51 protein-coding genes (1 of these 51 running past the window's edge) are annotated in these 57671 nt (G+C 43.6%); 30 read left to right on the top strand and 21 right to left on the bottom strand.

Annotated features, from left to right (window positions below; genetic code table 11):
- From M3180_RS08190 to M3180_RS22720, 3 genes are all read left to right on the top strand, one after another.
- On the top strand, positions 1-141 hold the 3' end of the coding sequence (locus M3180_RS08190; protein ID WP_251666875.1) for a hypothetical protein. It extends 606 nt beyond the left edge of the window; the window shows 141 of its 747 coding nt (coding positions 607-747); the start codon falls outside the window, past its left edge; it ends in the stop codon at positions 139-141.
- Positions 142-449: 308 nt separating this feature from the next.
- The gene (locus M3180_RS08185; RefSeq protein ID WP_251666874.1) at positions 450-1946 is read left to right on the top strand and encodes a sensor domain-containing diguanylate cyclase; all 1497 of its coding nucleotides are present in this window, start codon (positions 450-452) and stop codon (positions 1944-1946) included.
- A gap of 63 nt (positions 1947-2009) precedes the next feature.
- Complete coding sequence (locus M3180_RS22720; RefSeq protein ID WP_285855668.1) at positions 2010-2138, top strand: hypothetical protein; 129 nt, start codon at positions 2010-2012, stop codon at positions 2136-2138.
- A 90-nt stretch (positions 2139-2228) separates the two neighbouring features.
- Here M3180_RS22720 and M3180_RS08180 read toward each other — a convergent pair whose 3' ends face one another.
- Positions 2229-3029: a TIGR00266 family protein gene (locus M3180_RS08180; RefSeq protein ID WP_251666873.1), complete on the bottom strand. Its 801-nt coding sequence runs from the start codon at positions 3027-3029 to the stop codon at positions 2229-2231.
- A 149-nt stretch (positions 3030-3178) separates the two neighbouring features.
- On the opposite strand from M3180_RS08180, the gene M3180_RS08175 reads away from it, so the two are divergent.
- Complete coding sequence (locus M3180_RS08175; protein ID WP_251666871.1) at positions 3179-3799, top strand: DUF3298 and DUF4163 domain-containing protein; 621 nt, start codon at positions 3179-3181, stop codon at positions 3797-3799.
- Between the two features lie 55 nt (positions 3800-3854).
- Here the strand turns inward: M3180_RS08175 and M3180_RS08170 are convergent, their stop codons facing one another.
- Positions 3855-4772: an aldo/keto reductase gene (locus tag M3180_RS08170; RefSeq protein WP_251666870.1), complete on the bottom strand. Its 918-nt coding sequence runs from the start codon at positions 4770-4772 to the stop codon at positions 3855-3857.
- Between the two features lie 281 nt (positions 4773-5053).
- Between M3180_RS08170 and M3180_RS08165 the strand changes: the two genes are divergently transcribed.
- The gene (locus tag M3180_RS08165) at positions 5054-6673 is read left to right on the top strand and encodes a glycoside hydrolase family 9 protein (protein ID WP_251666869.1); all 1620 of its coding nucleotides are present in this window, start codon (positions 5054-5056) and stop codon (positions 6671-6673) included.
- Positions 6674-6838: 165 nt separating this feature from the next.
- On the opposite strand, the gene M3180_RS08160 is transcribed toward M3180_RS08165, so the two are convergent.
- Positions 6839-7240 (bottom strand): secondary thiamine-phosphate synthase enzyme YjbQ, encoded by a 402-nt coding sequence (locus M3180_RS08160; protein WP_251666867.1) that lies wholly within the window; start codon positions 7238-7240, stop codon positions 6839-6841.
- A gap of 20 nt (positions 7241-7260) precedes the next feature.
- Positions 7261-7572 (bottom strand): YbjQ family protein, encoded by a 312-nt coding sequence (locus M3180_RS08155; RefSeq protein ID WP_251666865.1) that lies wholly within the window; start codon positions 7570-7572, stop codon positions 7261-7263.
- A 263-nt stretch (positions 7573-7835) separates the two neighbouring features.
- On the opposite strand from M3180_RS08155, the gene M3180_RS08150 reads away from it, so the two are divergent.
- The 5 genes from M3180_RS08150 (at position 7836) to M3180_RS08130 (ending at position 12243) form a co-directional block, all read left to right on the top strand.
- A complete protein-coding gene (locus M3180_RS08150; protein ID WP_251666863.1) occupies positions 7836-8525 on the top strand; it encodes a sensor histidine kinase in 690 nt (229 codons plus the stop codon).
- Between the two features lie 226 nt (positions 8526-8751).
- Positions 8752-9702 (top strand): metal ABC transporter solute-binding protein, Zn/Mn family, encoded by a 951-nt coding sequence (locus M3180_RS08145; RefSeq protein WP_251666861.1) that lies wholly within the window; start codon positions 8752-8754, stop codon positions 9700-9702.
- A 1-nt stretch (position 9703) separates the two neighbouring features.
- The gene (locus tag M3180_RS08140) at positions 9704-10438 is read left to right on the top strand and encodes a metal ABC transporter ATP-binding protein (protein ID WP_251666860.1); all 735 of its coding nucleotides are present in this window, start codon (positions 9704-9706) and stop codon (positions 10436-10438) included.
- A 3-nt stretch (positions 10439-10441) separates the two neighbouring features.
- Positions 10442-11359, top strand: a complete 918-nt coding sequence (locus M3180_RS08135) for a metal ABC transporter permease (protein WP_251666859.1) — start codon at positions 10442-10444, stop codon at positions 11357-11359.
- Positions 11356-12243 carry a metal ABC transporter permease gene (locus tag M3180_RS08130; protein ID WP_251666858.1) on the top strand — a complete coding sequence of 296 codons (888 nt, stop codon included), beginning with the start codon at positions 11356-11358 and terminating at the stop codon, positions 12241-12243. Before M3180_RS08135 ends, M3180_RS08130 begins: the two co-directional genes overlap by 4 nt.
- 184 nt (positions 12244-12427) lie before the next feature.
- Here the strand turns inward: M3180_RS08130 and M3180_RS08125 are convergent, their stop codons facing one another.
- The 4 genes from M3180_RS08125 to M3180_RS08110 form a co-directional block, all read right to left on the bottom strand.
- Complete coding sequence (locus M3180_RS08125) at positions 12428-13795, bottom strand: sugar porter family MFS transporter (RefSeq protein ID WP_251666857.1); 1368 nt, start codon at positions 13793-13795, stop codon at positions 12428-12430.
- A 127-nt stretch (positions 13796-13922) separates the two neighbouring features.
- Positions 13923-15257 carry a response regulator gene (locus tag M3180_RS08120; RefSeq protein WP_251666856.1) on the bottom strand — a complete coding sequence of 445 codons (1335 nt, stop codon included), beginning with the start codon at positions 15255-15257 and terminating at the stop codon, positions 13923-13925.
- On the bottom strand, positions 15257-16696 hold the full coding sequence (locus M3180_RS08115; RefSeq protein WP_251666854.1) for a sensor histidine kinase: 1440 nt from the start codon (positions 16694-16696) through the stop codon (positions 15257-15259). Before M3180_RS08115 ends, M3180_RS08120 begins: the two co-directional genes overlap by 1 nt.
- The gene (locus tag M3180_RS08110) at positions 16693-17661 is read right to left on the bottom strand and encodes a substrate-binding domain-containing protein (RefSeq protein ID WP_251666853.1); all 969 of its coding nucleotides are present in this window, start codon (positions 17659-17661) and stop codon (positions 16693-16695) included. The genes M3180_RS08115 and M3180_RS08110 overlap by 4 nt, the downstream gene beginning before the upstream one ends.
- A 245-nt stretch (positions 17662-17906) precedes the next feature.
- On the opposite strand from M3180_RS08110, the gene chrB reads away from it, so the two are divergent.
- From chrB to M3180_RS08095, 3 genes are all read left to right on the top strand, one after another.
- Positions 17907-18479, top strand: a complete 573-nt coding sequence (gene chrB, locus M3180_RS08105; RefSeq protein WP_251666851.1) for a chromate efflux transporter ChrB — start codon at positions 17907-17909, stop codon at positions 18477-18479.
- A complete protein-coding gene (gene chrA, locus M3180_RS08100; RefSeq protein ID WP_285855667.1) occupies positions 18479-19024 on the top strand; it encodes a chromate efflux transporter ChrA in 546 nt (181 codons plus the stop codon). The genes chrB and chrA overlap by 1 nt, the downstream gene beginning before the upstream one ends.
- Positions 19025-19085: 61 nt before the next feature.
- The gene (locus tag M3180_RS08095; RefSeq protein ID WP_251666849.1) at positions 19086-19886 is read left to right on the top strand and encodes an HAD-IIA family hydrolase; all 801 of its coding nucleotides are present in this window, start codon (positions 19086-19088) and stop codon (positions 19884-19886) included.
- A gap of 220 nt (positions 19887-20106) precedes the next feature.
- Here M3180_RS08095 and M3180_RS08090 read toward each other — a convergent pair whose 3' ends face one another.
- Together M3180_RS08090 and M3180_RS08085 are read right to left on the bottom strand one after the other, a co-directional pair.
- A complete protein-coding gene (locus M3180_RS08090) occupies positions 20107-21135 on the bottom strand; it encodes an NADH:flavin oxidoreductase/NADH oxidase (RefSeq protein ID WP_251666848.1) in 1029 nt (342 codons plus the stop codon).
- Between the two features lie 264 nt (positions 21136-21399).
- Positions 21400-22248, bottom strand: coding sequence for a TetR/AcrR family transcriptional regulator (locus M3180_RS08085; protein ID WP_251666846.1), 849 nt, complete (start codon positions 22246-22248; stop codon positions 21400-21402).
- 97 nt (positions 22249-22345) lie between these two features.
- Here M3180_RS08085 and M3180_RS08080 point away from each other — a divergent pair, with 97 nt between their 5' ends.
- Positions 22346-25435 (top strand): efflux RND transporter permease subunit, encoded by a 3090-nt coding sequence (locus tag M3180_RS08080; RefSeq protein WP_251666845.1) that lies wholly within the window; start codon positions 22346-22348, stop codon positions 25433-25435.
- Positions 25436-25559: 124 nt separating this feature from the next.
- Here the strand turns inward: M3180_RS08080 and M3180_RS08075 are convergent, their stop codons facing one another.
- The 4 genes from M3180_RS08075 to M3180_RS08060 all read right to left on the bottom strand — a co-directional run bounded on the left by M3180_RS08075 (position 25560) and on the right by M3180_RS08060 (position 28855).
- A complete protein-coding gene (locus M3180_RS08075; protein ID WP_251666843.1) occupies positions 25560-26948 on the bottom strand; it encodes an aldehyde dehydrogenase in 1389 nt (462 codons plus the stop codon).
- Positions 26949-27205: 257 nt separating this feature from the next.
- The gene (locus M3180_RS08070) at positions 27206-27622 is read right to left on the bottom strand and encodes a DUF2752 domain-containing protein (protein WP_251666842.1); all 417 of its coding nucleotides are present in this window, start codon (positions 27620-27622) and stop codon (positions 27206-27208) included.
- On the bottom strand, positions 27585-27923 hold the full coding sequence (locus M3180_RS08065) for a DUF4234 domain-containing protein (protein WP_251666840.1): 339 nt from the start codon (positions 27921-27923) through the stop codon (positions 27585-27587). The genes M3180_RS08070 and M3180_RS08065 overlap by 38 nt, the downstream gene beginning before the upstream one ends.
- Positions 27924-28018: 95 nt before the next feature.
- Positions 28019-28855: a sugar phosphate isomerase/epimerase family protein gene (locus M3180_RS08060; RefSeq protein ID WP_251666839.1), complete on the bottom strand. Its 837-nt coding sequence runs from the start codon at positions 28853-28855 to the stop codon at positions 28019-28021.
- A gap of 172 nt (positions 28856-29027) precedes the next feature.
- Here M3180_RS08060 and M3180_RS08055 point away from each other — a divergent pair, with 172 nt between their 5' ends.
- The 5 genes from M3180_RS08055 (at position 29028) to greA (ending at position 33219) form a co-directional block, all read left to right on the top strand.
- Entirely contained in the window at positions 29028-30071 is a 1044-nt protein-coding gene (locus tag M3180_RS08055) for a LacI family DNA-binding transcriptional regulator (protein ID WP_251666837.1), read from the top strand.
- Positions 30072-30128: 57 nt separating this feature from the next.
- Positions 30129-30581 carry a VOC family protein gene (locus tag M3180_RS08050; RefSeq protein ID WP_251666836.1) on the top strand — a complete coding sequence of 151 codons (453 nt, stop codon included), beginning with the start codon at positions 30129-30131 and terminating at the stop codon, positions 30579-30581.
- Between the two features lie 27 nt (positions 30582-30608).
- Positions 30609-31313, top strand: coding sequence for an SDR family NAD(P)-dependent oxidoreductase (locus M3180_RS08045; RefSeq protein ID WP_251666834.1), 705 nt, complete (start codon positions 30609-30611; stop codon positions 31311-31313).
- 315 nt (positions 31314-31628) lie between these two features.
- Positions 31629-32489 carry a class II fructose-bisphosphate aldolase gene (locus M3180_RS08040; protein WP_251666832.1) on the top strand — a complete coding sequence of 287 codons (861 nt, stop codon included), beginning with the start codon at positions 31629-31631 and terminating at the stop codon, positions 32487-32489.
- Between the two features lie 262 nt (positions 32490-32751).
- Positions 32752-33219 (top strand): transcription elongation factor GreA, encoded by a 468-nt coding sequence (gene greA / locus M3180_RS08035; protein ID WP_251666831.1) that lies wholly within the window; start codon positions 32752-32754, stop codon positions 33217-33219.
- Between the two features lie 169 nt (positions 33220-33388).
- On the opposite strand, the gene M3180_RS08030 is transcribed toward greA, so the two are convergent.
- A complete protein-coding gene (locus M3180_RS08030) occupies positions 33389-34369 on the bottom strand; it encodes a DMT family transporter (RefSeq protein ID WP_251666830.1) in 981 nt (326 codons plus the stop codon).
- A gap of 166 nt (positions 34370-34535) precedes the next feature.
- Between M3180_RS08030 and M3180_RS08025 the strand changes: the two genes are divergently transcribed.
- Together M3180_RS08025 and M3180_RS08020 are read left to right on the top strand one after the other, a co-directional pair.
- A complete protein-coding gene (locus tag M3180_RS08025) occupies positions 34536-35423 on the top strand; it encodes a LysR family transcriptional regulator (RefSeq protein WP_251666828.1) in 888 nt (295 codons plus the stop codon).
- Between the two features lie 124 nt (positions 35424-35547).
- The gene (locus M3180_RS08020; RefSeq protein WP_251666827.1) at positions 35548-37110 is read left to right on the top strand and encodes a PTS sugar transporter; all 1563 of its coding nucleotides are present in this window, start codon (positions 35548-35550) and stop codon (positions 37108-37110) included.
- A 140-nt stretch (positions 37111-37250) separates the two neighbouring features.
- On the opposite strand, the gene M3180_RS08015 is transcribed toward M3180_RS08020, so the two are convergent.
- Complete coding sequence (locus tag M3180_RS08015) at positions 37251-37811, bottom strand: hypothetical protein (protein WP_251666826.1); 561 nt, start codon at positions 37809-37811, stop codon at positions 37251-37253.
- Between the two features lie 256 nt (positions 37812-38067).
- On the opposite strand from M3180_RS08015, the gene M3180_RS08010 reads away from it, so the two are divergent.
- Positions 38068-39132 carry an LLM class flavin-dependent oxidoreductase gene (locus M3180_RS08010; RefSeq protein WP_251666825.1) on the top strand — a complete coding sequence of 355 codons (1065 nt, stop codon included), beginning with the start codon at positions 38068-38070 and terminating at the stop codon, positions 39130-39132.
- Between the two features lie 127 nt (positions 39133-39259).
- Here the strand turns inward: M3180_RS08010 and M3180_RS08005 are convergent, their stop codons facing one another.
- A complete protein-coding gene (locus tag M3180_RS08005) occupies positions 39260-39826 on the bottom strand; it encodes a GNAT family N-acetyltransferase (RefSeq protein WP_251666823.1) in 567 nt (188 codons plus the stop codon).
- Between the two features lie 256 nt (positions 39827-40082).
- Here M3180_RS08005 and M3180_RS08000 point away from each other — a divergent pair, with 256 nt between their 5' ends.
- The 5 genes from M3180_RS08000 (at position 40083) to M3180_RS07980 (ending at position 46994) form a co-directional block, all read left to right on the top strand.
- Complete coding sequence (locus tag M3180_RS08000; protein WP_251666822.1) at positions 40083-41825, top strand: sensor histidine kinase; 1743 nt, start codon at positions 40083-40085, stop codon at positions 41823-41825.
- A 5-nt stretch (positions 41826-41830) separates the two neighbouring features.
- A complete protein-coding gene (locus M3180_RS07995; RefSeq protein ID WP_251666820.1) occupies positions 41831-43237 on the top strand; it encodes a response regulator in 1407 nt (468 codons plus the stop codon).
- Positions 43238-43395: 158 nt separating this feature from the next.
- Complete coding sequence (locus tag M3180_RS07990; RefSeq protein WP_251666819.1) at positions 43396-45126, top strand: extracellular solute-binding protein; 1731 nt, start codon at positions 43396-43398, stop codon at positions 45124-45126.
- 77 nt (positions 45127-45203) lie between these two features.
- A complete protein-coding gene (locus tag M3180_RS07985; protein WP_251666818.1) occupies positions 45204-46094 on the top strand; it encodes an ABC transporter permease in 891 nt (296 codons plus the stop codon).
- A gap of 15 nt (positions 46095-46109) precedes the next feature.
- Positions 46110-46994: a carbohydrate ABC transporter permease gene (locus tag M3180_RS07980; RefSeq protein WP_251666817.1), complete on the top strand. Its 885-nt coding sequence runs from the start codon at positions 46110-46112 to the stop codon at positions 46992-46994.
- Between the two features lie 125 nt (positions 46995-47119).
- Here M3180_RS07980 and M3180_RS07975 read toward each other — a convergent pair whose 3' ends face one another.
- The 4 genes from M3180_RS07975 to M3180_RS07960 all read right to left on the bottom strand — a co-directional run bounded on the left by M3180_RS07975 (position 47120) and on the right by M3180_RS07960 (position 52274).
- Positions 47120-49168, bottom strand: coding sequence for a beta-galactosidase (locus M3180_RS07975; protein ID WP_251666815.1), 2049 nt, complete (start codon positions 49166-49168; stop codon positions 47120-47122).
- A gap of 84 nt (positions 49169-49252) precedes the next feature.
- The gene (locus M3180_RS07970; RefSeq protein ID WP_251666813.1) at positions 49253-50059 is read right to left on the bottom strand and encodes a carbohydrate ABC transporter permease; all 807 of its coding nucleotides are present in this window, start codon (positions 50057-50059) and stop codon (positions 49253-49255) included.
- The gene (locus M3180_RS07965) at positions 50059-50934 is read right to left on the bottom strand and encodes a carbohydrate ABC transporter permease (RefSeq protein WP_251666812.1); all 876 of its coding nucleotides are present in this window, start codon (positions 50932-50934) and stop codon (positions 50059-50061) included. Before M3180_RS07965 ends, M3180_RS07970 begins: the two co-directional genes overlap by 1 nt.
- A 23-nt stretch (positions 50935-50957) precedes the next feature.
- Positions 50958-52274: an ABC transporter substrate-binding protein gene (locus tag M3180_RS07960; protein ID WP_251666810.1), complete on the bottom strand. Its 1317-nt coding sequence runs from the start codon at positions 52272-52274 to the stop codon at positions 50958-50960.
- Between the two features lie 257 nt (positions 52275-52531).
- Here M3180_RS07960 and M3180_RS07955 point away from each other — a divergent pair, with 257 nt between their 5' ends.
- The 3 genes from M3180_RS07955 (at position 52532) to M3180_RS07945 (ending at position 56947) form a co-directional block, all read left to right on the top strand.
- Positions 52532-54073: a response regulator transcription factor gene (locus M3180_RS07955; RefSeq protein WP_251666809.1), complete on the top strand. Its 1542-nt coding sequence runs from the start codon at positions 52532-52534 to the stop codon at positions 54071-54073.
- Positions 54074-54077: 4 nt separating this feature from the next.
- Positions 54078-55826, top strand: coding sequence for a sensor histidine kinase (locus M3180_RS07950; RefSeq protein WP_251666808.1), 1749 nt, complete (start codon positions 54078-54080; stop codon positions 55824-55826).
- Between the two features lie 80 nt (positions 55827-55906).
- The gene (locus M3180_RS07945; RefSeq protein WP_251666806.1) at positions 55907-56947 is read left to right on the top strand and encodes an agmatine deiminase family protein; all 1041 of its coding nucleotides are present in this window, start codon (positions 55907-55909) and stop codon (positions 56945-56947) included.
- Positions 56948-57671: the final 724 nt, after the last annotated feature.

Raw genomic sequence — 57671 nt, 5'->3', positions numbered from 1 at the left:
GCGCAGCATACACTAGATGAGCGGAATGTGCTGTGGGGATTTCCTCATCCATCAGGGGCTAACGGGCATCGACATCGGCAATTCTCTGAGCAGAAGCAGCAGATGATCCAGCGAGTTGCAAGCTGGACTATGTCTAGATAGCAGATATATGCTTGCACCACAAGCTGGGTTATCGGGTTGAACCTATCAAGCTGCACATTAAAGTATAAAATCGTATAGGCAGAATAGATGAACAGGGTTAAGGCATCTAACGCATCTAGGGAGATTATTTATAAAAAAGTAATCATTACGAAAGCTGTAATTGTGATATAGTATTGTCAATCATAATTAAAGAAGGAGCTTTCTGTTCATCGATGAAGCTATCTCTAAAATTAAAATATTTAATATTAGCTGTCGCCATGATTTCGATTGTTTTAACTTTTTTTAGCAGCACCCTATCGGGTTATGAGATGAATAAAAGAAATCTGATCGATAGCACGCTAGAAACTAACCGTGTGTATGCCCAGAAGCTTTCTAACACGACTGATGTGTTTTTTAATATGACCTTGAACACCTTTGAATACAGTGCACAGCTATTAGCACCTATCATGCTTCGTGATGATGACGATCGAGAAGTACAGCTGCTTGAGGAAGCGAATAGACTCAAGTACCAGACGAATACATTGAATTCCATCATCATTGCAGCAGCAGACGGTGAAATACTAGCCACCTCTCCTCATACCTTAGATCTAATTGGAGACACGCTGAACTCGGAGGGTGGAAAACAGGCTTTTGCAGAGCAGAAGCCACTTATTTCGAAGCCTTATAAGGGGATAACTGGTCGGTATATTATATTTATCTCTTATCCTATTTTCGACGAGCAGAAGCAATATTTGGGGCTTGTTGGCGGTACCATTTATTTAATGGAAGACAATGTGTTATACGAATTGTTAGGCGATCATTTCTATGAGGATGGCTCCTATGTGTATGTGGTTGATCCGGATGGAAGAATTATTTACCATGAGGATCACGATCGGATTGGTGATCTCGCTGATCAAAATCCAGTCATTCAAGAGCTAATCAATACTAACAGCGGTGCACAGAGAGTTATTAATACAAGGGGTGTCGACATGCTTGCAGGCTACTCCTATGTGCCGACCTCTGGCTGGGGTATCGTATCTCAGCGTCCGACAGATGCAGCGCTTGTTGCTAATCAGAAAATGATTACGCGAATGATATTGAATGCACTGCCATCGCTGTTGTTGTCCATACTGTTAATCTTTCTAATCTCACGACTAATCGCAATGCCGCTTCAAAAACTGGCTATCCTAACGGAGGATAGCACGCGCAACAATCAAAAGGATCGATTGTTTAGAGTAAAAGCCTGGTATTATGAAGCTATACAATTAAAGCAAGCTCTTACTTACAGCTTAGGCTTCCTGCATGATAAGGTCGATCATATGACCCATGAATCTCAGACAGATGCATTAACGCAGCTTACTAATCGGCGTACGATGGACAAGCTGCTGGGTACTTGGATTGAGGAAAAGCGGTTGTTTTCCTTGATTGTCGTTGATATTGATCTGTTCAAGCGTATTAATGATACGTATGGTCATGCGGTTGGAGATGAGGTGCTTAAGTACTTGGCCAATATGATGGAAGCGACTGCTTCGCAATCTACAGTTTGTTGTCGTTACGGCGGTGAGGAATTTGTAATCCTGCTTCCGGAAGCAGGTATTAAAGAGGCCTTGGAATTAGCAGAACGCTTTCGTAAGCGAATAAGTGCACAAGAAAGCCCGTGTGGCGATGTTATTACTATCTCGGCAGGCATCGCATCATATCCAAGCGATGCAGACAATAAGGTTGATTTGTTCAACTTGGCGGATCAGCGTTTATATGAAGCGAAGCGCAACGGAAGAAATCAATGTAATGCTGGACCGGAGCTGATCGGTCCTCATGAACAATGATAATGATCTATCTGTATGTATAAGTTGTCGATAATCACACATAATAAGCTTGAGGTGATAACGATGGCCAAAAAAGGGATGAGAAGACCAGACCCTAAAGAACCGCATGGCACAGAAAGCAATCATAAAATGCGAATGCCTAAAAACGATATGCCGCCAGTACCTGAAATTCAAGGTAAAGCTAAAAACTAGAAATTATTATTTCGTTGTAAGCACAAGTAAGCCCTGCTCTGAAGAGCGGGGCTTACTCTCTTCATACCTCTTGAAAGGCGATGTATTATTCTAGTTGCTAAACAGATCAAATACGTTGCCAATACCGCCTTCACCCTTAGATTTTCCACCGCCACCCTTGGAGGCTGGTGCAGCAGCGAATACACGACTAGCGAGACGGCTGAATGGCAGAGATTGAACCCACACCTTACCAGGACCAGTTAGGCGTGCAAAAAACAATCCTTCTCCTCCGAATAACGCTGTTTTAATTCCCCCAACTGCTTGGATATCGTATTGCACATCTCTTGTCATCGCAACAAGACAGCCTGTATCAATGCGCAAGGACTCTCCAGGCTGCAGCACTCGTTCATAAATTGTTCCGCCCGCATGAACAAATGCCAAACCATCGCCCTCAAGCTTTTGCATAATAAAGCCTTCACCGCCAAAGAAGCCAACGCCTAGCTTTCTCTGAAATTCCACGCCAACGCTTACTCCTTTAGCTGCAGCTAAAAATGCATCCTTCTGGCAAATAACTTTACCTTGTAACTGGCTTAAGTCCATCGGAATAATCTTCCCAGGATAAGGGGAAGCAAAAGATACTCGCTGCTTATGTATGCCCTCGTTCGTGAACATCGTCATAAACAGACTTTCTCCAGTAATGATTCGTTTACCAGCACCAAGCACTTTACCAAGGAATCCGCTCGATTGACTGTTATCAGAGCCATCACCCATAATCGTTTCCATCTTGATATGATCATCCATCATCATTAAGCTTCCTGCTTCAGCTATAACGGTTTCACTCGGATCAAGCTCAACCTCAACAAATTGCATGTCATCTCCGTATAGCTTGTAGTCGATTTCATGATTGTTCATTTGTCAGCCTCCCAGTCTTTCGATATTTTATCATTCTCATCATACTAGATATTGGAAGTTATTTCTGTAAATTTTTTCTGATCTATAGAAAGTGACACAAGTGAAATGCCTATCGAATACGATGCTACTAAGAAAGTGAGGAGGATCGTATGACTGAGGTGTTTCCGGTTACGACTCATACACGTGTTGTTCGTGCCGGTGAAGAAATCGTAATCTATTACCCTGAAGTGGTTGGCCTAGCCGATCCTGCATGGCAACGAACGGTTAATACGATGATTGTCAAGCAGGCGCAAGATATGATTGACGAGCAAGTAGCGGGGGATATATCGACCGTTAACACATTAATTGGCCAATATGAGCTGAAAAATAATCAGCGCAATATATTTAGCTTGACGCAATCGAACTACTTATACCGCATGCAGGCAGCTCATGGGATGACCATATTGCGTTCGTTAACTTTTGATATGAGTAAGCACCGAGTATACACACTGAAGGATTTGTTTAAACCATCAAGTCCTTATGTCGAGCGGCTATCAGCGATTGTTGCCCAGCAAATTAAGGAGAGAGATATAGGTTTACTGTCTCCTTTTACAGGTATAGCTGCAGACCAATCGTTCTATATTGCGGATAAAACACTCGTGCTGTATTTTCAATTATATGAATTGACTCCCTATGTTTTTGGTTTTCCATTCTTCCCAATATCGGTATATGAGCTTAGTGATATCATCGATGAGGATGGCCCGCTGGGCATTATGGCCGCAAATATTTAGCTTATACAAGCAAACACTCCCCCTTCCAAGAAGGGGGAGTGTTTATGTTCTGGTGCTATGGCAAAATATTGCCTGCTGCTAAATATATAGCATACCAGTCCTCGCGAGAAAGGGTAACATCACCTGCTTTAACGCAATCTGCCAAGCGGCTAATGTTCATCGTTCCCGTAACAGGCTGCATTTTAGCAGGATGGCGAAGCAGCCATGCAATGGCAATCGTTGTATTGCTTACATTGTGCTTAGCTGCAACCTCATTGATTTTAGCATTCAGCTCAGGGAACTTTTCATTATCTAAGAATACGCCTTCGAAGAAGCCATATTGGAAAGGTGACCAAGGCTGAATAGTAATATCATTCAAGCGACAGAAATCTAGGATGCTGCCATCACGATTAACTGCAGCTTCATTTTCCATATTAACATTGAAGCCTTGTTTAATCATTGTTGTATTCGTAATGCTTAGCTGAAGCTGGTTAGCTACAAGCGGCTGCTTTACATATTTTTGTAATAGCTGAATTTGCATTGGATTTTGGTTGGATACTCCGAAATGTCTAACCTTGCCAGAGCTTTCTAGCTGATCAAAGGCTTCTGCAACTTCCTCTGGCTCCACAAGCGTATCTGGGCGATGAAGCAGCAATACGTCCAAATAATCCGTACGCAAACGTTGCAGTATTCCATCCACAGATTGAAGGATATGCTCCTTCGAAAAGTCAAACATCCCTTTACGAATACCGCATTTGGATTGTAGGATCAGCTTTTCACGAACATCATCGTTCATATGTACCGCATCAGCGAAGATGGACTCGCATTGTCCACCACCATAAATATCTGCATGATCGAAGAAATTAGCACCTAGCTCTAGCGACGATTGTACGAAGCGCTCTGCTTCATTTTTATCCAAAGAATTAATACGCATGCAGCCTACTGCAATAACTGGGACTTCAAGATTTGTTGTTCCAAGCTTCATGGTTCTCATTCATTCAACCTCCAAATGATAGATGTGCTGTACCAGCCGCGAGAAAGTGGCTGACAGGATGAACATGCTGGTCAGTCTACATGTATTTTGCCATATGGCAGAGATTAAACGCAATGGCATGATCGATGAATCATATGTTATAAGACTAGCATTAATCCATATGGTTCCATATAGTACATACAATAGAAGGCTGCTGTGCTACAATAATGAGCATGAATTACATCTTAATAGACAGCTTTATGTGAGCGCATACATACGTAACTTAAAACAAGGAGGCACGAATGATGAATGAGAAGTATATTGCAATTAACCAGCTTGGCTATCGCCCTAATGACGCGAAGCTTGCTGTGATTCAAGGTAAGCAAAGCAAGTACCGTTTAGTAGCGATCGACTCAGAGGAGGTCATCTGGGAGGGAGAAAGCTCTGCTGAGCAGTATGATGAAGCGAGTGGAGTGACGGTATGCAAGCTTGACTTCTCTCATGTTACTCGTGAGGGTAGGTATCGTATTGTAGGAGAGGAAGGTAGCTCCTGGCCGTTCTCTATCTCTTCGCATGTGTATGAAGATGTTCAGGTTGCAGTGCTTAAGGCGTTCTATTACTTACGCTGTGGTGAAGAGTTGACCTCCGAGTACGCTGGGCCTTGGGCTCACGCTGCTTGTCATCACTCGCTCGTTCATGTGCATGGACAGCCCGAGCTGACCTTTGACGGTACAGGAGGCTGGCATGATGCTGGAGATTACGGCAAGTATATCGTTGCGGCAGGTAAAGCTATTGCCGATCTGTTACTTGCCTATGAGCTATATCCTCAGACCTTCAAACGAAAAGTACCCCTTCCGGAAAGTAATGACGTCATGGATGATCTGCTTCATGAGGTTAAGGTTGAGCTCGATTGGATGCTTAAGATGCAGGATGCGGCAACAGGCGGTGTATATCATAAGCTGACAACATTGCAGTTTCCACCATTAGATATGATGCCTGAGGATGACACGTCTGATTTATATGCGATGCCGATATCAGCTACCGCAACTGCTAGCTTTGCCGCTTCCATGGCGATGGCTGCCAGAGCTTATGCAGCCTACGATGAGCATTATGCCGAGCGCTGCTTGTTGGCAGCTGAGCGTGCTTGGCAATGGCTAGAGGAGCATCCGGATGTTGAAGGCTTCCGCAATCCATCTGACGTTGGTACGGGAGAGTATGGGGATTCGCAGGATGAGGATGAGCGTTACTGGGCCGCTGCTGAGCTATATCGAGCAACTGGCAACGATAAATACCACGCTGCTTTCCTTCGTTATGCAAAGCGAAGCAGCTTCAATAAAACATCACTCGGCTGGGCAGATATGGGCGGGTACGGAACGATGAGTTACTTGCTGTGCGAGCATAAGAGGGAGGAAGCAATCGTCAGTGAGCTGAAGCAAGCATTATCCTCACGCGCGGATCAGCTTGCTGATGTAAGCAGTAAGGATGGCTACAGTATCTCCATGCTGCCAGAGCAATATCGCTGGGGTAGCAATATGGATGTTATGAATCACGCGATGCTTATGCTGTTCGCGCAGCATGTCGAAGGACATCAACGCTATGAAGGCGTTATTGCAGCACATGTGCATTATTTGCTTGGGATGAACGTTAATGGCATAAGCTACATTAGCGGATACGGACATTCTGCGATGACCCATCCGCATCATCGTCCTTCTGTAGGAGATGGAGTAGATGCTCCTGTGCCAGGCATGGTATCAGGCGGGCCTAACAAAAATCTGCAGGATGAATATGCAGCGAAGCATCTTCAGAATCGAGCGCCAGCTGCTTGCTATGCGGATCATGAGGATAGCTACGCAACGAATGAGGTTACGATTTATTGGAACTCTCCGGCCTTGTTTGTGCTATCTCATTTCACATCGCTATAAACGCCAAAAAAACAGGTGGATTCCTTTCCACCTGTTTTCTTATATGTGCCCATATGCGGATTAACATGCATTGTAAGATGATAAATCGACATCATATGACGACAGCCACTGCTAATGGCTCCGCTATGATATGTTATTAATAGGCTAAGACATAAGCGGTTGTGCTTAACCAGCCATTACTTTTATGGTTACCTGCCGAGTGCGTGGACCATCAAACTCGCAGAGATATATGCCCTGCCATATGCCTAGAATTAGCTCGCCTTTATGTATAATTACGGATGCGCTTGAGCCGGTCGTTATTGCTTTTAGATGGGATGCAGTGTTTCCTTCTGCATGACGATCAAGCTCGTGGTGCCAAGGATACAGTTCATCCAATCGACGAAGTACATCAATAACGACATCTGGGTCGGCGTTTTCATTGATTGTAATTCCTGCTGTTGTATGAGGACAATAGACAATTACCTGTCCTTCCTTCACTCCGGTTGAACGTACAAACTGCTTCACTTGACTTGTAATGTCAATCATAGCATCGCGCTTTTGCGTAGAAATGGTTAAGGTATGAATCATGGCAATTGATCAACCCCTTCTTAAATGCGAACAGCCGTACCGCTGACAGCCACCATGAGCATTCCTTCTCGAATGACCTCATAATCAATGTCTACACCAATAATCGCATTCGCACCAACTCTTTCAGCCTTGGCCTGCATTTCTGCCATAGCAGCATCGCGTGCTTCCTGAAGCTTGCTTTCGTATGCTCCGGAGCGACCACCTACAATATCAGTGATAGAAGCTAGGAAATCACGAACAACGTTAGCCCCCATAATAACTTCGCCTGTTGCTACACCTAGGTATTGCTTCACAGGATATCCCTCGATTGTTGAAGTTGTTGTAATAATCATCGTATTCCTCCCTATCGATATAAGTCCATCTGTTCTTGCAGTTCTAGTTCTTATACTATAGCATAACCGAATGAATATACATAATCTGGGATACTGATCAACAGTCTAGAGATAAGAATTTCAGATAGGAAGATAGACAAGCTTATCGAGCTAGGAGTTACCTAATACGAAGTATAAGCAGTTTACATGAGTAAAAGTAAAAGCAGCTATACACGGAGTGGTAGCAGCGATGATATACGATAGAGGAATTGGAGAGTGAAAGTATGCTAAAGGATCTTTATACGAATCAGAAAGAACAGTCAACGGTTACAGTTTACATGCGTCAGCTAGAACAAGAAAAAATCAAACTAGCGAGAGAATTGCACGATACAGCATTACAGGAGCAGGTCATTGCGTTGCGTGAGCTTGATGCGCTGCTTGAAACACCGGAGATGGCGAATAAGCTGGAGCTTAGAAAAAAAATAATGCGTATTCGTGAGCAGCAGGCCAGCAGTATCTATTTACTGCGTGAATTTTGTCAGACACAATATGCTCCAAGATTAGCGGAAGGAGAGCTGAAGAGTCAGCTGCAGTTTTTACTAGATCGATTGCAGCTTCGTACGTATTTAGAGATCGACTATATGAATAGTTGGCCAGAGTACGCACTAGGAGGAGAGCGAGCGCTTCATGTGTATCGTATTATTCAAGAGCTGCTCCATAATACTGAAAAACATGCAGATGCGAGGCGAGTGAAGCTAATGCTCTATCAAGATCATAGCTATTATACGCTTGATTATAGTGATGATGGCAACGGCATGGATGAGATCGATCTGAGTGCTTGGTCTAAGTTTGGATTGAAGGGCATCTATAGTAGAGCGGAATGTTTACACGCCAATCTAAAATTTATAAGTGCAAGGCAGCAAGGCTTCCAGTGCATACTGCGAATTCCGATCCTGGCTGATTATGACGAATAGCTTGTACATAAAAAAATTGAATAGATTGTGCATAGCACATAGAAGGCAGGCACCAATAGTCGTTGATATTGGGATCTGCTCTTTTTTTTGTGTTCTATATTGGTTCAAGCCATAAGTATTGCTTTAATCTATAACTATTGTTTGTGGCTATAAATTTTGTCTATAACAAAAAATGTTGCACTAGAGCAAAATTGATCATATACTAAGTTTAAATTAATTGGAAGGGATGAAGAGAATGAAAACATTGCGTAGTACGGTGGTGCTGCTTATTGGACTTGTCATGCTGCTATCTGCTTGTCAGGCTGGTCAAGATAATAAAAATGCTGATAATGACGGCAAATTAAACGTCGTTACAACGATCGCTCAAATCGCTGAGCCGCTGTCTGTCATTGGAGGGGATCTCATTTCCGTTACGAGCTTAATGGGGCCAGGCGTTGATCCGCATTTGCACAAGGCAACGACGGGAGATATTGCTAAGCTAGAAAAAAGCGATGTAATTTTCTATAACGGACTACATCTTGAGGCGAATCTACTTGAAGTATTCCATGAGATGGGCAAAAGTAAATCAGTCGTTGCGATTGGTGAGGCAGTAGAGGAAGCGCGTTTACTTAAGGATGAAACTGGAGCGAAGGATCCACATATTTGGTTTGATATTGAGCTTTGGAAAACGGCACTGGGCGCGGCAGTTGATGAGCTAATTGTTAATTTGCCAGAGCATAAGGAGCAGCTAAAAGCGAGCCGCGATCAATATTTCTCACAGCTCGATCAGCTGAAGGATGAAAGCAAGCAGAAGCTCATGCAGATTCCATCAGAGAAACGCATACTCGTTACGGCTCATGATGCATTTGGATATTTCGGCGCAGCGAACGGGGTTAGCGTGATCGGTTTGCAAGGGTTAAGCACAGAGGATGAGATCGGCTTAAGTGATATTGAGAACACCATTGAGATATTAATGGAGCACCAGGTTCCCGCTGTCTTTATAGAGAGCAGCATTAATCCAGACAGCATCAATGCGGTCATCGAGGGTGCTAAGCAAAATGGTCTTGATGTTCAGCTTGGCGGAGAGCTATTCTCGGATGCAATGGGAGCCGCAGGAACGCCGGAAGGAACCTATATCGGGATGTATGCACATAATGTTGAGACCATATCAAAAGCATTAACAGGTAAGGGTGATTAATATGGATGCCGCTATAGTGGTAAATCATTTAAGTGCTGCATATCGCAAAAACGAGGTGCTGTCAGAGATCAGCTTCAAGGTAATGCCAGGTACGTTAACATGTATCGTTGGACCAAACGGTGCAGGGAAATCAACCTTGATCAAAACGATGCTGGAGCTGCATCCACGTACAACGGGAGAGGTTAGCTTTTTAGGTCAATCCTATCGACGCGCAAAAACAAAAATTGGCTACGTGCCACAGCGCGGATCCGTTGATTGGGACTTTCCTACAAATGCCTTAGACGTTGTGCTTATGGGGCTATATGGAAGAATCGGATGGCTCAAGCGGCCGCGCAAGTCACATCGCGATCAAGCAATGGAAGCGCTGCGTGTAATGGGTATGGAGCAGTATGCTGATCGGCAAATCAGTCAGCTGTCAGGCGGTCAGCAGCAGCGGGTGTTTCTAGCGAGGGCACTTGTTCAGGATGCAGAAATCTACTTTTTAGATGAACCGCTCGCAGGTGTAGATGCTGCCACGGAGCGTATCATTATGGATACACTGCAGCAATTGAAAATGAAAGGCCGAACGGTGATGGTCGTTCATCATGACCTGCAGACAGTAGAGGATTACTTCGATCATGTGCTGCTGCTCAATCGTACGGTCATTGCGCACGGCGCGACAGCTGATACGTTCACGGATCATCAGCTGCATCGTACGTATGGCGGTGCATTGCGCTGGATGAGAGAGAAGGTGTAGACGATGAATTTTCTGTCTTACAATGCACAGTGGGTGCTGCTCAGCACCTTGCTGCTAGGGATGGCCGCGGGAGTGGTTGGGGTGTTGTCTTATTGGAAAAGGCAAAGCCTAATGAGTGATACTCTATCTCACGCTGCGCTGCCTGGCGTTGTGCTTGGGTTTATTGCAGTAGGCACGAAGCAGCTTCCTGCGATGCTGATCGGAGCTGCCATTAGCGCACTGATCGGAGCTTGGCTTGTGCTGTGGATTCGAAGCTCCTCCAGAGTGAAGGAGGATGCGGCGATGGGCATTGTACTTTCCGTATTTTTTGGACTCGGCATTATGCTGCTCACCTATGCTAATCGTATGCCAGGCGGTGGTCAGAGCGGGCTTGATAACTTTATATTCGGGCAGGCGGCCTCAATGGTCCGCAGCGATGTGATGCTGCTTACTATTTTAGCCATTAGTGTGATTTTCCTTGTCTATCTTTTTTTTAAGGAATGGAAGCTTGCGTTGTTCGATCCAAGCTATGCTCAGGGGCTTGGCTTATCCGTTAAATCAATGAATATCCTGTATACATCTCTTCTTGTGCTCGTAATTGTTATTGGCATTCAAGCGGTAGGTGTCATATTAATCGCAGCCCTCATGATTATTCCGGCAGTGAGTGCGCGTTATTGGACAGATTCCTTTGGACGAATGCTCGTGCTCTCTGCAATATTTGGTGGAGGAGCGGGTGTGTGCGGCACGCTACTCAGTACGCTGGGGAAGGGCTGGCCTACAGGTCCATTTATCGTTGTAGCCGCCGCAGCGATGTTTGTCATCAGTTTGCTGCTCGGAACGAGCAAAGGCTTGTTAGTTATACTATATCAACGGAAGCGTGCGCAGCTTAAGAGACAAAATACAATACTGGCAGAGCAGGCAGTGGAAGGAGGGAGAGGATGAGCTATACAGCTTGGATTCTCCTTGCCGCTTCATTGGTTGGTGTAAGCTGCGGGCTTGTCGGTGTGCTGCTTATTCTTAGACGAATGGCGATGATGGCAGATGCGATTAGTCATACGGTACTGCTAGGTATCGTTGTTGCTTATCTAGTTACCCTGCAGCTAAGCGGAATTCATATGTTTATCGGCGCGGTCGTAGCGGGGTTGTTAACCGCTGTGCTTGTACAATGGTTCCACCAGCTTGGTGTGCAGCAGGAGGCTTCTATCGGTATTGTATTTACAACGCTGTTTGCCATCGGTGTTATTCTTATTGCGACGAAGGCAGGGAATGCGCATCTGGATGTTCAGCACTCACTTATGGGCGAGATTACGTTTATCCCATGGAATAAAGTGCTGCTGCCTCTCGTAGGTGAAGTGCCGAAAGCCGTTGTTAGCCTAGTCATTGTATTGATCGTCATCTTAACTGTTCTATTGCTATTCTATAAGGAATGGAAGCTTACGTCCTTTGACGCTGTATTCGCCGCAAGCATCGGAATACCAGTTACGCTCATGCACTATGTGTTCATGTCCCTTGTTTCCATTACAAGTGTAGCAGCGTTTGATGCAGTAGGTGCGATACTCGTTATTGCGATGCTCATTACTCCAGCATCTGCTGCTTACCTATGGACAGATAAGCTTTCTATTATGCTTGTGCTAAGTAGCATCTTTGGAATAATTTCAGCCTTTAGTGGCTACTATATGGCAGTTTTGCTCGATACCTCCATCTCAGGAGCAATGGCGTTAGCGACAGGGATTATCTTCTTGATCAGCTTTATTGGAGCACCGCGCCATGGTGTGATTGCCAAGCATCGCAGAGGTCATGCGAAGTCAACAGCTACGATCAATTGAAGCATATGGCTATGACTGCAAGGATTGTGATGAGCTGGGAGCTGGGAAATACGTATTGTTAACGTAGAAGCAATATATGAAGAAGGACTGTATTGCAGGAGGCTCTATGAAGAAGGGGCATATGCACTTTAAAAGTGCATATGCCCCTCTTCATCCTATATTCAATGTGTATGCTGCATGAGCATTATTTTGCCCAAAGTGTTTCGATCTTCTCGAGCGGTATATCCTTCGTCTCGGGAACCTTCTTCCAAGTGAAGAAGAACGTGAAGACGGACAATACAGCAAAAATAATAAAGGTTGGTGATGCCCCGATCGATGTAAGCAGCGACGGGAACGATTGAGAAACGATATAATCTGCAATCCATAACGACATAGAACCGATAGCAGTCGCTATGCCACGCACATGGTTCGGGAAGATCTCAGACATGATCACCCATACGACTGGACCTAATGATACAGCGAAGGATGCTACATAAAGCAGTAGGAAGATCAATAGAACCGTGCTGTTAATTTGCTCAGATTGGAATGCAAAGGAAATAACGAGCAAACTAATGGCCATGCCAGCAGAGCCGAACATGAGCAGCTGCTTGCGACCGACTTTATCGATCAGCCAAATCGCTAATATCGTGAATACGAAATTAATAAATCCAACAAAAATCGTTTGCGTAAGTGCAGTGTTTGTACCTGCACCCGCTGCTTTGAAAATCTCAGGAGCGTAGTACATTACAGCGTTAATACCTGTGAATTGCTGCATCACAGCAAGCACAATACCAACAATTAGAGCAGCTCTTAACGTAGGGCTCTTAAACAGCTCTGAGAATGTGCCTTGCTTTTTCTTAAACGATTGCTCAATATCAACAATTTCCTGTTCAGCAAGCGCTTCTCCGTGAATCTTCTTCAGAATGACATTTGCTTCGTCACGACGCCCCTGCTTAACGAGCCAGCGCGGGCTTTCTGGTACAAAGAATAGAGCAACGAGAAAGATAAGTCCAGGTATAGCGCCAACCCCGAACATCCAGCGCCATGAGCTTTCTACCTGCCATACGGAATCCCCACTATTAGAGATCCATAGGTTAACGAAATAAACAAGGAATATACCAGTAACGGTAGCTAGCTGATTCAAAGCTACGAGACGCCCACGGTACTTGGTCGGAGCGATTTCCGCGTTGTATAGTGGACAAAGGGTAGAGGTGATACCAATGCCAAGTCCTCCAATAATACGGAAAATAATATACGTGTTAAAGCTCTCTGGTGTAGCAGATCCGATACAGCTAACAATAAATAAGATAGCGGCAGCAACGAGCACGCGCTTTCTACCGAATTTATCACTTAGCACACCTGCAAAGGCAGCACCGACAATACAGCCGACGATTAAGCTGGATACAGCCCAACCTACCTGAAAATGATTCAGGTCGAACTTTTCTTCCATAAATCCAATAGCTCCTGATACAACGGCAGTATCGAAGCCAAATAATAAGCCGCCAATTGCGGCAACGATAGATATAAGTGTAACAAATTTAAGTGTTGAAGCTTGTTGTTGTGTTGATGTCATTGTACACTCCTTCCAGCACAAGATTATGCTTTTTTCATGGTCGAGTGTTATTCTAGCATGATATTTTGCTGCTTGGCTGAGGAGATATCTTCACTTATTTGTCGAATGCTAGCACATTTTTAAGAGCTTATGTTGACGATTGTTTTGCGCGGTATTCAGATGGCGTAATACCAGTCACCTTCTTGAAGACGCGGCTAAAATAATTGGGGTCATTATAGCCAACAAGATAGCATATTTCCTTTAGGCTAATATCCTTTTGACTCATCCAACGCTTAGCATGCTCAATACGGATGCGCGTAATGTGATCGATAAAGGTTTCTCCAGTCTGCTGCTTGAATACTTTGCTAAAGTAGTACGGATTCAGACGAACCTGCTCGGCAACCTCCTCAAGCGACAGCTCACGCTTATAGTTTCGATTCATATAGCTGATTGCTGCATCAATGACCGAGTAGGTGTGCTGCTCTCGTTCTTGTCGTATGAGCTTGATTGCTTGCTGAACATAGGCATATTGCTCGGCCTTGTTCTGCAGCAGCGGCTGCGGGCTGTGGTGCTCAATGTGCTGGAAGCTGCTGCTCGCTTGATGTCCTGTAGCGGTAGTGGAAGCAAAAACGGCCTCATAATAGGAACGCCGGGCACCTTGTATATGTTCATGGCTCGATCCGATGCCGATCATGACTTGCTGCTGCGGCGCACAGCTCTTAAAGCTGTCAATGAGTTCACTGCTCCATCGCTCTGCTTCATCCTGTAGCTCCTCGGAGCGTATAGATTCATCACCAGATAGAAACAGTGCAATATGCTCGTTCACCAGTGTACTGCTAAAGCTATAATAACGGCTTGACTTTAGCTGCAGCTGCAGCGTCCTGACCTGCTGTACAAGCTCCTTGGCTAGCAACTCACTGTCAGGAAGTGCAATAACGAGTGCACATACCTGATCAAGCGGCAGCTGCAAAGAGTCAGCCATGCTGAGCAGCTCTTGCTCATCAATCGTCTCAGCGATTAAGCCAAGTGCAAGCTCCGACTTAACTAGCGGAATGAGCTCTACAAGCTGCTGCTCACGAGCTTTTGTGCTTTCTGCTGCCTCTTGCTCCTGCTTGATGTCAGCGATCAAGCGTTCAACAAGCGCGGTGATTTCCTGCCGCTTGGCAGGCTTAACGATATAGTCGTTTGCCCCGAGACGCAGCGCCTCCTGCGCATAATCAAAATAATCATAGGCTGTGACAAGCACGAACTTGACCTGTGGTGATTCTGCTTTTATGGAGCGGAGCGCTAGCAGGCCGTCCATTCCCGGCATGCGAATGTCCATAAAAATAATATGAGGCTTATGAATGCTTGCTTTTTGGATGGCATCTCTTCCGTTCTCGGCTTCAATAATATCCAAAGGCTCTTTTATCATATTTGTCATAATCCAGCGCATGCCTTCGCGCTCGAGCGCTTCATCATCGACAATCAATATACGATACATTATAAATCTCCCTTCTGACGCGGGATACGTAGTGTGATTGATGTTCCTTCACCTTCACGACTGTCTATCTGAACCTCGTGCTGCGCTCCATATAAGAGCTGTAAACGCCGAAATACATTACGAGTTCCTAGTCCAGTAGATTGGTGTGGTTTGCTCTGCTTAGCTGATGCTGTCTGCCTTTGCTCATAATCGAGCAGCTGAGCCTTTGTATGTTCATTCATCCCTATACCGTTATCCTCGATAGTAATCCAAGTGAACTCGGTGTTCCCGTAAATGCGCAGCGTGATCACTGCGTTGCGCTCAAGCTGCTCTATGCCGTGTACAAATATATTTTCTAGCAACGGCTGCAGCGTAAGCACAGGAACAGTAGTATCGAGCTGCTCTTCGTCTATATCCGTCTCGAATTTTACTCGATCTCGATAGCGAGCTTGTTGAATATAGAAATAATCGTTCGCGTGCTTCACCTCATCGCGCAGTGGAACGGGCGTATCGAGCTGCTTGAGGTTATAGCGAAGCAAATTAGCCATCGCGACCGTTAGATCGCTTGTTCGCTCTGCGCCTTCAATAAGCGCAAGCTTAGACATTACATTCAAGGAATTGAAGAGGAAATGAGGATTGATCTGACTTTTAAGCACCTCTAGCTCCATCTCCTTAAGCTGCTTGTCCTTCTCTAGTGTTTCCTTTTGCGCAGCAATATATTGTTTAAGCTGCTGCTGCATTTTCTTGAATGCAGCACCTAACCGATAAAAGTCACTTTGCTTCGAATATTGAGCTACAGGCTGATCAAGATTGCCCTGTGCTATGCCTTCTGCAGTTTGGGCAAGCTGACGGATTGGAGCTGAGATGGAAGCTGATATTCTGTAAGCGAGCCATAAGCATAGCAATGTAACGCCGATCAGCAGCATCATGCCAGATATCCTCATCTTAGCCACTTGACTTCGAATTTCCTCTGACCGTTCTTCATAAGCTTCTAGCTCTAACCCAATCATGCGATAGCTGTCCTCGATAATGTACGCCGATAGCAGCTCTGCTTGATCGAGATACGATGAGTAGAGCAGGGTGTTTTGCGTAGAGGAGGCAAGAAGTAATTGCTCCACCGCTTGATATCCATCAATTAATGCTTGATAGCTTAAGGCATCCACCATTCCGTTGGCAGGCGGGCCATAGTCCTTCAAGCGAAGGATCTCATTGTTCATCTGCTGGGAACCTTGCTGAAAAGCGTCATAGGCATCCTTAGAATGTGTCGTTAGCCATTGATCTGCAAGCTGAATATGGTTCTGTATGTATTCATTCAAACGTTCATAGACAAGTAAACGCTCTTGTAGCTGGAGGTAGCTCGTATTGACCTGATTGCTGCTGCTAAACAACAAATAACTAATACTTCCATTGATTAGAAAGAGGAGCGGAATGACGATAAAAAGCATATTTCTAATTTTCATCGTTGCACCTCGTTCTGCTGCTCTGCGGTAAGAACGTAGGTAGAGATAAAGTTTTGTTCAGCATAGGGCATCCCTTCCATCGAGTGATGAAGCACTTCGATAGCTTGCTGACCAATGATATCCGGCTGTTGTACGATGCTCCCAACAATTCTACCCTGCTGAATAAGCGACTCCGTATTGAGCAAATTATCAAAGCCAAACACAGCGATATTCTTATGACCTGCTGCATCAAGACCGTCTACAATACCGATTGCATCCAGTCCGCTCAGACCGACAAATACATTAATATGTGGGTATTGCTGTAGTAGATCAACGGTCATCTCGGCAGCCTGCAAGCGTGAGATGTTAGAGGTGCGTACTTCGACAAGCTCAATATGCTGCTGGTCTGCTAATGCGTTTTGAAACGCTGCAAGTCGCTCCGACTGATTATGTGCATAGCTGCCGATGATCACACCGACATGCAGCTCTTTCTGCTTTATCTTTGATAGCATAAGCTGTGCTAGCTGTTTGCCAGCTAATTCGTTGTCTGTGCCAACATAAGCGATGCGGCTGCTGGATTCAACATCTGTATCAATCGCAATCATCGCAATGCCACTGTCCTGTGCAAGCTCGAATAATGCTTCCTGACCCTGGAGTCCTTGTGTAATAATTGCATCTGGTTTTGCTGCAATAGCTTTTTGTAGCAATCTTGTCTGCTCATCGGGATCATGGCGCTGTGGTCCGACGTATTGCAGCATATAACCATAGCTTTTTGCTTGCTCAGCTGCCCCTTCCTTGAGCAGCTTCCAGTAAGGAGTATCGAGCTCTTGAGCGATAAGAATAACTCTTTTTGCTGCTTGCTCAGCTGTAGATCGATCATTAAGCTCTGCAACGGTGCTATGGATGTTGATTGCTGAATCTATGAAAAAGTACAGCGATGTAAGCACAATGATCGATAAAAGGATGGATATGAAACGTCTAGCCATTCGATATAGTCCTCCGTCAGTCTATCTCTTTCAGTGTTCGTAAAAACTGTTGTTGATTATACCGTCAAAATGAACCTAAGACAAAATGTTTATTCTGTCTAATTAGTGGCAGCAGCTGACTTTGTTCATTATGCGACTATAAATGTGTTATCGCTGTTGTATAATGAAGGAGGCAGTCAAGCTTGAGCTAAGAGAAAAGAGGGCTGCTATAGATGCTAAAGTGACAAGAATGGAGAAAGTTCATAATGGGACAATACAGGCAAATCATATGGGGCATGATGAAAACAGGTGTGATTGGCTTTGGCGGTGGCCCTTCCGTTGTTCCGCTTATTCGCCATGAAGCAGTGCAGCAATATGGCTGGCTAAGCGACGAGGAATTTGCAGAGGTATTTGTGCTAGCTAATACGTTACCAGGACCTATTGCGACAAAAATGGCTGGTTACTTAGGTTATCGCCTAAAAGGTACACTGGGGGCAATTATCGCTGTGCTCGCTCATATTCTTCCTTCTTCGGTAGCGATGATTATTTGTATGTCGATGGTTAAATTTTTTAGCAGCTCGCCGATCGTTCAAGGCATGATCAGTGCAGTTGTTCCTGTTGTAGCCGTAATGCTGGGCATGATGGCTTATGAATTTGCCGAAAAAGCTGTGAAGGGCTTAGGTATAGCTGCTGGAATCGCGTTTTTTATTATTGCAATACTGCTGCTGCAGTGGGTAGAGCTGCATCCTGCCATTGTTATTGTTCTATTCATAGGCTATGGCAGTATACATTACCGCTTAAAGGCTACCCTGCATAAGCTTAAAGGAGGCCGCTCCTAATGGATTGGATTGAGCTTGTATGGCTTCTGCTCGGCTTTTTAATCGCAAATATTTTAGGCTATGGAGGCGGCCCTGCATCCATACCACTAATATACGAAGAGGTTGTTAACAAATACGCATGGCAAACGTCCAATGAATTTTCAAATATTATCGCATTAGGCAATGCGTTGCCTGGACCGATCGCTACGAAAATTGCCGCCTATGTTGGCTATGATGTGGGAGGGATCGTCGGAGCGATTGTTGCGCTTGCAGCTACAATTGTGCCTTCGATTATTGCATTAATCGTGATGTTAAAGCTTCTGCAAAAGCACCGCGAATCGAAGATAGTTAAGGGCATTAGCTTGCTCGTGCAACCCGTCATTGCGATGCTGATGGTCGTATTGACGTGGCAGATGGCCAAGGACTCGATGGTCGATATCGGATGGCTGCAAACGATTATTATCGCAGCAGTAGCTTGGTGGGCGATGGCGATCAAGAAGCTTCATCCTGCTCTTGTCGTACTTGCTGCATTTATATACGGTGGTGTTGTTTTACCGATGATTTAAGGCAGCATGGAATGACTATCTGATCATGTTGAAGGAAGCGATGTAAAGGGGAGATGGGGATATGGAGAGTGTTAAAGGGTTTATTATCGATCTGGACGGCACAGTCTATACGGGACAGCAAGCGATATCAGGCGCTATTGAGGCTGTAAATATACTTAAATCACTACATATACCGTTCGTATTCTTAAGTAATCGTGGTAATTATTCAAGAGCAATGTGCCGGGAGAAGCTGAATCGCATGGGTTTAGATGTTGAAGCTGATCGAATATTATTAAGCTCTACCGTGACCGCTGCATTTTTACAGAAGCATTATCCCGGAGAAGCAGTTTGGCCATTCGGTGATCCAGGCTTGGAGGAGGAGCTTCGTTCGCATAACGTAGTAATCGCTAATGAGCCTGAAGAGGCAAAGTGGCTTGTAATTACGTTGCATGAGAGCTTGACCTACGAGGATCTAAACAAGGCATTTCGCGCGGTAAGACATGGAGCACGCATTATTGCAACAAATGAGGATAAGATGTTCCCTACTGAGCAAGGGGATAGTATTGATGTTGCTGGAATGATCGGCGCTATCGTTCACGCAACAGGAGTGGAAGTATCCCATGTAATGGGGAAGCCGTCAGCGATGATGGCAGGTGCAGCACTTACAGTGCTTGGACTTGAGCCATCGGAATGCATCGTTGTCGGTGATAGCATGACGTCAGATATTGGACTAGGCAGCAAGCATGGGATGAAAACAGCACTCGTTCTAACAGGCAATGCAACTCAGCAGGATGTAGCACACGCCCAGCAGCAGCCGGATTATGTCAGCGATGATTTGCTGCAGCTTGTCCATGCCTATACAGCAGCTTGTGGCTACCGTTAGAAGCTCATATGTGGAACTTATCCAGATGTAGGACGGCGACTAGATGATCGAAACCATAGTGGCTACACGTAGACGTTATGTAGCTGTGCGATAATGTTTATATGTAAGAGAGAGCTTAAGTGAGAACTTGAGTGATATCGTGCTTAGGTGTACGACAAAGGTAGGGCTCTGCATCAGACCGTAGGCTGATGCAGAGCCCTTCTAGTTTATGTTAAATTTTTTACATACCGCGCTCATATTGTACGGGTGGATTCACAGTGCCAGTCAGTTCTTTAATGGCATGCAGTGTCCAGTATGGGTCATTAAGCATGCCGCGTCCAATTGCGATTAGATCGGCTTCTTGGTTAGCGAGCACCTGCTCAGCTACGGCTGGTTGCTCCAGCTTGCCTACAGCAATAATAGGTAGTTCAGGGAATGCATCCTTGAATGCTTTAGCTAACGGTACCTGATAGCCAGCGTGATGTCCGGGCTGTACGACAGATACGGGGCCTTCACCACCTGAAGAAACGTGGAAGCTGTCTACACCAGCAGCGTGATAGCGCTTAGCGACCTCGATGGCGTGCTCAACCTGATAACCGTCCTTCATATATTCCATGGCAGAGATGCGGAATAAGAGCGGCATGTTTTTCGGCATGACGCTGCGCACGGCTTTAACGACTTCTTCGCCGAACAGAGCGACATCCTGACCATATTGGTCATCGCGCTTATTAATGCCAGGTGAATGGAATTGATGAATGAGATATCCATGAGCGCCGTGAAGCTCGATGCAGTCAAAGCCAGCAGCGACAGCTCGCTCCGCAGCTTCTTTGAATCGAAGCACCATGTCCTGTACTTCCTCAGTCGTTAAAGCATAAGGCTTAGGCGTTGTATCATCGTGTGTAACGGAGATGCTGGAAGGTGCAACAGGAAGCTCAGCATCCTGTGCTTTACGACCAGCGTGTGCAATTTGTATACCGATCTTTGCACCATAACGATGCACAGAATCAACGATTTGCTTAAATGCAGGAACCTGCTCATCTGACCATAGGCCGAGGCAGCGATCGGTAATGCGTCCACGAGGCTCTACGTTAGTCATCTCTACAATAATTAGACCTGTACCGCCTATTGCTCGTGAGGCATAGTGAATCTGATGCCATTCTGTCGGAATTCCGTCATGTGCCTCTACAGAGTACTGGCACATCGGAGCCATGACAACACGGTTTTTCAGCTCCATTCCTTTTATGTGAAAGGGTTGATTAATGTAAGTCATGTGATCTCAGCCTCCTTTAAAGTAATAAAATTACTATAAGCTTTGTTCGCAATGATTGCAATGCTCTGAGGTTAGGTCTTCTGTATGAGTAAGGAAAAGAAGAAAGGGGGAATATTAACAATTGTTGAAGTTGAAAAAATACGAAACGTAACAGCTATAAATTCGTAAAACGAACTCAGAAGGTAAGTGGACAAGGATGGCAGCAGGCGCAAGCTGAGCAAGCGCCAAGCTTTACATATTGTGAAGCAGCGGGCTAATGCTAGATCACTTTTGATGCTGGTAGTGATTCACTAAGGAAACAATATAATAGCTGCTTGCGTATTGGTTCAGATTGTGCAGCATCCCTTGAATTAAGGCAGCACTAGGATGCTCGCTCGTCAGCTCGTTCTTTAAGATGTGAAGCGATTCCTTCTCTAGATCACTTGTTGTCATTTGCTCTACGGAGTTGATTTGCTCGACGATATAAGAAAGCGTGATCTGCTGTGAGTTGTTCACCTTGAAACATTCTGGATTCATTAGAAATACGGCGCGTGAGTGCTTGGCGAGAATATTCGTTTTGTCGACGAGGCTCTGCGATAAAGCAACGATATCAACTGGTGTGCGCTGCATCAATACATATTCACAATAAGATTTAATAAACCCTTTTACGCAGAGCATAAGATCGTATTTGGTACGGGCGACAGCATCACCATAGATCGATTCGAGCAAGGTAAGGATCGAGTATGAAAACTGCTCATCATAAAACGTAAACTTGTGGAAAAGCTCATAATTAACCTTACGCAGCTGACCCGTTTGGTGGATTTGCTCTGTGAAAAAGATTAACGCAAAGCTACGATGGCTATTAACGAATTCGAATATGCTGGAGTAATAAAGAAACAGCTTATGTTCCCCGTCTACAGCGCTGTTGACCACGCGGTCAATCTTTGTACCAAAATTGCTAATAATGTAATCGATAATGGCTAGAATCAATTGATCCTTGGATTTAAAATCTAGATAAAAAGCGCCTTTGGATATGCCGCAGTGCTTTGTAATCTCTTGTATTGATGTGGCTTCGTAGCCCTTTTCTGCAAATAGCTCGATTGCTGTATCCATAATTAATTGTCGCTTAGACATAATTTTCACCTCAACTTAGGTCTGTGTTGACATATGACCGTCCGGTCATTAGTATAAAAAATAGAGAAAAAATAGTCAAGAAAGGATAGGTGTGTAAGTGAGGTCAATAGTTAATTTCGTAGTGAAAAACAAGTTAGCAGTATGGCTACTAACGTTAATTGTTCTATTCTCTGGAATGTATTCATCTGTAAGAATGAAGATGGAGACGATACCGGACATTTCTATTCCTTATCTAATGGTTATGAGTGTTTATCCTGGAGCAACTGCTGAACAGGTAATGGAGGATGTTACGATTCCGCTAGAGAAAACCCTTGAAAATCTAAGCGGAGTAAAGACCGTCATGTCCAGCTCATATTCCAGTGTAGCAAGTATTCAGGTTGAATATGATTATGGAACAGATATGGATGAAGCGAAGCGTGAGATGAAATCCGCGCTAGATGATATTAAGCTGCCAGACAATGCGCAGGCACCTTCAGTATCGGCTATTAGCATGAATATGATGCCGATTCTTGCACTCAGTGTGAGCAGTACCTCTGGTGATATCGTTGATTTAACGAGCACAGTAGAAGAGGTTCTTCTACCGAAGCTGCAAAAAATTGAAGGGGTTGCTTCTGCTTCGATTACGGGTCAGCATATTGAAGAGGTTGAGCTGACGTATGATGAAGAGAAGATGGCGAGCCTTGGAGTTACAAAAGAAACGATTGCGAACCTAATTAAAGCAAGTGACTTATATACATCACTCGGTTTGTTCGAGTTTACGGAAGCTGAACAGGCTATCGCAGTAGATGGTAAGTTTATGTCCATAGAAGAGCTTGGCGATATGCTAATTCCAGTAACGCCGACGGCTGACTATCCATCTCCTGTTGCGAAGCTAAGTGATCTTGCATCGATTGAGCTTGTTGGTAAGGTTCAATCCATCTCTCGCACGAATGGTGAAGATGCCATTGCGATTCAGGTTATTAAAGCACAGGATGCTAACACAGTAACGGTTGCGAATGCAGTTAAGGATCTAATGGCAGAAGAGCAGGAGCGTTTTCCTGATCTTGTTGTAGAGACTTCGTTAGACCAAGGTGAGCCGATTGAAGAAGCGGTGCTTACGATGGTTGAAAAAGCGCTGTTCGGTGGACTTATTGCTGTCATTATTATTCTACTGTTCCTACGCGACTTTAAATCTACAATTATTTCGATTGTATCCATTCCAGTGTCCGTATTTATGGCTTTGATGATTCTACACTGGCTTGATATTACGCTTAATATTATGACATTAGGTGCGATTACTGTTGCGATTGGACGTGTAATTGATGACTCGATTGTCGTCGTCGAAAACATCTATCGAAGATTGCATCTGAAGGAAGAGAAGCTGAATGGTCGTGCACTAGTACGTGAAGCGACGCTTGAGATGTTCAAGCCAATTCTATCGTCTACACTTGTAACGGTTGCCGTATTTGCCCCGCTAGTATTTGTTGGCGGTATGGTTGGTGAGATTTTCGTACCGTTCGCGTTGACGATGAGCTTTGCCTTGATTGCATCGTTAATTGTTGCCATTACGATCGTTCCTGCTATGTCTCATTTCTTGTTCAAGAAAAAACTTTATGCAGCCAAATCAGAATCTAAGCATAAAGAAGTTGGAGCACTCGCGAAAAAATATCGTGGTGCACTTCAATGGACATTGAACCATAAAATTATTACCGTAATTATCTCGCTTGTCCTATTAGTGGGAAGCTGTATCATTCCGATCTCTGGTCTAGTTGGACTGAGCTTCCTTGGAAGTGACGAGGAGAAGGTCATGTATCTTACTTACGCACCTAAAGCTGGTGAGCTTAGAGAAGATACAATTAAGCATGTTTCTGAAGTAGAGCAAAAGCTGCTTGAACGTGAAGATGTCGATATCGTTCAGCTATCCATTTCCTCAGCGGAAAGTGCAGATATGCAGACGATGATGATGGGCGGCGCCGGCGGTTCACTTATGTATGTTATCTTCGATCCAGATATGAAGAACTTCCCAGAGGTTCGTGAGGAGATCGAGCAATACGTTGAAGAGATTGGACACCCGGGACGCTGGTCAAGCCAGAACTTCTCGATGTCAGCACTATCGAGCAACGAGCTTAGCTATACGCTATACAGCGAAAGCCTCGATGATCTAGAGCAGTCAGTCCTAATGGTCGAAGAGGTTATGAAAGGCAATGAGCAATTGAAGGATGTATCCTCTACTCGTGAAGAGAGCTATGAGGCATTTACATTCCATGTTGATCAAGCAACGCTGCTGCAGCATGGTCTGACGACAGCGCAAATTGTTATGATGCTATACCCAGATACTTCTAAGGAAGTATTGACTACAGTTGAAAGTGACGGTAACAAAGTAGAGGTTATCGTTCAGAAAGAAGTAGTAACGCCTGAGTCTGTAGAGGATATGCTTAAGCTTCCTGTACAATCAGTAACAGGTGCACAGCTTACACTAGGCGATCTTGTTGAAGTTGAAGAAGGCTATGCACTGAATACACTTGCACGCAGCAAAGGTCAATTCTATGCTAGCGTATCAGGTACAATCCTAGGCGACGATGTATCCAAAGCATCGAGCGAGGTGGATAAAGAGGTTAACGAGCTTGAATTCCCTAAAGGTGTTGAGCTTGGTAACAGCGGTGCAATGGCGGATATTATTGAAACCTTCACTCAGCTAGCTGTTGCTATGCTAGCAGCGATTGCGATTGTATACTTTATTCTCGTCGTTACATTCGGAGAGGGACTTGCTCCATTCGTTATCCTATTATCTCTTCCGTTTACGGTTATCGGTGTATTCGTTGGTCTGTACATTGCTAATGAAACGATCTCTGTATCGGTCATGATGGGACTTCTGATGTTGATCGGTATTGTCGTAACAAACGCTATCGTGTATGTTGACCGCATCATTCATATGGAACGCGATGGTATGACATTGCGTGAAGCGATTCTTGAAGCTGGTGCGACGCGTCTTCGTCCGATTCTAATGACAGCGATCGCGACAATCGGTGCTATGATTCCGCTTGTATTCGGTGGTGCAGGTGGCGGCTTGATCTCTAAAGGTCTTGCGATTACTGTAATCGGCGGACTTACGAGCTCTACGCTGTTAACATTAGTTATTGTACCGGTGATGTATGAAATTCTTTCGAAAATGCTTAAGAAAAATCGTCGTGAAGTTTTAGACAACTAGGCGATTAGATAAAGCAATCATCTACTGTAAAGAAGAGTACGATGATACAGCACTACAAAAAAGATGTTGCCCCCGAGGCAACATCTTTTTTTGTGCGCATAGCATGGCGCTAACCATATTTAGCCTACTTTAATATTTTTCGAACGAGCTTTACTCTCGAGTTGTAAGGAGGGTGGAGCAAGCCGGTTTCAAGCTTTGTTGAACGATGCAGAATCGACTTAGGATGAGTGAAGCATTCATAGCTCGCTTTACCGTGATATGCACCACTGCCTGAAGGGCCGACACCGCCAAAAGGCAAATGTGTATTGCCAACATGGGCTACAACATCATTGATACAGCCGCCTCCAAATGGCAGCTCCTGTAGAAACGTTTGTATTTCTTTTTCGTTTGTCGAGAATAAGTAACCAGCTAATGGCTTAGGCAGCCTACGAATTTCTCTGATTAGATGATCCAAAGAGCTATACTTCAGTACGGGTAATAGAGGGCCGAATATCTCATCCTCCATTACCATACTATTCCACGTTACATGTTCAATAATCGTTGGCTCAATATATAGGTCTTGGCGATCTATGCTGCCTCCCAGTGTTATATTGCTTTCTTCAGCGATTAAAATATGGTGCAGCCGGTCGAATTGACGCTCGTTAATGATGCGACCATAGTCTGTGCTTTGCTGTGGATCATGTCCGTAAAAGTCTTTTATTGTTTTTTTCAGCAGCTCTACAAATGTTGGATATATACTTTCGTGTACGACGACGTAATCAGGTGCCACGCACGTTTGTCCAGTATTGCTGAATTTACCCCAAGCGATACGCTTGGCTGCGACTTCTAAGTCGGCTGTCTCACTAACAATGGTAGGGCTCTTTCCACCCAGCTCCAGCACATAAGGGGTCAATCGCTCAGCCGCAGCTTTTGCTACAACCTTACCTACCGCAACGCTGCCAGTAAAGAAGATAAAGTCGAAGGGGGCATGAATAAGTGCCGTCACCATCTCCTTCTCTCCTTCTACAACACTCACGTAATTAGGCTCAAATGCTTCCTCCAATATTAGCTTAATGATTTGTGTCGTATGGACGCTTGCTTCAGAAGGCTTTATAACGGCTGTATTGCCTCCGGCAATTGCACCGATTAAAGGCTCCATCACAAGCTGGAATGGATAGTTAAACGGAGCGATAATTAGCACCACACCGTATGGCTCTCGCACAATAAAGCTTTTGGCAGGCTGGAAATGCAGAGGTGTCTTTACTGACTTAGGCTTTACCCAGCGCTCGATATTTTTAATGATAAAGCTAATACTGTCGTACACGATTCCGAGTTCTGTTGTATAGGCTTCAAATTCACCTTTACCTAAATCAAGCCTTAGCGCCTCCAGCACTTGCTTTTCATATTTTTTTATCGTTTGCTTTAGCTTTACAAGCTGCTCTTTACGAAAATGAACATCCTTTGTAGAGGATTGGTCGTAATAATTTCGCTGCTGTGTAATGATCGCATCTACTTGCTGCGTCAAAGTCGTCATGCCGGATCACTCCTTCCATGCTATAGGCATTGCTATATTCGTCATCTATATGCTGATACTAATATAACAAATTGTAACGACTTTCAGTAACTAAAGCTTATATCAGCTAAATGTGTTCTGTGCGTGAAGCTGTTATAAATAAAAAAGAAAGGAGTTGTTCAATGCCAGCTAAACGGACATTCTGAACAACCCCTTCGGTATGCATTTGTATGGTGTAACAGAGAAGATGAAGTACTACAACTAAGCTTCGTAGCATTTTATAAATCAGGCGGTGCAAGCCTATCAAACAGAGGCAAGTTTCTTGCAATGCCATAGCCGAGAGCGAGAATCACCATTGCAATTAGCACAGCATTGGATGTGCGATGAAGCTTTTTGCGCTGCAGCAGCCAGTAGCATAGATATAACGGGACGAGCGCATAAACTAAGCTGTTATAGCGAAAGGCTGCCTCAAGGTCAAGCTTTAACAGAGCGGTAAGCGAGCGGGTCATTCCACAGCCTGGGCAATACAAACCGGTCACGGCATGAATCGGGCAAGGAATGCTTAATCCAGTGAGCGGAATCCACACCTTCAGATAGACCACGGTACCGATAGCAAAGAAAGAACCCCAAACAAGCTTAGGATTCTTTCTAAAAGGCTTAGACCATTTTATTAACATCGTTTTGTACAAGTGCATAGGTTACGATACCAAACCCGAACAGTCCCAGCACAAGATATATTACAGAATTGTCGCTGTACATCATGCCACGTTGACGCTGAGCTTCAGCTACATGCTTGCCAATCTGGTAAGCCCACACTAATGACCAAATTCCACAAGTAACGATAGAAAGCAAGAAATGCTTTAACCCAGTAAAATCAGGGTCTCCACTCAATCTACCCACTTCGTTCGTTAATACAATGAACCAGTAAATTCCATAAATACCGCAAGTGATTAATGTAAGAATAATACTTAAAGCGATATTACGTTGTGTAATCATCATCATTCTCCTTATGACAGATACTATAAAACCTGCCTATTAGTATAGGAGATATGTGATGGGATTGACAATACATTTTTAGGAAATTCCAACAATTAGTTAATAACGATGCGTAATTGTTCTGCGACCGAACGAATATATTGCGCAGCTTCTGTATATTGTTCATTAGTAGACAGATGCTCAATCATGACAGGGATGTCTCGCTGCAGCTTATTAAGCTGTGTAAGCAGCACATCATAGCGTAGATTGCCTCGTCCAGGAATTACCTCATCAAGATGGAGGGTTAGCTTTGGTTGTAGCAGAATATCTTTGGCGTGCACATTGACGATATGAGGCCCTAGCTTTTCGATAAAATCAATAATAAGTGCATCCGTATGATAGTAGGTTTCTGGACTATTCACAATATTAACTGGATCAAAATGTACACCGAATTGTGGTCGATCAATCGCCTTTAACAGCGCTGCATAGCTGTCAGCACTGTTTGGGTATACCCAAGGCATCATCTCTAATGCGAAGGTTGTCCGCGTCGGCTTTACTTGGTCAATGATCGCTCGTACGGTATCAACAATAAGATTGAATGTGTCATCGGTAAGATTAAGCTCATGCGGTCCATCCCATACGGTGCCTCTAGAGCCGGCGATATTAACACAGACACGTGCACCGATGTCATCGGCTAGCTGCAGACGTTCTGCGCAATAGTTAATGGCTTGCTTAGCAATCGTCTCATCTATGCTAATCGGGTTGCTCCAAGCACCGACCTCCGCAATAACGATGTTATGTTGTTCAGCGGCATCGAGATAGGCCTTCATAAGGTCGCGATCCTTCCCGTCAAATGGGCAGGTCGCCGCCCGAAAGCCAGCTTGATGCATCGCTTTTGCCCAAGTTTCAGGTTGTTGATTTTCAATAAAAACTTGACCACCTAATCGTAGCATATATATCCCTCCAAATTGATCATTTTTCTAGCAGTAGCGTACCATGAACGCGCGTTAATGTAAATATTGACGCTCTTACAGCCGTTTCTCCTTGTGAATCGGTTGACAGTGTATCATAGCAGGACTATGATAGAGGTATAAACACGTGTTTATTTAAAGGTAGGGTTATGATTTGTCTAAAAATGAAATTAATAGTACGGAAGTTGCGAGGTTAGCAGGTGTATCAAGGAGTACGGTCAGTCGGGTCATTAATAATTATTCAAATGTACCACAAAAAACAAAAGAGAAAGTGATGAAAGCTATTAAAGAGCTCAATTACTTTCCTAATGCTTCAGCGCAAATGCTGGCCGGCAAAAAATCCCGTACGATTGGTCTGTTCATGGTAAGCTCAGGGGAAATCTCTGTCGATGTGCTAACGAATATGATGATCGTGAGCGTGATAGAAAGTGCATCAGATCTTAATTATTATGTGCTCACCTTTATTATTCGTAATACCGAGGATGAAGCCAGCATTAATCATGTAAGGGAAGCATTCTATCAGCGGCGGATCGATGCGGGCATATTTATTGGAACAAAGCATAAAGAGCCATTTGTTGAGGAGCTCATAGCAGAAGGCTTTGTCGTTGGTGTGTTTGATCAGGAGCATCCAGACGTTGCTGTACCTAATCGCATCGTTGCCAATTTCAACAATGATTCTGGTATGAAGCAGGCAATTGCTTATTTACTTGGCCTTGGTCATCGGCATATCGGTCTCATAAATGGTGATCGAAGCCGATTGTCAGGCCTTAAAAAGCACGAGGGCTTCCATCATGCCATGAAGCAGCAAGGGCTCGACATTCATCCGGGCTGGGTGCTGGATGGAGATTTTACAGAGCAGGCAGGCTATGATGCGATGTCGAAGCTGCTTGGAAGCGATGAGCCGCTCCCTACTGCACTTGTAGCAGCCAATGATAGTGTTGCTTTTGGTGCGATACGGGCGATGCGAGAGCAAGGGCTCAAGGTTCCTGAGCATATGTCGATTATCGGCTTTGACGATCATGTGCTAAGTGAGAAGCAAGATCCGCCACTCACAACCGTGCGCGTTGATTTTAAGCAGCTATTTAAGGAACTGATGCAGGTCGTTGTTAAGCAAGTTGAGGAGCCAACAGATACGATACGTGAGATCAAGTATGACTGCACGCTAATTATCCGGGAATCCTGCAGGCGTTTGGATTAAAGGTAAGCTAAAGGCAAGGCTGTACAGGGCAATTCACCATTTCATATTGGAGGGATTATGATGTCAGGTCTAATTGAAACGAATGTCGTTACGCAAATTGGTATTCTTGTTCATGATATTGAAAAGGTTAGTGAAGCATACGCCACTTTTTTTGGAGTAGAAAAGCCAAATATTTTTTGGACAGATCCAATGGAGCAGGCGCAGACTGAATTCGAGGGTAAGCCTAGTCCTGCTCGTGCAAAGCTAGCCTTTTTTGATATGGGTTCACTTCAAATTGAATTAATTGAGCCAGATCACCACGAAAGCACTTGGCGAAACTATTTGAATGAGCATGGCGAAGGTCCACATCATATCGCATTTGGAATTAAAGGGATGAAGGATAAAGTTGAGCTGCTTGCGAAGTCAGGCTTCCCTTTGCAGCAAAAAGGTGAATATACAGGCGGCAGATATGCTTATATCGATACATTTCCTCAATTAAAGGTACTCATTGAGCTGTTGGAAAACGATTAAAACGGAAGTGATTGAAGGGGTGATACGGTGAACGTATTGATTACAGGAGCCAATCGCGGGTTAGGCTATGAGCTCGCAGCAGAATCTATAAGCCGCGGCCATCATGTCGTTGCGTTAGTCCGTAACGAAGCTGCTAGCGAGCAGCTAAGTGCTTCGTTGCAAGCGGGGGGCTTGAATGAACAGCAGATAACGATTATGCTAGCCGATGTTCGCGATGAAGCGGCTATTGAGAAGGCAGCAGAGCAGTTGAAGCAAGAAGGGATGAGACTGAACTGCATTATTAACAGTGCAGCAGTGCTCGTAGGACGGCAGACCGCGATTGAAGACTTGGATATGAACGATATGCAGCTAAGCTTTGATGTTAATTTATTCGGACCGATTCGGGTCGTGAAGCATATGCTTGAGCTGCTTGACGCGAAGGATGGCTCAATCCTTAACATCTCTTCAGAAGCTGGGAGTATTCATAACGCATACGCAGGAGATTATCCATATTCACTATCCAAATGCGCATTAAACCTGCTAAGTGAGCAGCTGAATCGCATGCTTTCCGCTAAAGGTATAGATGTTTGGAGTATTCATCCTGGTTGGATGCGAACAGACATGGGAGGCTCAGCTGCCCCGTTGTCCCCACAGCAAAGTGCGGTGAGCATTATTGATATTATGGAGAGAAAAGTAACAGTCGACTCGAGCTTTAGCTTTATTGATTACCGTGGAGCGGCTATGGACATATAAAATGAATCGGGCATCGCTTTTGCTTACAAAAGCGATGCTTTTTTTGTCTGTTATCGTAATCTGACGATGAATATGCAGAGTGTCAAAATTTTTTTTTCATATTTTCAAAAGTAATCGCTTACAGCGTCGTTTTTTGACTATAATTGCCTGATTACCATTTGTAATTCTAGTCCAAAATGGATATGATAAATAGGTATAGTTAATGGGATCGTAATGAATTAACTAATGATCTTCGTTTATGCCTCTTATGCTGCCTCTATGGTGGATGGAAGTGTAAGGAAGTCGATAACACGAAAAGTTTTAGGAGGAATTATAATGGCATTAGTTTCAATGAAAGACATGTTAAACAAAGCGCTTAAAGAAGGCTATGCTGTCGGTCAGTTCAACATTAACAACTTGGAGTGGACTCAAGCTATTCTAGCTGCTGCACAAGAAGAAAACTCCCCAGTTATTCTAGGTGTTTCTGAAGGTGCTGCTCGTCACATGGGCGGATTTAAAGTTGTAACAGCTATGGTTGCTGCACTTATTGAAGAAATGAACATTACTGTTCCTGTTGCTACTCACCTTGACCATGGCTCCAGCTTTGAAAAATGTAAAGCTGCGATCGATGCTGGTTTTACATCTGTTATGATCGATGCTTCCCATCATCCGTTCGAAGAAAACGTTGAAACAACTAAAAAAGTTGTTGAATATGCACATAGCAAAGGTGTTTCTGTAGAAGCTGAGCTAGGAACTGTAGGCGGCCAAGAAGACGATGTTATCGCTGATGGCGTTATCTATGCTGACCCTCAAGAGTGTCTTGAGCTTGTAAAACGTACAGGTATCGACACATTGGCTCCAGCTCTAGGCTCTGTACATGGTCCTTACAAAGGCGAGCCTAACCTTGGCTTTGACGAGATGGAGGAAATCTGTAAGCTTACAAATATGCCTCTAGTTCTTCATGGTGGTACAGGTATCCCTACAGAGCATATCCAAAAAGCGATTGCTCGTGGTACATCTAAAATTAACGTGAACACAGAAAACCAAATGGCGTTCACTGCAAAAGTTCGCGAAGTTCTTGCTAACGATAGTGAAGCTTACGATCCTCGTAAATATATTGTTCCTGGTCGTGATGCGATTAAAGCTACTGTTATCGGCAAAATCCGTGAATTCGGTTCTTCTAACAAAGCTCAATAAGCTCCATGGGTTGTACAAGCTGTATAGTCGTTGGCTATGCAGCTTTTTTATTCCTGAAAGGCCGTTTAGATCGATAGTGCATAAATCAATTTTCGCTATCGTATAATGAAATAATGCTCGTCTGAGTATACTATGACGTATGCATATGTAATGAATAGACAGCAGAACGTTAGCGGTGCAATAGTGAAGTCAAATGACTGCAGACTGCAATATGGAGTCGTCAACAGCTTTGCACGACAGCTGTAATAAAGGAGTGTGCGTGATGAATAAGGAACAAGTTATACTAACGCAAGAGGGCTATGATAAGTTAGTTGAAGAGGTTGAGGAGTTAAAGGGGCCGAAACGCCGCGATATTGCAGAGCGTCTGAAGCTAGCGATTAGCTACGGCGATCTAAGAGAAAACAGTGAATACCATGCAGCTAAAGATGATCAGGCACATATGGAAACGAGAATTAAACAGCTTGAAGGTATGCTGCGCAGGGCGAAAATTGTAAAATCAGAGCAGGCTACGGACGTAACCATTGGTGCAACTGTAGTATTATATGATGAAGAATTCGATGAGAATGTGGAATACACCATTGTCGGACAAGCAGAAGCTGACGTAGCGAACAATAAAATTTCCTTCGAAAGCCCGCTTGGTAAAAGTCTAATCGGCAAGAAGGTCAATGATGTTATACAAGTAGAAGCTCCTGTTGGTATAATTACTTATAAATTGTTGGAAATAAAATAACGTATGTCGCGTACATAATCATTTTCTATTCGTTCTCAAGCAGGACGAGAAGAAAATGATTTTTTTGTTTTATCCTTGACGCCAACTAAAAAGCCTTTCAGCATATCGGAGCAAGCAGAGCTTACTTATCCGATGTCTGAAAGGCTTATTGGTGATAGGTGCTTTGTGGTTAGTGTAGCTTTGACGTGAGCGTACGCAACGCTTTTGTCAGCTTAATAGGCAGCTGTTTCTTCCCAGTACTACTGCCTTGATTCAATGTATTACGAGCAATCGCAGCAATAATAAGCAATGTACCAACGATTTCAAATGCATTGATGCTATACCCCTGAATCGCGATAATAACAAAGGTTGTAATTGGGACAAAGTTAATGAACAGAAGGCCATGAGTAGATGAGAGCATCTGCAAGCCTTTATTCCAGCTAAGCAGCGCGACTAGCCCTGGAAGCAAGCTCATAAATGCCATTTCATATTTAATCGTAAATAGTGTCTCCATAGTAGGCACCTGTAGCCATCCAGCCATCGTTCCTGTTGTAACGATGAGCAATGCAGCGGCGTTTCCGATCAAGCAGGTTAACGTTGAATAACGAAGAATGGACCATTCCTTAAAGCGGGAGCCGCCTAACGAATAGACAACCCATCCAGTTACTCCAATGAGCATGAATAATAGCGGCATAAGCTGAGAACTGTTCATTGCGAAAAAGCTTAGATCACCACGAGTGATGACGAGAACGGCTCCTATAAATGCGATGAGTACATTACGCAGTGTAGCAGCTCCTGGTTTTTTACGAGTGGTTACCCAGATTAGAATAATAGAGATCATCGGCATAAGCACTTCCATGATGGAGGCGATAATCGTACCAGCTTTCCCCATTTGCTGCTGTCCAAAAAAGATAAACATATTATAAACGACGAATGCCATCGAACCATAAAACAGTAATGACAATCCTTTACCTTCAAGGCGAAATGCCTGCTTGCCTTCCTTAATGAACAATATGACAGATAATATAATACCTACAATAAGATAACGAATAAATGAGAAGTAGAACGGATCAATATGCATTAATGCAACATGCGCGACAGGGAACATCGCTCCCCAGGACATACTTGCAACTAAACATAGAAACGCTCCAATCAAAACTTTCTTATTCACTGACTCTCCACCCTATCGATTTATATTTTTATCGTATGTAGCTCTCTTACATGATCATATTACGTTATAATAAACATGTAAAATGATTGAAAATCAATTTATCCATCACTAAAAGTGATATAATGATAAAACACATTGACAAAATTAACGGACAGAGGTGAATAGGATGGAGCTAAATGATCTTGTAATTTTTCAAAAGGTAGCGGAATGTGGCAGTATCAGTAAGGCAGCAGCCGAGCTTAACTACGTACAGTCCAACGTTACTGCTCGTATCAAACGGTTAGAAAAGGAGCTGCATACACCGCTGTTCAGCAGGCATAAACGAGGTGTAGTACTCAATTCAGAGGGCGAGCGATTATTGGAGTATGCGAAGGAAATCACATCAAAGGTTGAGGAGCTAAAGCAAAGCTTTCAGGATCATGCAGATGTATCAGGGATGCTGAAAATTGGGATAGTAGAGACGGTTAATGCATTGCCGGGCATATTATCCTCCTTTAATGATGCTTATCCGAATGTAGAGGTTTCACTTATGGCGGGCGTGACCGATCAGCTCATACAGGATGTCCTAGATATGAAGCTGGATGGAGCCTTTGTTACGGGACCGATTCGCCACCCTAATGTTGAGCAGCTTCCGGTCGTAGAGGAAAACCTTGTGCTTGTCTCTAAGCGTGACAGCTTTACGATGGATCAGCTTACGACGACTCCTTTCTTGCTATATCATAAAGGCTGCGGGTATCGTGGCCGACTTGAGAGCTGGATGAAGGTGGAGGGGATTATTCCACGAAAAATAATGGAGTTTGGTACGTTTGGAACGATTATCGGCAGCGTATCTGCGGGGATTGGCGTAACCGTCATCCCAAAATCGTCCGTGACCAATCTCGTCTCGCAGGAAATTGTCGATGAGCATCAGCTGCCTGAGCCTTATTGCAACATAACGACAATCTTTATATGGCGCAAGGATGCTTACATTACGCGTACTCTTGCGCACTTTATTGAAGAAATTAAGCTGCATGCAGAGCAATTAGCTGAAAACTCGCCACGGGATGATGCTTAACTTTAATAGAAAACGTACGTCTACAAAGAAATAGTTATTGTAAAGTGTGCTTATTTGTCCTTATAATTAGGTAATGCATTACTACGGTAAAGCGATTAGACAGCATAAGATAAGGAGTGTAGAGATGAAAGTTGCTATTATCGGCAGTAGTGGCGGTAATTTATTTAATCTAGGCGGACGACAGCCAGACAAGCTATTAGGTGAAATTATAGCGCAGTGTGGCAGTGCGCAGCTGGACATCACAGCTATTCAGTTTATTGCAGCTGAAGAATCGATGGATATTGCCAAAGATAAAACAGGTGCTTCCTTATATAGCTGGGATCCTGTGCAGCAGGTAGTCGTTCAAGGAGAGACCTTGACTCTTGCGGATATTAATCAGCTTGCGAAGCGGGAAGATGAGCAGCTGGCTACTAGAATAGAGCAGGGTGAGGTAGATGGCATCATCGTAATGAGTGGTGATCCTACAGGAGTGAATGCCGCCTCAATTGCCGCAGCTGCAGCTAAAGGAATTCCGATTGTAGGGACTGGCGGGACATCAATGGCACAGATCAGCTCCAAGGGAGCCAATGTCATTGCGACTTCCGGCACGACTGGAACGACAAATCGCACACGTGCAGTGTCCTTTGTTACCGCGCTATGCAAGCATTGGAAGATTAAGTATATGCCTGTTATAGGCACGCAGTCTGCAGCGGAGGCTAATGCGGTAGGCTCAATAAGTATATGGCGAAGAATTAACTTTAAAGGCATTATGCAGGCATCGCTGCCAGGTTTTATTGCGATGGCCATTGTACTGGCGCTTGGTAAAATTCCTGCATTAGCATCGCTTTCAAGCGTATTTGATATTATAGTTGGTGCATTGCCCGTGCTCATTGCAGTAGTCGCTGCAAAGCAAGTGGCGGAGCTAGATGAAGTATCCATCGTAGCGGGCGTCATCGCAGGTGTGCTGTCCACGGATGGCGGTATTATTGGCGGCATGATCGGCGGAATATTGGCTGGTATACTCGTGCATTATTTATTCATTCTATGTGTTCAATGGCGCTTTCCAATGACAACCGTTAATATTGTAGCTGGCGGGTTGGCTGGTCTTGTTGCGGGCTTGTTAATGTATTTTCTCGTGTCGCCGATTGCCCTTCAGCTAGGCGAGTGGGTAAAACAGCTGATTAGTGCAATGATTGACTTCAATCCGATACTTGCGGGAATTATTGGTGGCTTGCTCATCTGGCCTGCGATTATTGCTGGGGTGTATCATGCGGCGATACTGCCGATTGTCCTTCTGGAGATGGAGCATACAGGAAACAGCTTCCTTGGTGCGGTGGATATGGTTGGACTCGTTATGGTGTCCGCGGGCATTACACTTGCAAACATTGTAGGGCCACGTGATAAAGGCGAGGCAGCTGTTGCAACACCAGGATTTTTAATCAATATGGGCTTTGGAACCTTCGTCGAAGCGGCATATCCGTTTATGTTCTCTAATAAGCTTGTATTCGCCGGGGCGATTATCGCATCGGGCATCGGAGGCGGACTTGTCGGATTGTTCGCTGTGCGTGGAACAGCCTACGTACCATCGTTCGCTGCACCTTATCTAAGTGATAATCCGATAGGATTTGTAGTTGCAATGCTTGCTTCCCTACTGGTGGCGTTCTCGATAACGCTTGTAGCGAACAAAACAATAAAAGCAAAAGTATAGTTAATATTTAATTGCGCGACATTGTTAATGAGCCTTTCCATTACACGCTATAGTGAGTGGAGACGCAGAATATATAAAGATGGAGCTAAGGCTACTGCCTAGCTCCATTTTTTTATAAACATAATGCATTAGATCGCTTATTAAGCAGCTTGATCGTGTAAAGTGATCTCTCCTTCTACAAAAGCTACCATCTGCTCATTCGGTAATAGATCGATTATTGTTTGTATGTTTTCTTCAGTAAGTTCGTTAAGCATTACGACGACTTGATTGGCCTCAATATCTATATAGGACGCAGCAATAGAGGCTTCGCTCCTTATCCTTTGTTGAGCCTGATTTAGCTGTTTTATTGAATACTGAACAGGCCTTAATAAGATGTTGTCAGACTTGCTTAGCTCAGAAAGCTCGTTACTTAGCTTCTGCTGTTCCCCTACCGTATGAACAACGATATAATTCCCTTCTAATATGACACCACCATAAGCATCTTCATATTGCTCTAAAAGATGATTTACCGTTATTAAAGACTGATCTAATGATTGAGGAGCGGTGTAGAGTATTTCTTTCTCTGTTGTAGGAGCGTTCATGCTATGTTCTTGTTCTAATGGTTGGTAACTCACGAATTGTTCTGGCGAGGAACCGTCATATATTAGATAAGCGCTAGCAAGACAGCATGCTAAAAGAAATGACGTTACTATTTTTCTCATTACTTTACCTCCTGGATCAGCTCACAGCAGAGCTACTTAACATATACACATTACGGGATACAGCGCTAGTATATACTGTCTGACGCTTATTACTAGAAAATGTTGCATGCACCAACAATCACTACAATAAAAAGTAAAGTAACTTGAAGAAGAAAAGAAAAAAGGTCATAATAAGCGTAGAGCTTTCACAATTATTGGGCAGGCTAATTTAGAGTGATTTTTCAATGCCAGCGAGCGAAAAGTTAGGAGTGATCTTATGGAACTTGGAATATCAACGTTTGTCGAGACGAACCCAGATCCGCAAACTGGAGAGCTTATCTCTCATGCTGAGCGCATTCGTCAAGTAGTAGAGGAAATTGTCCTTGCCGATCAGGTTGGACTTGATGTGTATGGCGTAGGAGAGCATCATCGCAGCGATTATGCAGCTTCCAGCCCAGCTACGATACTGGCAGCAGCAGCTGCAAGGACTAAAAATATACGTTTAACGAGTGCTGTCACTGTGCTTTCTAGTGATGATCCTGTTCGTGTCTATCAGCAGTTTGCAACGGTTGATGCGATCTCGAATGGACGCGCAGAAATTATGGCGGGAAGAGGCTCCTTTATTGAGTCATTTCCGCTGTTCGGATATGATTTATCGGATTATGATGAGCTGTTTGATGAGAAGCTAGAGCTGCTAATAAAGCTTACGAAGGATGAGATTGTACATTGGGAAGGTAACCACCGACCAAGCATTAAAGGTCGTGGCGTCTATCCGCGTCCTGTGCAGGATCCGCTACCTGTCTGGATTGGCAGTGGCGGTAATCAACAATCGGTTGCACGTGCAGGCATACTCGGCTTGCCGCTAGTGCTTGCTATCATTGGAGGTAGTCCATATCATTTTGCCCCGCTTGTGGAGCTGTACAAGCGTGCAGCTAAGCGCAGTGGTCACGATGCAGACAAGCTGCCTGTAGCCTCTCATTCTCACGGGTTTATAGCTGATACGACGGAGCTTGCTGCAGAGCAGTTCTATCCATCTACTGCAGCGGTTATGAATCAGCTCGGTAAGGAACGCGGCTGGAGTCCGTATAACCGTCAAACCTATGATTATATGCGTGGAGTCGAGGGCGCTCTATATGTTGGTGATCCTGAATATGTCGCGCAAAAGATTATAAATTTACGTAAGCATGTAGGCATCACACGCTTTATGCTGCATATGCCGCTCGGCACCATGCCACATGATCAAGTGATGCATGGCATTGAGCTGTATGGTAAGGTTGTCGCTCCTATCGTTCGTGAGGAAGTTGCAAAGTGGGAGAAGGAACAAGGAATCTCCAATCAATAGCTACAATAGAACATAAATAGAAAACAAGAGATTTTACCATGGCTTTCATTAGAAGCTCACAGTAAAATCTCTTTTCTATTACGGTAATCGTTAACGCTGCAATTTTAGCTCCCTCATCATCCTCCATTCACATAATGCTTACTTCCTTAACCATATGCCAAAACGGTTGATTACCTAGCATTTTTTCATTTACCTTACGATAGCCTTTTTTTTCATAGATCTGATAAGCGTGTTCCTTATCTTGATCGACTAATAAGCCGACTTTGGATTTCCCTAGCAAAGCGGCATCCAGCTCGGCCTGTTTCATAAGCTTAGAGGCGATTCCTTTTCCTTGGAAGCTTGGATGCACGGCAAGTGCGTCGATATAATATTCATCGAGCTCAGCTTCGATAGGATGATTGACGGTTTTTTTCAATTCACTCGAGCGCTGACGTTCAATCGGTGCATAGCGTGCAGCAGCTTCTTCACCGACGTAGCAAAGAATCATTCCTTGAATTTGATCAGCTTGCTCATATACGACAATCAATTCCTTACTAAATCGATTTCCAGGCTGTAAATAATATTGCAATAATATTGGAGCAGCCTTTTGAGGGCTAGAGAAGCCGGTATATAGTTCAGTTAGTTCACTGCCGATTGCAAGTATAATTAGCTCCACAACGGCATGCGCATCATTAGCTGTAGCAGATCGTAGCATGGTGTAATCTCCTTTGATGTCTAATGCTTGAAGAAAATTATATCATTATCACTATAACATGTAATGTTAACCGAGAAGAATCTCAAGCACGGAAAGGTGTTATTTGTACACAAATTGAATACTATAACCTTAAGACTGATTAGATAAGACATCGACTATTGCTGCAATAGTATTATTGCTAGCTAGACAAGGACAAGCTAAGCACTCTGTCATCATTGTGAATAAAGCAATCACTGAGATTGATGGGAGGAAGCAAATGAAACTAGGTCCGTTATGGAAGTCCCGTATGGAGCGGATGACCTTAAAAAATCGAATACTGTGGTTATTTGCTGTAGCAACAATAATCCCCTTTATGTGCATCAGTTATCTTTCCTATAATACGATTACCTCCATATTAGATACGAAGCTTCAATCGGGTATTCAGACTAATCTGAAGCAAGTTCGCCTATCATTCGAAAATCATATCCACAATCTAAATCATGTTTCCCAGCAGCTTGCTTATGAAGGAATTATAGGTGCGCAGCTGGAGCAATTTATGAATGAGAAACTTCCTTATAACCGCAGTTATTTAATTGACCAGATCAAATATCAATTAAACCTCATCACATTTACAAACCCCAATATCGGCTTGACCATGTACTATTTTCAAGATGATAACTTGATATTATTCGAAAACACTGGAGTTAAGGATACCTTCGATATAGATCAGCTCCCCGTTATTGCCAGCTATCATGACATAACCTACTACGGTCCTCATATTAGTAATGATCGATTTAATAATCAATATGTTATCTCTGCCCTACGCAAATTTGACATGCCGGAGCGTAATGATGCTTACGTATATATTGAGACAGGCTTCAAGCTGACACAAAGCATTCTTGAGCTCGAAGAGGTTAGTAAGTATACATACCATTTGATACTAGATAACGACGGAAGAATCGCGTATAGCGAGCGAAGTGATATCTTCCCAGAGAATAGCTTATTCTCCGGACTGCAAGCCTCATCCTCAGAATCAGGAGTAGCCAGCGAGCATTATTGGTATCGACAAGTGAGCAATCAGGGCTGGAGTGTCGTGTCGCTAATTGCAAAGGCTGATTATAACAAAGAAAAAAATCAGTGGCTAATGCAAATGCTTCTATTGCTGCTGTTATTTATTTTGGTTAGCTTAACGATCGGTTTGTTGCTTTGGCGGATGGTGTATCGTCCTCTTTCAAGATTTAATAAAGAAATCAAATGGATGGCTAACAGCAACTTTAATGCTGTTAAAACACAATCGAATATACCAGAATTTGAGATGCTCCTACATCAATTTCAGCATATGAAGGTTCAAATCGCACAGCTTTATTCAGAGATAGAAATGAAGGAAAAACGAAGAGCTAATTTAGAAATTGAGAAGCTGATGTATCAAATTAACCCTCACTTTTTAATGAATACGTTAGATACTGTCCACTGGCTAGCTGTTATTAACGGGCAAGAGGAGATCGATCGCCTCGTTACTTCACTCAATAAGCTGCTCTTCTACAATCTTCGAAAAGGAAACAGCACCGCTACGATACGTGAAGAGATAGATTCATTAAAGCAATATCTGACACTTCAACAAATTCGCTATAATTTTCAATTTGATGTGCGTATACAAGCAGATGACGCAATCCTTGATGTACCCGTTCCTCGTTTCATATTGCAGCCACTGGTCGAAAACGCGCTATATCATGGGCTCGACAATGACGGGAGGATTGAGGTAGAAGTAAGCAAAACAGATAAGGATGAGCTCGCAATCGAGATTAAGGATAACGGAAAAGGCATATCAGCGGATGAGCTTGAAGTCTTGATGCATCGTGAGCTGACTGAACAGCATCGCGTCGGTATGGGTATTGGAATGAACTATGTTAAGCGAATATTGGAATCGCATTATGGAGACAGTGCCAATCTAATCGTTTCAAGTGAGCTTGGAAAAGGGACTTGCATGATTATTCGAATACCATTTGAAAAGGGGAATTAGCCATTATGATTAATGTGCTCATTGTGGATGACGATAAGCTTGTGCGTAAAGGACTAATATCTGTTATGCCCTGGCATATGTTCGAGATGAAGGTTGTCGGCGAAGCGGCCAATGGAGAGAAGGCGCTTGAACTTTTAGATAATAGTCATGTGCATTTATTAATTACTGATTTGTCGATGCCTGTCATGTCAGGGATTGAGCTAATTAGAATTGCAAGAAAAAAGTATCCCAATTTAGCAATCGCTGTACTAACGATGCACCAGGATTTTGAGTTTATCCAGGAGGCGTTGCGGCTGGGCGCGATTGATTATATTGCAAAGGTTCAGCTGGAGAAGGAGCAGTTCGAGGAAGTGTTGGCTCGTATCTATGCACGGATCATTGATGAAAGAGTGAAGAAGCAAGAGATGCATAGTGCAGCTGACATTTATACGATTGATACTGCCTATGCATTGTTGTCGCTTAAGGACAAGCCTGATATTAATAAGGAAGCTGGGGATGCGACACGGTTAGAATGGCGTATGACCCATAACGATCAAATTATGCTTTGGCCTGCAAAAGAAGATGTTTTCGAAGCTTGTGACGAAGAGCTGCCACGACTCCCGGCTGGTATCCATAGGCAGGAATGGAAGCTAGTCAAATTACAAGGTTTGAGAGGCATACTTCGATCTGAAGTAGAGCAATGGCTTAGACAGTATAGAGAAAAAATGCTGTTTTACGAATGTGATGGAAGTGAAGGTTATCTGATTGAGAAATCAATTGCAGAACTACAGATGGAAGATATGGAGCCACATCAAGCAGAGATAGAGAGGATGCGACAGGGGCTGCATTCGTTTCATTGGATACATGACGAGCTGTGTTTTCATGAGCTGCAGCTCCAACTGAAGCAATTGCAGTTATCTGTACCGAAGCTCATGCAGCTGCTGTATGGCTTTACAGTGGACTGGAATCGGTTGTTTCGAGCGATTACGCAAGTGGACACCGCTTTGCCTAGTGAATTTTTGTGTTGGAAGGAAGTGAGTGATTGGCTACTCTGCTTTAGAGAGCAAACCCTTAAGCAATTAGGCAAACTTGAAATCAATAGAGACGTGAGTGGAAGTATCATGTCGGCAATAAAAATTGTTCATGATGAATATGAATTGCCGTTATTTGCGATCGATGTAGCAAAAAGAGTCAATCTAAGCAGAAGTTATTTTAATGAGTGCTTCAAGAAAATTATTGGTTATTCCTTCAATGAGTATCTTCGAAAAGTACGAATCGATAAGGCGAGAGATTATTTGACGCAAACGATGAAGCCTATCGTTTGGATTGCAGAGCATACGGGATATGCTGATGAGAAATATTTTAGTAGAGTTTTCCGTGAGCAGACAGGTATGCTCCCTAGCGAATATCGCCAGCATCATAGGAGAAGGTAGACATATGAACGTAGCCAGTAAGAGAAGTGACTGCTCATTATAATTTCCGTTCATATCTCACACGAGATCACCATCGGTGATCTATCCTTTCATGACTTGGAAGCGTGATATATTTATGGTGCTCGCCCATATTGATATGAATTGAAGGGGGAATTGGTATGGCTAAACGGTTCATGTTAGTATCACTAGTTTTTATTTTATTGTTAAGTGCTTGCAGCAGTGGAGGAAACAATACTGAGAACGCAACTAGACATACTGATAATGGCAATAGCAGCACCAATGTTAGCGGTGAAAAAGAAGCAACGGAAGATGAAAGTAAGGAACAAGCGGATCCATTTGGGAAATATGCTGAGACGATTACACTTAACTATGGAAAAGAAGTAGACCCTACAGATAAAAGCTTGCCTGAAGGAGACACCCCAGAAAACAACCAGTATTCACGTTATATTAAGGAAGTACTGAACATCGATACAAAGGTAACGTGGCAAGCGGCAAGCGGCACGAACTATGACCAAAAAGTAAATCTAGCTATCTCTAGTAATGACTTGCCGGATGCGTTGATCGTCAAGGATTCACAGCTTAGAGCGATGGTAAAAGCGGGTCAATTAGCAGATTTAACGGAAGCATTTGAAAGGTACGCTTCTCCATCTGTGAAAAAGTTTATGGAGAAGACGAATGGCGTATCACAAAAGTCCGTTACGTTTGACGGAAAAATGTATGCGATTCCAAGTATTCAGGTGCAATCTGATGGTGTACATCAGATGTGGATTCGTAAGGATTGGCTAGACAAGTTAGGATTAGAAGCGCCTAAAACGATAGAGGATCTTGAAAAGGTTGCTAGGGCGTTCGTAGAGCAAGATCCAGATGATAACGGTAAAGACGATACGATAGGGATTGCTGGTCAGCAAAACGGAGGCAGACTGTATGCAAACTTTCTAGAATCAACGAACAATACGTACGGACTTGACCCGATATTTGGAGCTTATCAATCGTATCCTGGCTTCTGGCTAAAGAATGAGTCTGGCGAAGCCGTCTATGGTTCAATACTTCCTGAAACGAAGGAAGCACTTGCTAAGCTTAGAGATATGTATGCTAACGGGCTAATTGATAGAGAACTTGGAATTCGTAAAAGTGCTTCCGAAACAGTGACGGACGGTAAAGCGGGTATATTTTTCGGTCCATGGTGGATGGGTTATGGTCCGCTGCCTGATGCAATAAAAAACAATCCAGAAGCAAACTGGCAGGCTTATCTTTTGCCGCTAGATGCAGATGGGGAATTTAATGCACATATGGGTGCACCTTCTACACTGTTTGTTGTTGTTCGTAAAGGCTATGAGCACCCAGAGGCTGTCATTAAGATGTTGAATTTACTAGTTCGCGATGAGTCTACCTTTGATATTTCAGTGCCCATTGGTCATTATCCGCTGCGTGTTCCGATGTCTTACACCGATGAAAGTGAATATTCGGCTCAAGCACTGAGAGAGGTGCTTGCAGGTACAAAAACCGCTGCAGACTTCACGGATCCAGGCTACAAGCTACTTGCAGCTGATATTGCAAACATTAAAAAGGTAAAGAAAGAGCCTTATGACAATTTGGATATTGAATATTGGGATCCGAAGGCTGACGAAGGTACCTGGAAGCGCGCGTATTCATTACTTGTAGGCTCCTCTAGCTTAACGCAAGATTATAACAAGATTTACAGCGTCCTATACTCTCAAACGAAAACAATGGAAAGTCGTTGGACGAATCTGAAAAAGCTCGAAGATGAAACCTTCCTCAAAATTATTATGGGTGCAGCGCCAATCGATGACTTTGACAAATTCGTAGAGGATTGGAAGAGGCAAGGAGGAGACATCATTACAAAAGAAGTTCAAGAGCATGTGAAATAATCTGATGATTCTATGCAGGGTGCAGGATGGATTGCTCTGCATCCTGCAAGCCGTATAGAGTGAAGGAGGAAAATAACATGCGAAACCAAAGCTTCACGAAGCACTACTATATTATGCTTCTCCCCGGCTTTATCTGGCTGTTGCTGATCAGTATCATCCCGATGTTTGGCATTGTGATCGCATTTCAGGATTTCAACCCCGGAAAAGGCTTTTTTCAATCAGAGTGGGTCGGATTAGATAACTTCGAGTATATGTTTGCACTAAATGATACACCTGTAATTTTCTTTAATACGGTATTTATTGCAGTTATGAAAATGATAGGGAACCTCATTGTTCCGTTAATATTTGCGATTATGCTAAATGAGCTTAGAATGATGCTTGTTAAGCGCTGGATTCAGACCATCGTATACTTGCCTCACTTTTTATCTTGGGTAATCTTATCAGGGATATTGCTCGATGTATTCTCCTATACAGGCCCCATTAATACAGTGATGACGTTTATTGGGCTAGATCCTATTTTGTTTTTTGCTCGAGCTGATTTGTTTCCCTTTATTATTGTCGCGAGTGATGTTTGGAAGGAGTTTGGTTTTAATACCATAATCTACTTAGCCGCGTTAACGAGCATTAATCCATCACTTTATGAGGCTGCTGCGATTGACGGAGCTGCTCGTCTTCGAAGAATGTGGCATGTGACTTTACCAGGGCTACGGACGACGATTGTGCTGCTTGCGGTGCTAAGTCTGGGCAATGTATTAAATGCCGGCTTCGATCAAATCTTTAACCTCTACAATCCACTTGTTTACTCCACAGGAGATATTATCGATACATGGGTATATCGTGAAGGCTTGCTGAATATGCAGTATGGTCTTGCCACGGCAGTAGGTCTGTTAAAATCAGTAGTTAGCTTTATATTAATTATTGTGTCATATCAGTTAGCCTCAAGGTTTGCCAATTACCGTATATTCTAATAAAGGAGTGGGCTCATGCTAAGAGAAAACACATGGAGAGCGAAGCTATTCGACCTTACATTGTTAATCGTACTGCTTCTGATCGCATTCCTTTGTTTACTTCCACTATGGTATACGTTAGCCGTTTCACTTAGTGAGAAATCGGCAGCAGCAGCGGGACGAGTATGGCTATGGCCGGTAGGCTTTAACTTTAATTCGTATAAACAGATTATGGGGGATGGCTCATTTTTTAATTCCTTTTGGATATCGATCCAGCGTGTCGTATTAGGTGCATCCGTAACCTTCTTTATTACGACCTTAATGGCCTATCCACTTTCAAGAAGTACGAAGGAATTTCGGATGCGGAATGTGTTTATGTGGATACTTGTATTCACGCTATTGTTTAACGGAGGTTTAATACCTTGGTATATGACGATCAAGGAGCTAGGCTTATACGATACCATATGGGGACTTGTGCTTGGGGGTGGTGTGCCCGTATTCAATGTTATCCTAATCGTTAACTTCTTCCGCAATCTACCTAAGGAGCTCGATGAGGCTGCTCTTGTTGATGGTGCAGGGCCGTGGCGAATGCTGCTCACTCTTTATATTCCCTTGGCTGTACCTGTACTTGCAACCGTTACGCTGTTTACCATCGTGTATCATTGGAATGAATTCTTTCATGGGCTGGTATTAACCTCTGGCCAGGAGAATTATCCATTACAGACGTTAATTCAACAGTTTGTCGTTGTCATTAATACTGCAAATATGACAGAGGATCAATATAAACGAATGAGCGAGCTCTCAAATCAAACATTAAATGCAGCGAAAATTTTTATTGCGATGGTTCCGGTGCTAATCATTTATCCGTTTTTACAGCGGTTTTTTATTCACGGCATTACGCTAGGCTCTGTGAAGGAATAGTCTTATTCAATTAATGACAAAAAGCATAAATCGGAGAATTTCATTGTACAACAAAACAGCCAAAACCACGAAAGGTTTTGGCTGCCTGTTGAATAGCACACGCTTGTCACATAAGTGAAGCTATATTATTTATTAGTTGTTACGATAAGCATCTCATACGGTGCTAGCGTCCACTGCTCTTGGGTCAATTCTGGACGCGTACGCGCGATAACGCTATATGCTTCATCAAGCGCTGGAATCGGTACAGCTGCATTGCTGAAGTTATGAATGAAGATGTACTTTGTTGCATCATCTTCACGGCTAACCGCATAGACAGAAGACGGAAGCTGTACAGGCAGAGCCGTTTCAAGTGTTAGCTTATGAGCTAGCTCACGGTAGAAATCATCATAGAAGCTATCTTCAAAGTGGCTGCCGATATGGTACGCTTCACCTTTAGCGAATGAGTTGCGTGTCAGCACTGCACGTCCTGCATAGAAGTCATCTTTGTACGTAACAATCGCTTCAGCACCCTGCAAATGAACAAGATCGCACAGCATCGTGCAGCTATAGCTGCCAGATAGTACACCTGTCGCAAGAGATTGCTGTACAACACCCGCATTGGATTCGTGGTCATACAAGCCGTCGATTTCTTCACTTACAAGTCCAAGCACATCTGTTAGCCCATGAGGAGCATCACCCATAAACATTAGGTCGTTCTCATTAATCATGCCTGTCCAATACGTCGTTACAAGCGTTCCGCCTGCTTCTACGAACTTACGAATTTTCTGTTCAAAGCCTGCGCGCAGCATGTACAGCATCGGTGCAACGACGATTTTGTAGCCGTCAAGCTCGCATTCCATATCAATGAAATCAACTGAGATGCCTTGCTTTGTAAATGCACGGTAATGTGCTTGAACCTCTTCAATATATCCCATGTTTTTGTTACGAGGGCCTTGAGAGTCTTCTACAGCCCATTTGTTCTCCCAATCGTATACGATGGCAACCTCTGAATGAGTGTTCGATGCAGCGATGTCAGGAAGACGTGTAAGCAAGTCACCAAGCTGAGCAACCTCCTTAAACACACGTGTATCCGAGCGATCGTTATGAGATACGACAGCGCCATGCAGCTTTTCGCTGGAGCCGCGGCTTTTTCTCCATTGGAAGTATTGCACGGAGTTCGAGCCGTGAGCGATTGCTTGCATCGAAGATAACAGGTGCATGCCCGGTTTTTTCAGCTTCGAGACACTTTGCCAGTTTGTGCTTGATGGTGTGCTTTCCATTAGCAGGAATGGCTGCTTCTTAATTGAACGCATTAGATCGTGCATCATCGCTGTATCTAAGCCGATAGCAAAGTCATCTGTTTTATGCCATGTTGGGTAGTTGTCCCAAGAAATAATATCTACATCATTTTTGAACTTAAAGTAGTTCAGGCCATTGAAGTAATACATAAAGTTAGCTGTAATCGGCATATCCGTGTTATAAGGCTTCACTGCTGCAATTTCGTGATTCATGAAGTCTTGCGTTTGATCGGATACGAAACGCTTCCAGTCTAGGTTCATCCCATGAATCGCGTTTTCACCATGTGGCGCAGGAGATTCAACATCAGAGAAATCGTTGTACGTATGGCTCCAGAACGTTGTCCACCATTGCATGTTCAACTCTTCGATCGTACCGTACTTTTCCTTAAGCCAGCCGCGGAAAGCCTCTTGGCAAAGGTCGCAATGGCACTCGCCGCCATACTCATTAGAGATATGCCATAGCTTAACACCAGGGTGCTTCGCATAACGCTCAGCAAGCTTAGCATTAATAATACCAATCTTCTCGCGATAAATAGGAGAAGTGTAGCAATGATTGTGTCGTGCACCGAACAGGTTGCGCTGACGGTTAGGAGCTACGCGCAGCACCTCTGGATACTTTTTAGCAAGCCACATTGGTCTTGCGCCAGAAGGCGTTGATAGAAATACAGATATACCGTTTTCATAAAGAGAGTTAATAATGTTGTCCATCCATTCGAAATCAAACACTCCCTCTTGTGGTTCAAGCTTTGCCCAAGAGAACATGCCAATCGACATCACATTGCTGTTTGTTGCTTTCATATATTCAATATCTCTAGCTAGAATTGCTGGGTCATGCAGCCACTGCTCTGGATTGTAGTCTGCTCCATGTAATAAACGATCTGAGAATTGTAGTGTCATATTCCGATCTCCTCTACCTCATAATATTGGACAAGCCGTTCTTCAGTAGCGAAGGACGGCTTGTTTTAGGTTGTACAGAAAGAATTACTTTACAGAACCAAGCATCCCCTGAACAAATTGCTTTTGCAGCAAGAAGAAGATAAGGACGGTTGGCAATGTTGAAATAACAATTGCTACCATGATAATACCATAGTCTGGATTATAGGACGATGCAAGAGAAGACACAATAAGTGGCAATGTTTTCTTCTCAGGTGTTTGCAGTGCAATCAATGGCCACAAGAAGTTATTCCAGTTTGCCATAAATGTGATGATCGCTGCAGCCGCATACGTTGGCTTCATCGTCGGCATATAGATGTGAGTGAACAGCTTCCACTCATTCAATCCATCAACTCGACCTGCTTGAAGCAGCTCACGAGGGAATGATTTTGTATTCTGTAAGAAGAAGAAAATCATAAACGCCGTCGTCGCTGTCGGAAGAATAACCGCCGCTGCTGAATTCAGCAAGCCCCATTGGCTAAACATCTTAAACAATGGAATCATAATTGCAGCAAATGGCATCATCATAGATAACAATAGAAAGCCGAATAGACGGTCTTTATTTTTTGAACGATAAACCTCGAAGCCGTAGCCGGCTGCAGAACATAGCAGTAAGGTAAGGACTGTACCAATGACTGCGATAATTAGGGAGTTTACAAATGCATCCCCAATTGGGCTACCTTCAAACAAATTACTAATGTTAGCACCAAAGTTGGACCCAAAGCTAAAGCGTCCTTTGACAATATCACTGGACGTGTTCGTCATCCCCATGATCATCCAAAGGAAAGGAAATAACGACACGATAGAAGCAATAATTAGAAACAAATGTTTACCGATTGAAGCAATATGTCTCATTATTTCTTTTCACCTCCGATTTTCATTTGGATGAATGCAAGAACCGCTACAATAATAACGATCGCATAGGATACCGTTGCTGCATAACCGAAGTTAGGTGTATACATGAACGACAGGTTATAGATGTACTGAGAAATCGTCATCGTCGAGTTACCAGGTCCACCGTTAGTAATGTTTACGACCTCATCGAACAATTGAAGTGTACCATTCGTTGAGATAATTGCTGTAAACAAGATGATTGGTTTAACCATTGGAATCGTAATCGAGAAGAACTGACGAAACTTAGAAGCACCATCAATCGATGCAGCTTCATAAACACTTGGATCAATGTTTTGCATTGCGGAAAGATAGAAAATCATATTATAGCCTGTCCAGCGCCATGTAATTGCCGCAATTATTACAACACGAGCCCAGACGGGATCCATGAGCCATGCAATAGGTTCGTTAATAATATGCATATTCATAAGCAGTTTATTGAAAATTCCATCAACTGCAAACATACTTTTGAAAAGTATGGAGTAAGAAACAAGAGATGTTACACATGGTAAAAAGATTGCTGTACGATAAAAGCCTTTAAACTTCAAATTAGGTTGGTTAAGCAAGTGGGCAATAATTAAGCCCAAAAAAAGCATAATTGGAACTTGAACAATAAGATAAAGAATTGTGTTGTACAATGCTTGTCTGAACATAGGGTCAGACAGAAGTCTTGAATAGTTGCCTAGTCCAACGAATTCAGATACATTACCTTTTCCAGATTCAAAGCTCAGGATAAAGGACTGAATCATTGGATAGAAGCTGAATAGTAGAATTAATGCGGATGGCAGTAGTACAAACTGCCATCCGATTAGAGAGGATTTATTTAACTTGCCTCCCATTTTATCACCTGCTAACGATTAGATTATTGTACCTGTTGTTCAAATAGCTGTTGAATGTTAGCAAGACTTTTTTGAAGATCTGCACCATTCAAAATGCTTGGAAGCTCATTTTTCAAAGCATCCTTCGCTTCTTGCGTGTACATACCTAGAGAAATACCAGGTACTTTTGTAGACCATTCTGTAAAGTCAGCATAGATTGCTTGGTTACCGAAGAATTCAGATGTTTGTTGGTATGCTTCACTAGAGAATGAAGGGATATAAGAACCAACACCACCAGCTTCAGTTAGGAAACGCTCATAGAATTCGCTGCTGCCGCCGATTGTAGCGCCAAGGAATTCCATTGCAAGCTCTTTGTTTGCAGATTTATCAAGAACGAACCAGCTTGAACCACCTTCGTTAGAAGCGTTCACGCCGCCTTCAATGTCAAGACGTGGTGTAGGCGCTACAGCCCATTTACCGCTTTGGTCTGCTGCATCCATGATAGACGCGATTTGCCATACGCCAGATACTACAGTTGCTACGTCACCAGAGTTAAAGCTACCTACGAATTCACTCCAGCCAGTTACTGGCTTAGCAATACCTGAATCAGAAATTGCTTTGTAAACACGAAGTGTTTCAGTCATAGCAGGGTTGTCAACAAAGTTACCTTCGTTTTCAGGAGTGATGTACCAGCTGCCAGCAGATTGAAGCAATACAGAAGTTAGTGCCTCATCGTTAGGGTTGATTGTAGACATGTACTTACCAGTTTTTTCTTTAACAACTTTACCAATCTCGATGTACTCATCCCAAGTGATATTTTCTAGATCTTCAGCTGAGAATCCAGCTTCTGACAAAATATCTGTACGGTAGAACAAGCCAGTTACACCGATATCGAACGGAATACCGTAAATTTTGTTATCTACAGTAAGAGCGTCAACTTTGTATTGAGAAAATTGGCTGTAATCTACAGAGCTATCTGTGAAATCAGCGAATGTTCCTGGGTAGGAGTTAACATATTTTTGGATGTTAGGATCATTAACCAAAATAATATCCGGTAGACCTTCAGTAACACCTGCAGCCAAGTTTGTGTTTAGCTTTTGCTCAAGGTCAGTTTTTGACATATCCACAACTTCAATTTCGAAATCAGGATGTTCTTGCTTATAGATTTCAGCAGCAATATTTAGTGCTTTTCCGTTAAAGGATGGGTCCCATGCCCAAGCTACAACCTTTTTGCTGCCGCCTTCAGTTGAATCACCAGTAGTGTTGCCTGCGTTGTTGTTTGTGTCATTACTTCCGCAAGCAGCTAAAGTTGAAGCCATTAGACCAGCGACTAGTAATGATGAAAGTGCTTTCTTCTTCAATCGTTACAACCCCTATCTTTTTTTGTTTTTGTGTACATTCTCATTCTAAAGAAAACAAAACAAGCTGTATAATAACTATTTTGTCCTTTCGTGCTACAAATTATAGAAGGATGAAATCGCTTAATTTTTTACTAGTACTAATTTTGTATCGTAGTAAAAAATTTGGATAACATGTTTTGGTAAAGCTAAAGAGTGTACTTGCTCCCCAAAATGAATTATGTTAAAGGGAAGAATTATCGAAAAAAGAGGGTGACAGCATGACAGCATATCGTGTAATGATTGTTGATGATGAGGCGATATTTCGGACGGGCCTTACACATTTACATGATTGGGCGAAGGATGGAATTGAAATCGTGGCACAGGCTGCGAATGGAGCAGAAGCGCTAGAGCTTATGGAGCTAGTTCAGCCTCATGTTGTAATTACAGATATTATGATGCCGATTATGGACGGAATTGATCTTGTGAAAAATGTAAGAAAAAAATATCCTGACATCAAGATGATCATATTAAGCAGCTATAGTGAGTTTGAGTTAGTACGAGAGGTGTTCAAGTACGGAGTAGATGATTATTTATTAAAGCCGAAGGTCACTGTGGAGGAGCTCGTTACATTAATACATAGCTCCTGTGAGACTTCACAGCTGAAGCGTGAATATGCAGCGCCGCTTCTTAAAGAACCTTCTATTATAATAAGTCAGTGGTTTGAGCAGGAGGAGCTGGCGCTTAGTGATCGGCATGATCTGCTGTCGCAGCTGCCAAAGCAGCAGTTCAGCTTGCTTGTGACAAGTATTGCGATGCTGCAAAGCTTAACAAACACTAGTCAGTACGAGCTTGAGCAGTATATACTTCAGCAATGCTATGAGCATTTTTCTAAGGTGACACATATGGCGGTGTTCACCAAGCATGATGTGTCTGTTGTGCTGAACTACGATATAGATGAGGAGCCAATGCTAAAGCCGCAGTTGGTTGCCTTTATTAAAGCAGTGAATGAAAAGTATGATACGTTGAAATTTGTTCATTCCAATAGCATGGACAGCCTTGATGAGCTGCAGGCAAAATATATGAGGCTCAAGCAGCTGATGACGAAGGCGATTTATTTCAATAATCGAAGCCTAATTCTCGAAAACGAAATAAAGCTGGAGCATACAGATGTATCCTTTGACCATGATGGATTTGTAAATGCGATCAAATGGTTCACCTTCAACCAGGCAAGAGAGCAGCTGACGAGCTATTTTTCAGATTTAAGTGAGGTACAAGGCTTAGATGAATATTCACTTAAACGTTTTATTCAGCTCATTATCTATACGATTATGAGTGCGCTTGAGCATTTGCATTTACCGTTCACCGAGCAGAGTACAGAAAAGTTAAAGTGGTTTAAGCGAATTGATCAAGCGATCGTTGTTAACGAGCTCCAGAACATTATCGGAGAATTTATTGATATGGTTGAGCAGCAGGTGAACGAGCGTAATGATCAAGGAGAGATGAATACGCTCAACCAAATTATTGATTTTATTCATGAGCATTACCAGCAGGATATCTCTTTAGCCGAGCTGGCGGAAACCTTTCATATGAATTACAGCTACTTGTCCTGGTACTTTAAACAGCGAACGAATGAAAATTTAACGGCTTATATTAATAAAGTGCGGATCGAAAAGGCGAAGGAGCTTTTAAAGTATACCGATGACACGATCTCTCAAATCAGCTCAAAGATTGGATTCTCTGAGCATAATTATTTTTCCAAGGTATTCAAAAAATTCGTTGGAATGACACCGGTCGAATATCGTCACCAACAGCAAAGGTGAGGCTATGTTTAAACGCAACAGTATCTTTATGAAGTTTTTCCTTGTCGTGCTTGCAGCGACGCTTGTTGCTTCTGTCCTATTAACGCTCGCAGCTTCTCAAATCTCTGAGCGAATACTGTTAAATCAGACGACACAGAACGCTAAAATGAATTTACAGCTGGTTAGGGCTGAGCTGCTAAAATACAATGAGCAGATCGTCAATACGATGGTGCAGATTAATGTGAGTGATGCGTTTAAGCAGTATTTAACGAAGCCTGCTGATTCAACGCTTGAGCAGCTCAATATTGTGATGAATTTGGGCAACTACATCGATACGTACAAAGATTTTCTCAGTCCAGATAATACGCATTTTATTGTGGCAGGAGTTGGGCGCAACGAGAATCGAAATTATTCGAGCAATGCTTTGAAATGGGACAAGGTTCCGCCCAATATTATTGAAAACTTTATGATCGAGGACGGCTTAGTTGCACAAAAGGTGATGTATCACGGCAGTCAGCATATCTTTAACGAGACAGTGCCTTACGATCACTATATATTCGCAACGAAGCCGCTTATGGATCGGCGCACGATGTATGGGTATGCGATTGTTATTATGGATGAAGCGACGATCTATGAGCGATATAATGCATATGTGACGCCCGGCTCGATGATCTCGCTTGTTTCCTCTGATGGAGCGATCCTATCAAGCAGTAACCGCAAATTGACGAGCACGCAGGATGCTAATCTGTTGGAGCATGCAGTGATTGCTGATAACGAGCAATACTTTGGGATGAAGTCTAAGGCAGGCTATACGTATCTATCATTGTACATTCCGGAATATGATGCTTACCTATTACAGGAAATCGACCAAAATGTTGCTTTCGCTGCTTTAAAGAATATTGGCTATCGGATGGTACAGTTCGTACTTGCCCTTAGTGTCGTCGTTATGTTCGTCGTATATTTCATCACTAAACGGATCACGAAGCCGCTCTATGAGCTCGTTGATACGATGCAATCTGCTCGGGCTGATGCTTTGCAGCCGCATCCGCTGCAGGAGAAGACAAGCTATGAGATTAAGGCAGTAACGAAGACATACAATCATCTCATTAAAGAAATCGATAATTATACGAAACAGGTCATGCATGAGCAGACAGAACGGCGCAAGGCAGATCTAAGCGCGCTGCAAATGCAAATTAATCCGCATTTTCTATACAATACATTGACTTCCATTAAATATTTGGCGAAGATGAATCGGATTGATGACGTGGATCGTACGATTACTAGCTTAAGCACAATGCTGCAAAACTCAATCGGCACGACGGAGGATGTTATCACGGTTCAGCATGAGATTGAAAACCTGAAGCACTATGTGTACATTAATCAAATTCGCTATGGGGATCAGATACAGGTGCATTTTGAGGTACAGCGTGAGTGCCAACAGCTGTTAGTGCCGAAGCTTATTATTCAGCCATTTGTAGAAAATGCTTTCTTTCATGCTTTTCCTGGAGCGAAGAAAGGTAATATTTATGTGTTTGTAAGACAGAACGAGCAGCGCTTGCTGATCGAGGTGCTTGATGATGGAGTAGGAGCAGAGGCTGCGGCACAATACATGAAGAAACGACCCGTGTCAGGTATCGGTATTGAGAACGTCCACCATCGCATTGTTCTCCTTTACGGACCGAAATATGGGGTGACGATGAATAGCAGCAGTGAGTACGGTACAGCAGTAAAAATAAGTTTGCCGATCCTTCAAAATATTAGCATCGAACCTTAGCGAGTTTTGCTGTATAATGATAGCGGTGTTCAAGACATTTATTATTTAATATTCATTAACATAGATAAGCGGAGGGAATTATGAATCCTAGATCTCAACAGTTTACGATGCCTGCAGAGTGGACAACGCATGAGCGTACGTTTATTTCATGGCCGATTCAAGCTTCGATGTGCTACCCGGAGCAATATAAGGAAGTATGTTCAGCTTATGCTGAAATTATTATAGCTATGGCAGAGTTTGAGCCCGTAACCGTTGTTGTAAATGCTGCCGATCAGGAAGCAGTACGTGGGTATGTGGAAGGCGAGCATGCACATCCCATTGATCTACTAGTCATTGAGCATAATGATGCATGGCTGCGTGACAATGGACCGACCTTTGTTACGTCTCCTGATGGCAAGCTGGCAGGTGTAAATTGGGGATTCAATGCATGGGGAGGCAAGTATTCTCCTTGGGATTTGGACGATGCAGTCGCACCGCAAATTATTCAGCATGTAGGGGCGATTCAGTTCGATGCGCCGCTTGTGATGGAGGGTGGATCGATTCATACCGATGGTGAAGGTACGTTGCTGACGACGGAAGAGTGCTTACTGAACAAGAATCGTAACCCTGAGCTTTCCCGTGAGCAAATCTTTGAGCTGCTGAAGCAGTATGTCAATATCGATACAGTCATCTGGCTAGAACGCGGCTTAAGTGGCGATGAGACAGACGGTCATGTCGACAATATTGCATGCTTTGCAGCACCGGGTAAGGTGATCCTTCAAGTATGTCACGATGAGAATGACGATAATTTTGCCATTACGCAGCGTAATTTACAAATATTGAGCGAAGCCGTCGATGCGAAGGGGCGCAAGCTTGAAGTGATCGAGATTGAGCAGCCACCGGCTGTTTACTATGAAGGCGAGCGTCTAACGCTTAGCTATCTAAACTTCTACTTCGTTAATGGCGGAATCATTCTGCCTGTATTCGGCGGAACAGCGGAAGAAACCGATAAGAAAGCGATCGAAGTGCTAGCAGCGCTCTACCCTGATCGTCGCATTCGCACGATCAATGGGATGGGGGTTATACGGGAGGGCGGGAACGTACACTGCACAACCCAACAACTCCCTTTAGCGGTCGTGTAAAAACTGGACTTTGATGACGATGTAATGCGTTGTAGCTTAGTCGGCATCGAATCTTGAACGCTAGCGAAAACTCCGGTGCTCACGTACCAATAACGTACGCTGCGCTCCTCGTTTTCTACTAGCGTGCAAGCTTCTTGGTCCTGAAAGCCCAGCTTTTACACCTTTATTGGAAGAGGTAGTTAAAAAGTCCGACTTTGATGACGATGCTGAGCGTTGTAGATTAGTCGACGTCGAATATGGAACTCAGCCGAAATTTACGGTGCTCACGTACCAATAACGTACGCTGCGCTCCGTAATTTCTAGCTTCGTCCCATCTTCTCGGTCCTGAAAGCCGAATTTTTGAGCCTCTATTGGAAGAGGTAGTTAAAAAGTCCGAAGTTGATTACGAAGTAGCTCATTGAAGTGAACTCGGCATCGAATATGACAGGCTACCGAAAACTCCGGTGCTCACGTACCAATACCGTACGCTGTGCTCCTCGTTTTCTAGTATCCGGTCATCTTCTCGGTACTGAACTCCGAACTTTTTAACCTTTATTGGAAGAGGAGAGGTCGTGTAAAAACTGGACTTTGATGACGATGTAATGCGTCGTAGCTTATTCGGCATCGAATCTTGAACGCTAGCGAAAACTCCGGTGCTCACGTACCAATAACGTACGCTGCGCTCCTCGTTTTCTACTAGCGTGCAAGCTTCTTGGTCCTGAAAGCCCAGCTTTTACACCTTTAT

It is taken from the genome of Paenibacillus camelliae, assembly GCF_023715345.1.
GTDB lineage: Bacteria > Bacillota > Bacilli > Paenibacillales > Paenibacillaceae > Pristimantibacillus > Pristimantibacillus camelliae.
Note: the sequence above shows the minus strand (reverse complement) of the source record. Positions and strands in the feature narration are given on the sequence as shown.

What these genes read in the sequence shown, in the direction of transcription:
- M3180_RS07980 (WP_251666817.1), top strand. Translation starts at nt 46,110, where the DNA reads ATGCTAAGAGAAAACACATGGAGAGCGAAGCTATTCGACCTTACATTG.
- M3180_RS08120 (WP_251666856.1), bottom strand. Translation starts at nt 15,257, where the DNA reads ATGTATCGTATATTGATTGTCGATGATGAAGCGCTCGAGCGCGAAGGC.
- M3180_RS08160 (WP_251666867.1), bottom strand. Translation starts at nt 7,240, where the DNA reads ATGATTCATACCTTAACCATTTCTACGCAAAAGCGCGATGCTATGATT.
- M3180_RS08155 (WP_251666865.1), bottom strand. Translation starts at nt 7,572, where the DNA reads ATGATTATTACAACAACTTCAACAATCGAGGGATATCCTGTGAAGCAA.
- M3180_RS08165 (WP_251666869.1), top strand. Translation starts at nt 5,054, where the DNA reads ATGATGAATGAGAAGTATATTGCAATTAACCAGCTTGGCTATCGCCCT.
- M3180_RS08185 (WP_251666874.1), top strand. Translation starts at nt 450, where the DNA reads ATGAATAAAAGAAATCTGATCGATAGCACGCTAGAAACTAACCGTGTG.
- M3180_RS08110 (WP_251666853.1), bottom strand. Translation starts at nt 17,661, where the DNA reads ATGGCTAGACGTTTCATATCCATCCTTTTATCGATCATTGTGCTTACA.
- chrA (WP_285855667.1), top strand. Translation starts at nt 18,479, where the DNA reads ATGGATTGGATTGAGCTTGTATGGCTTCTGCTCGGCTTTTTAATCGCA.
- M3180_RS08145 (WP_251666861.1), top strand. Translation starts at nt 8,752, where the DNA reads ATGAAGAGAATGAAAACATTGCGTAGTACGGTGGTGCTGCTTATTGGA.
- M3180_RS08005 (WP_251666823.1), bottom strand. Translation starts at nt 39,826, where the DNA reads ATGCTACGATCTGCTACAGCTAATGATGCGCATGCCGTTGTGGAGCTA.
- M3180_RS08010 (WP_251666825.1), top strand. Translation starts at nt 38,068, where the DNA reads ATGGAACTTGGAATATCAACGTTTGTCGAGACGAACCCAGATCCGCAA.
- M3180_RS22720 (WP_285855668.1), top strand. Translation starts at nt 2,010, where the DNA reads ATGGCCAAAAAAGGGATGAGAAGACCAGACCCTAAAGAACCGCATGGC.
- M3180_RS07995 (WP_251666820.1), top strand. Translation starts at nt 41,831, where the DNA reads ATGATTAATGTGCTCATTGTGGATGACGATAAGCTTGTGCGTAAAGGA.
- chrB (WP_251666851.1), top strand. Translation starts at nt 17,907, where the DNA reads ATGGGACAATACAGGCAAATCATATGGGGCATGATGAAAACAGGTGTG.
- M3180_RS07955 (WP_251666809.1), top strand. Translation starts at nt 52,532, where the DNA reads ATGACAGCATATCGTGTAATGATTGTTGATGATGAGGCGATATTTCGG.
- M3180_RS07975 (WP_251666815.1), bottom strand. Translation starts at nt 49,168, where the DNA reads ATGACACTACAATTCTCAGATCGTTTATTACATGGAGCAGACTACAAT.
- M3180_RS08000 (WP_251666822.1), top strand. Translation starts at nt 40,083, where the DNA reads ATGAAACTAGGTCCGTTATGGAAGTCCCGTATGGAGCGGATGACCTTA.
- M3180_RS08085 (WP_251666846.1), bottom strand. Translation starts at nt 22,248, where the DNA reads ATGTCTAAGCGACAATTAATTATGGATACAGCAATCGAGCTATTTGCA.
- M3180_RS08040 (WP_251666832.1), top strand. Translation starts at nt 31,629, where the DNA reads ATGGCATTAGTTTCAATGAAAGACATGTTAAACAAAGCGCTTAAAGAA.
- M3180_RS08075 (WP_251666843.1), bottom strand. Translation starts at nt 26,948, where the DNA reads ATGACGACTTTGACGCAGCAAGTAGATGCGATCATTACACAGCAGCGA.
- M3180_RS08090 (WP_251666848.1), bottom strand. Translation starts at nt 21,135, where the DNA reads ATGACTTACATTAATCAACCCTTTCACATAAAAGGAATGGAGCTGAAA.
- M3180_RS08115 (WP_251666854.1), bottom strand. Translation starts at nt 16,696, where the DNA reads ATGAAAATTAGAAATATGCTTTTTATCGTCATTCCGCTCCTCTTTCTA.
- M3180_RS08065 (WP_251666840.1), bottom strand. Translation starts at nt 27,923, where the DNA reads ATGATTACACAACGTAATATCGCTTTAAGTATTATTCTTACATTAATC.
- M3180_RS08095 (WP_251666849.1), top strand. Translation starts at nt 19,086, where the DNA reads ATGGAGAGTGTTAAAGGGTTTATTATCGATCTGGACGGCACAGTCTAT.
- M3180_RS08140 (WP_251666860.1), top strand. Translation starts at nt 9,704, where the DNA reads ATGGATGCCGCTATAGTGGTAAATCATTTAAGTGCTGCATATCGCAAA.
- M3180_RS08135 (WP_251666859.1), top strand. Translation starts at nt 10,442, where the DNA reads ATGAATTTTCTGTCTTACAATGCACAGTGGGTGCTGCTCAGCACCTTG.
- M3180_RS08020 (WP_251666827.1), top strand. Translation starts at nt 35,548, where the DNA reads ATGAAAGTTGCTATTATCGGCAGTAGTGGCGGTAATTTATTTAATCTA.
- M3180_RS07970 (WP_251666813.1), bottom strand. Translation starts at nt 50,059, where the DNA reads ATGAGACATATTGCTTCAATCGGTAAACATTTGTTTCTAATTATTGCT.
- M3180_RS08125 (WP_251666857.1), bottom strand. Translation starts at nt 13,795, where the DNA reads ATGACATCAACACAACAACAAGCTTCAACACTTAAATTTGTTACACTT.
- M3180_RS08050 (WP_251666836.1), top strand. Translation starts at nt 30,129, where the DNA reads ATGATGTCAGGTCTAATTGAAACGAATGTCGTTACGCAAATTGGTATT.
- M3180_RS07945 (WP_251666806.1), top strand. Translation starts at nt 55,907, where the DNA reads ATGAATCCTAGATCTCAACAGTTTACGATGCCTGCAGAGTGGACAACG.
- M3180_RS08170 (WP_251666870.1), bottom strand. Translation starts at nt 4,772, where the DNA reads ATGAGAACCATGAAGCTTGGAACAACAAATCTTGAAGTCCCAGTTATT.
- M3180_RS08180 (WP_251666873.1), bottom strand. Translation starts at nt 3,029, where the DNA reads ATGAACAATCATGAAATCGACTACAAGCTATACGGAGATGACATGCAA.
- M3180_RS08175 (WP_251666871.1), top strand. Translation starts at nt 3,179, where the DNA reads ATGACTGAGGTGTTTCCGGTTACGACTCATACACGTGTTGTTCGTGCC.
- M3180_RS07985 (WP_251666818.1), top strand. Translation starts at nt 45,204, where the DNA reads ATGCGAAACCAAAGCTTCACGAAGCACTACTATATTATGCTTCTCCCC.
- greA (WP_251666831.1), top strand. Translation starts at nt 32,752, where the DNA reads ATGAATAAGGAACAAGTTATACTAACGCAAGAGGGCTATGATAAGTTA.
- M3180_RS08070 (WP_251666842.1), bottom strand. Translation starts at nt 27,622, where the DNA reads ATGCACTTGTACAAAACGATGTTAATAAAATGGTCTAAGCCTTTTAGA.
- M3180_RS08025 (WP_251666828.1), top strand. Translation starts at nt 34,536, where the DNA reads ATGGAGCTAAATGATCTTGTAATTTTTCAAAAGGTAGCGGAATGTGGC.
- M3180_RS07990 (WP_251666819.1), top strand. Translation starts at nt 43,396, where the DNA reads ATGGCTAAACGGTTCATGTTAGTATCACTAGTTTTTATTTTATTGTTA.
- M3180_RS08060 (WP_251666839.1), bottom strand. Translation starts at nt 28,855, where the DNA reads ATGCTACGATTAGGTGGTCAAGTTTTTATTGAAAATCAACAACCTGAA.
- M3180_RS07950 (WP_251666808.1), top strand. Translation starts at nt 54,078, where the DNA reads ATGTTTAAACGCAACAGTATCTTTATGAAGTTTTTCCTTGTCGTGCTT.
- M3180_RS08150 (WP_251666863.1), top strand. Translation starts at nt 7,836, where the DNA reads ATGCTAAAGGATCTTTATACGAATCAGAAAGAACAGTCAACGGTTACA.
- M3180_RS07965 (WP_251666812.1), bottom strand. Translation starts at nt 50,934, where the DNA reads ATGGGAGGCAAGTTAAATAAATCCTCTCTAATCGGATGGCAGTTTGTA.
- M3180_RS08130 (WP_251666858.1), top strand. Translation starts at nt 11,356, where the DNA reads ATGAGCTATACAGCTTGGATTCTCCTTGCCGCTTCATTGGTTGGTGTA.
- M3180_RS08015 (WP_251666826.1), bottom strand. Translation starts at nt 37,811, where the DNA reads ATGAGAAAAATAGTAACGTCATTTCTTTTAGCATGCTGTCTTGCTAGC.